This window comes from Mesorhizobium sp. GW821-FHT07A06 (assembly GCF_059419085.1).
On record NZ_JBWKRC010000001.1, the window covers coordinates 165,197 to 222,867 of the forward strand.

The following is a 57,671-nucleotide window of genomic DNA, read 5'->3' on the forward strand; positions in this document are numbered from 1 at the left end:
GTCGAAGCTTTATGCGTCGTCGGCAAGCCGATAGACTTCGGTTGCTCTGGAGATAAAGCTAAGCTAAAGCGCCTCGGCGCAACTGGAAGACTATGCCACATGGCCCACCAGAATGGCTGCGGGTGAGCTTTTTGCCCTCACAACAAAAGCCTGGCATCGCTGTCGTCATCCCGAGCTATCGGGTGCGCAATCATATTCTCGCCGTTCTCGGCCAGATCGGCTCTGAAGTCACCGCCATTTATGTCGTCGACGACGCCTGTCCGGAGGACACTGGCCGTTTCGTCAAGGAACATGTCACGGATCCCCGTGTGAACGTGCTGTGGAACGACGAAAATCTCGGCGTCGGTGGGGCGACTCTCGCGGGGATGAAGCAGGCTGCCGCCGACGGCGCCGATGTGATCGTGAAGATCGACGGCGACGGCCAGATGGACCCGGCTCTCATTCCGAGCTTCGTCGGCGTCATTCTCATCGGTGAGGCGGATTATGCGAAGGGCAACCGCTTTTTCGATCCGGAAGGGGTGGCTTCCATGCCTTTAGGCAGGCTGATCGGTAATGCGGGCCTTTCCTTCCTCGCCAAGATGTCGACCGGATATTGGCACAGTTTCGATCCGACAAACGGGTTCTTCGCAATCCACGCCAGCCTGGTCGGTCTTCTGCCGCTGGAAAAGATATCGAGGCGGTTTTTCTTCGAATCGGATCTGCTTTTCCGCCTGAACGTCCTTACCGCGCGCGTCGTCGACGTGCCCATGCACTCACACTACGCCGACGAGGTAAGCAACATGAAGCCGCATCGCGAAATTCCGCGATTTGCGCTCGCGCATCTGAGGAATTTCGGCAAGCGCATCTTTTATAACTACTTCATCCGCAATTTCAGCATCGCGTCGTTGGAGCTTGTGTTGGGATTGGCGCTTTTGCTGTTTGGCGTTGTGTACGGCCTTTCGAAATGGGGCACATCCGTGCCGGCCACCGCCGGCACCGTGATGATTGCAGCGCTGCCGATCATCGTTGCGACCCAGCTCCTGCTTGCTTTCATCAACTACGATATCCAGTCGGTTCCGCGGTCGACACTGCACTTGCGGCTGAAGACCTCGTTGTTGCCGCGAAAGGCCCTGGTGCATCAGGGAGCAGTGAATAGTAAAGCAAAGAAACGTAACTGATGTAAAATTAATTGGGCGACGAGTCGAAATGAAAAAGTATACTCCTCTTCCAGATTACGAAGAGATGGTCAAAAGATGGCTGTCGAATTACGATACATCCAACTATCAAGGCGGATTGTCGGCTTATGTTTTACGAGAGACGCACTCGTTGATCGAGAAGCCATTTAACAGCGACGTCCACCTCTCTCAAATATTGGAGGTGGGAGCGGGTACTCTCGCCCATCTGCCGTTTGTGCGTCACAGCTTTGATCGGTACATCGCATCAGATTTCGACGATACTGTCCTGAAATCCGTTTCTGGGCGAAAACTGCCGCATGGCGTTGAGCTTATGAAACTAGATGGTGCCGCTCTGCCGTTCGAGAGCGACAGTTTCGACCGGCTCATAGCGACCCATGTGTTGGAACATGTGCCTTTCCCGCATATTGCGATCGAGGAGTGGGTGAGGGTGTTGAAACCAGGGGGGGTACTCTCGGTTTTGCTGCCATGCGATCCGGGGTGGGCATGGAGAATAGGGCGCGCATTTGGGCCTAGGAAGCAGGCGGAACGAGCGGGTCTGCCCTATGATTATTACATGGCCCGCGAACACATAAACAGTATATTTAATCTGAGTGAGATATTGAATTTTCATTTTCCCGAGCGTCAAATAACCTGGTGGCCATCGAGGATCCCTGTTCCTGATGTAAACCTGATTTACGCTGGAAATTTCTATGTTTAATATAAATTATATTCTGATTTCATCATCTGTTTTGGTTATAGCTTTCGGGCAGGTAATATTCAAGTTTGCCGCTAGGAATTTCAAAATAGGCGCAGGGGGTGGTTGGTGGAGTGTGGCCCAGCAGAATGTGACGCCCATAGCACTCATACTTCTAGCCCTATTTCTATACTTTTTATCCACTATCGCGTGGGTGCAGGCGCTCAGAACCGTTCCGCTTTCGGTAGCCTTTATGTTCAACGCGCTGGCCTTCGTGATCGTCCCATGCGCAGGTTTCTTCTTGTTTGGTGAAAGCGTTCCCAAATACTTTTATCTGGGTATGCCGCTCATTCTCTTGGGGATTTTTCTGATTTCGCGGCCCTGATGTCTCCAATTGGCTAACCCTCATGCCGCGTGGGATGCACCTTGTCTTCCTCGGAATATCCATCCGGGTCGTGGAATCGATAGTCGGCTGTTCGCCCATTCCGCGGGTTACCGCCGTGGAAGGCCCTGCGCTGGTCGGGCTAGCCGATCCTCTATTTCGCGATGCTCGGTCAGTGACAGCCTGCTCAACACCGTCGTAGCGCCACCACGGCCTTACATGCTACAGCACCGGCCAATCCAATTTGGCGCCTTCTTTGTATGTATGCCGTTCGTAGAGGAGCCTGCTATGATAGGCAGCCATCTTGTGGCGAGTGATCCCTTTTTCCCACTGATGGAACAATGATACTAAGCTTGCAGAACATTACGAGTTACCGCCGCTCTATACCGTCTTCAGCGCTGAGGTTTTTTTTAGTAGCATTCGTCGGTATCGCCGCCGTTGCTGTTTTGCAGCGTCCCATGATTCTCAATGGGTTTTCCGTACTGCCTGGAGATCGGTACGACGGCGTTATCAGTGCTGCCATTCTTGAGCATTGGTATCGAGTATTCACGCGAACAGCGCAGAACTGGGCTGATGCGTCCTACTTTTACCCTTACTCAAAAACCATCGCGCAGACCGATGCGTTTTTCATCAATTCCATTCTTTATGCGCCATTCCGGCTCGTTGGCTTCGACCCGTTTCAGTCGATGTATCTCAGCGGAGTTCTTCTTAAAGTCGTTGGGTTCTACTCTTTCTATTTATTATGTCGCCGATTCAAGCAGATATCATTCGGCTGGGCGCTGCTGGCCAGCGCGCTTTTTACCTTGTCGAATGGTATGACAGTGCACAGTTCCCGAATACAATTTGCGACCGTTGCGCTCGCTCCGGCTCAAGCATTGCTCATCTGGAACACCTTCGAAGCTCTGTATGCCTCTAACCGCAAGAATGCACTGATTTGGGGTGTCAGTGCCTGTGCGTTGTTTGGGGCTTGGTGTCTGTCGTGTTTCTATATGGCTTGGTTCTTTGCGTTCTTCTTCTTGGCAACTCTGATCGTGATGGGTGCCTTGGCGCCCCGTAAGAGTCTTGGTTTTTTGTCGGCGGCATCCAGACAATGGCCTGTAGTAGTCCTATTGGTCGTGGCAGGGGCGGCATGCATGTTTCCCTTCATTTATGTGTTCTTGCCAAAGTCGGTTGAGACTGGTGTCCGTACCTATGGACAAATAAAGACGATCCCGATTTACGAAGTAATGCAGGTCGGAAATGAAAACCTTTTGTACGGCGGTTTTTATAACAAAGCTCTGAAATTCTTTTATCCAACGTATGCGCCTGGGGGTGAATATTACAACTGCGGCTTCAATGTTGTTGTGATCGCGCTCTTTCTGGCCGGGTGCTTCTCGGTTGTTCGATGTGCTACAAGTGAGACCAGCCAATTCGTGTTGAAGTCGATTGCACTGTCCGCGGTCATCACCTGGATATGCACGATAAGCATCGGCGGTCATTCGCTTTGGTTCTATGTCTTCCATTCCGTGCCAGGTGCCAAGGCATTCCGAGTCGTTGCCGGGTATGAGATATTCCTGGCGATGCCGGTGTTTCTCGTTGTGGCAAGCTATCTCTCGTCAATCAGAATGCCAGCCGTGATCGGCACGATTTTTGTCGGCCTTCTTTTGGCTGGCGAATTGAACGAGCAATATACCAACCTCCACGTGGATGCGGAAAACGCCCGCATTGCGAACGTTCCCATTCCACCGGAAGCGTGCAAGGCTTTCTATGTGTCGGGGTGGAAAGGACAGGGCGAGCGGGGGTCGGCGGTCGCCGTTCACATCGAGAATCTGTATCAGCATAATGTCACCGCTATAATGCTGGCGCAAATGCTGAGCATACCGACCGTCAATGGATTCGCTTCCTTCAACCCGCCGGATTGGGATTTTGCCTCTCCGAACAGTCCGGACTATGAAGCCAGAATTGCAGCTTATGCCAGGCGCCATCAAATATCCGGCCTCTGCAGGCTTGATCTCAACAATAAGAGCTGGTCGCAGCCGCAAAGTTGAACGTGTTCAACGGCAAAATTCCGATCTCGTTAGGATCAGGTCGCTGACAGTCATATTCGTGTCAGGATTTACGCGCGACGCGGAGCCGAGCGCCATGTTCGAGGGCCTATCACACGATAAAAAGTATTATGAAGAAACGCTAATGTAAATTTCGTGGGCTTGGGAGCTTGGAATAGGAAGACTGACTGCGCGGGCAAAATCGCTTGCACCCCTGCCTGATGATGGTAGATGCACGGAGAACGCAAATTCGAGAGCAAGCCGCTGCCAAAACTGATTATCCAGATTCCTTGCTATAACGAAGCCGAGACCCTCGCGATAGCGCTGAATGATCTGCCGCGGACCGTTGCCGGTTTCGACAGCGTCGAATGGTTGATCATCGACGACGGAAGCAGCGACGCCACAGCCAGGGTCGCGGAGGAAAACGGCGTCGACCACGTCATACGCCATACCAGCAATCGTGGCCTTGCCTACGCCTTCATGACCGGCATCGAAGCCTGCCTCGCGCGAGGCGCCGATGTCATCGTCAACACCGATGCGGACAACCAGTACAACGCGGCCGACTTGCCGGCCCTGACAAGGCCGGTACTTGAGGGACGCGCGGACATGGTCATCGGCGCTCGGCCGATATCGGAGATCGAGCACTTCTCCCCGTTGAAGAAGCTGCTGCAGAAGCTCGGCAGCTGGGTGGTTCGCGTCAGCAGCGGCACGGATGTGCAGGACGCACCGAGCGGATTTCGCGCGATCTCGCGCAACGCTGCCCAGCGCCTGGTCGTCTTCAACAATTACACCTACACGCTGGAAACCATCATCCAGGCCGGCCGCAAGAACATGCGCGTGGTTTCGGTGCCGATCCGTGTCAACGGTGATCTGCGACCGTCGCGGCTGGTCAAGAGCATCCCTTCTTATCTCAAGCGCTCGATCTTCACCATCGTGCGCATCTTCGTCATCTACCAGCCGGCCCGGTTCTTCGGCGCGGTCGCGGCCGTTCTTTTCGGCCTCGGTTTCCTGCTCGGCCTGCGCTTCCTCTACTTCTATCTGGTCGATGCAAGCAGCGGTCACGTCCAGTCGGTGGTCCTTGCGGGCGTGCTGATGTCGATGGGCTTCCAGGCACTTCTGGTTGCTTTCCTGGCCGACGTGATCGCGGCCAACCGCAAGCTTCTGGAGGACATCAGATATACGCAGCGCGCGGCGCAGGGGGAGATCAAGCGACCACAGCTGAAGCGGCAGGAAAGCAGGCTGGGCGAATGAAGGTAGCTGGCGGAAAGGCAGAGGACGGCGTCGTCATAGGCAACACCTATGACAAATACGGCACGCGAAATCCTATCGCCCGCCGGATGGTCGCCGGCTTCGACGATGCTTTGTCCGGCTTGGTGGCAAAGGCGAACCCCGCTACCATTCACGAGGTCGGATGTGGAGAGGGCTATTGGGTCATGCGGTGGCTTGGCCAGGCCATCGATGCGCGGGGCACCGATTTCTCCACCCAGGTTATCGGCATGGCAAGGGAGAACGCCCGTGGACGCGGCATGGACCCCGGGCGTTTCGCGGTCCGCAGCATTTATGAAGTGAAGCCGGAACGCGATAGCGCGGATCTCATCGTCTGTTGCGAGGTGATGGAGCATCTCGAAGACCCGCAAAAGGCCCTGCAGGCGCTGCAGCGGGTTGCAGGATCGGACCTGATCCTCAGTGTCCCTCGCGAACCACTCTGGCGGGCACTTAATCTTGCGCGCGGCAAATACATTTCGGCCTTGGGAAATACGCCCGGTCATCTGCAGCACTGGTCACAGCGCGGCTTCGTCTCGCTCGTCTCGCAGTTTTTCGAGGTGGTTGAAGTCCTGTCGCCATTGCCTTGGACCATGTTGCATTGCAAGCCTAGGAAAAGGCGCTGACGATGGCGCTCGGCCCGGGCGCGAGGACTTGGCTCAACCGCATCGGAGCTTTCCTGGGTTTGGCCGGCCTCGTTTTCGTGGGGATGCGACTTCACAGTTACGCTGGCGAGATCGATTTCCGACGAATTGGTCTCGGCGGATACGTCGCAATTGCCGCGCTGGCCTGTCTGTACGGAGTCTCGAATCTGCTGCTTGCCGTTGGCTGGCGGCGTCTCCTGGTCCATCTCGGAGTTTCGGCCTCTCGTTCCTGGGCAATCCGCGCCTATGCAACCTCGCAACTCGCGAAATATGTCCCCGGCAATATTTTCCAGTTCGCCGGGCGGCAAGCCATTGGTGTGGCGGCGGGTATCGGCAATCGGCCGCTGGCCAAATCGACTGCGTATGAACTCGCCATCCTCATCGTTGGCGGAGCTCTCTTTTCGCCGCTTCTGTTATCGCTGATTGTCGCCGACACTCCGGACTGGCTCGGCTGGGTTTGTTTCGCTGCGGTCGTGGCGGGCGCGCTTTGGCTGGCCTCAAACAGAGGCGTGGATTTTGGTGTGGCTGCTATTTGCTATCTCGCCTTTCTGGCATTTTCCGGTCTCGTTTTTGCGGGAGCCTATAACCTTGCCGGCGGTTCAGTCGGACCGGCGCTTTATCCGGCGATTGCAGGCGCCTACGTGCTGGCGTGGCTTGCCGGGCTGGTGACCCCAGGCGCGCCGGCCGGTATTGGTGTCAGGGAGGCGGTGTTGCTCTTCCTGCTCGGTGGACTGAGTTCTGGCTCCGTCATTCTCCTGGCGGTGGTGATCGGAAGGATGGTCACTGTCCTGGGCGATCTTCTCTTTTTTGCCGGCGGACTGATTGTCGGTCGTCTGCACGGAATAACCAGTCAACGAAATTGAACAAGGCAATGCTCCCCAGGATGCGATCAAAAACGCTCAAGGCCGCTGCACTCAAGATACCGCAGATCAGGAGGCTATGGGAGGATCGCAAAAATCTCTTGGCGGAGCGGGATGTCCTTGTACAGCAGAACGAGCAGCTGCGAACATCAGGGAAACTGGAACCGGATAGCGTATTTTTTCACTACAACTGCAGTTTCGATGCGATTGAGACGATCAATCGCCACGCGCGCCAAAATCTAACTGCAGATCCGTCTCACGTCACCAACTTTCTCGGCGTGAAAATTTCGCCGCGTTTCTTCCCTGGCATCCTTGACGGCAAGGCCGGCACCATCGAGCCAATTCCGATCCCCGCCAATTGGCACGCCGACATTGCCGAGTGGGCTGCCGCATTGAGAGCTGTCGACTTGGCCTCAGGGCGTTTCCGGGTGGTGGAACTCGGATGTGGCTGGGGGTGTTGGTTGAACAATACCGGTGTCGCAGCGCGCAATAAAGGACTGGCGGTGGAACTCATCGGCATCGAAGGAGACAGTGAGCATGTCGCCTATGCCCACGAGGCGATGGAGGCAAATGGCTTTGCGAGCAACGAGTTCCGCATTATTCATGGTGTCGCTGCACCCAAGAAGGGGGCAGCACTCTTTCCGATAGTCGAGAATGCAGGGGCGTCCTGGGGCTCGGAGCCGATTTTGGACGCGTCGGCGGCACAGATCAAGGAAGCTTCAGCGTCAGGGCAGTATCAGCAGGTCGACGCCTACCCATTGGCCGAGATCGTCGACGGCGAGCCGGTTGATCTCGTGCATATCGATATCCAAGGTGGCGAAGCAGATTTTATTGAGGCTGCTATCGACGATCTCAACAGATTCGTCCGCTACATCGTCATAGGCACGCACTCACGCCAGATCGAAGGACGGATCATGGGCACTCTCCTGAGCCAAGGCTGGAAACTCGAGATGGAAAGGCCAGCGATCATCGGATTGACCGCGGGAAGACCGCAGATATTAGTCGATGGGGTCCAAGGCTGGCGCAATGCCCACCCCGTATAAGGCTCTGATCAACGGCACCGAATGGCGGGCCACAATCTGGCAATTTACGAATGGCGTGCCTAACAATTGGCGCTTCGCATGCGCATCGCTCATCTGACTACAGCCACTGATTGAAGGAGCACGCCGAGCATTCTCTGGTCGGCACTTCCGTATGATGAAGGTGAGCGCAACTGATCAACACGAAAGTCCAGTTGACCATTCTTTGCCAAACTAGCTTGCGGAAATTCTGTGGTGATCCAGCCCGAAACGCTACAATAATTTTGGTCCAAAATTGTGATCGCCCCGCTTAGAATTTCGACTTTCGTGCAAGTATTTCCTGGCGCGAAGACCGAAAATGTGACGCGCAATTTCCCGCCGTCTGGAATGTCGGTCGCGTCCAGCAGGATTGACGCCTGCTTCTCGCGAGACCATGTGCCGATTGGTTCGGATAGATACCATCCGCGTCCAACGAGATAGTTTCCGTCAATTGCTCCACTTACGAAATTTACTGGTTTGCTTAGATCGATTGGAGGCATCGAATTCCACACCGATAGACTGCCAGCTGGATTGAGCCCGTGGGCAAGGCGGATGACGGCATAGTGCTTCATAAAATCCGCTTCGTATCGGTCCTCGCCGTCGAGAATTTTGGCGATGGGAGAAAGCTCCTTTTCCCGCTCGTCAGAAGCCGGCCAATCATGAGCCGCCCAAAGTAGGTTTATGTACGAGAGCACGACCGCATCGGCTTTGCCGCTCTCAAGAAACGCCCGTACATTTGTTGAAAAATCAGGCGCTATTTGGCCTTGTTCAAAGTTAGTCATTTCTTTTGGCCAACTGCTCATGGCAGAAAGAAGATTTTTGTCTCCCCCGATATTGTAGGTCCGGATGTTCAGTTCGCTCGCAATGAAGTTGGCAAGAAAGTCGTTGCCGTAGGGGAGAAATGCGACTGTTTCACCAGCATGAAAGTGCGGTTGCCACGACGCAACCTCTGTAGTCCATTCATTGACAACGTTTAGAAAGTGTCTGTATAAATTCAGCTGTATCGGGCTGGGAATGTTGAGGATCAGTAAGATTGCAATCAACATCGCCCTAGCGTTCATGGACAGCTTGCCGCTTGCCAGCATCAATACAAAGATTGCCCAGCATCCGAAGATTCCAAGGGCCGTCCAGCGGTAGCTGGCTCGCATGATTCTAAAGCCGGGCAAATACTCTGAGATCCATGCATTTCCGGTTTCGAACCATCCATAGGAAGCAGGCATAAGTTGACTGGAGCCTTCAGGCCGGTAGACTAGAAATTTTACCGTTGGGCCAAGCGCCATATAGAATCCAGCTATCGCTATCAACGTCAAAACTGATAGAAAGTAGCTTCTCTTCTTGATCGCAAATGCACTGTAAAGGGCAACGAGGATGATGCCGGCGCAGAACGTCGAAATGAACGTGGATTCATCTCCGAAATAGTCCCTCGGATTTCGACCCGTGCTGAGTCCAAGTATATCTGGTATTGCCAGCACGCCTGATGTCGGCACGAAAAAGAACTCAAGACTGGCAGCCCACCCACGAAAACCGTCGATAGGCTCGGCAGCGAACGTGGGAATTCCTTGATATAGGGCGTAAGCCCCGTAAGAGGCACCGAACGCAAAAATGATGGCGAGGGCGCGGTATAGCAGATCTATCTTTAGATCGTGGCGACGGCTTATAAGCGCGCACCCGAACATCAAGGCACTGCCGGATGCGAACATCATGAAGGTATAGCCGTCCATGAACACAGCGACGAGTGTGGCGACGGCCAAAGCAAGGCACCGCCAGGCTGAGAGGCGACCAATCGAGACCTGCATCGCCGTAAGTTGATAGAGAGGTAGCAGCGCGATCCCGAGCGCCACCGTCGAGAAACTGTTATTCTGCCAAACAATCGGGAAGGTACACCAGATCAAGGCACTGAGCAGCGCTGCCAACCGCCCAGCGCCGATATATCTGGCGAACAAGAATGCTCCTGTAAAGGCCACGGCGAGCCACATGGCGAACGCCGATGCATAGGCATTGGCTGGCGATGCGCCTATTTTTAGAAAGATGGCGGCGGGAAGCGCTGCCGACAGCCCAAGTGACATTGCCGCCGGCTCTGGAGATCCAAAATTGTGCGCATATAGAGACCCGAAATTCGCGAATGACCTAGAGAAGCCCATAAGCCAGAATACCTGAGCAGTCGTCGGGCTCATATACCCGGGAATTGCTCCATTAGTGATGAGTACGAGCGGGAATAGGACAACTCCCGCCAAAAAAGTCTTCAGGCTGTTCGACATGCGGCGGCAATCACTTTACTATCTGGATCACCAATCCAGATGGCACGAAAGGCTCCTCGGCACAATGATGTGTTCAGTCCGGTTTGCGTGCGATCATGACCCAGCCGATCGCGCCAGTTTCCTCGGCGAAATGGTCGATTTCGAAACCGCACCGCTTCACGCATTTTGAAATGAAGTCGGCGCTCCATCCGCTTTCGAACCAGCCAAACTTGCGGATGCAATAGACTGAAATCGGATCGGTGCGAATGCCCCAGTGTTTCCAGATGTCGTTCACCGGTTCGCCCGCGAGCATGAGTTTTCCGCCTGGTTTCAACCTGCTGTTGACGAGCGACAGCGTCTCCCACGGCTTTATGGCGTGGTGGAGGCTCTCATAGTAGAGCGCGGCGTCGTAGAGTTCGTCGCCGGGAATATTCTCGAAGCTGCCCAGAATGGCATTGACCTTGTGGCCGATCCGCTTTGCCCTGGCGTTCACCAGTTCGACAAAGCGCGGATTGATGTCAAGGCCGGTCACCTCAAGTCCGCAAAACGCCATCAATTCGCAACTCGTACCCCAGCCGCAGCCCATGTCGAGAATGCGATCGCCAATTTGCAGTCCCGAATACTGGATGGCACGCGCGACACGCCCGGCATGCATCCCCACGGCGGTCGGCGGCTGATGGGCGTAGGGATTGGCGCCGGCGATATGGTCCGCCATCGCGAAGTCGGTTTGCTCGTTCGCGTGCTGATTGACGTCTCGCCTGGCAATCTCCCGATATACGGCAATTTGCTGTGCGACATATTCTTCCCCGAATGGGTCCAGCTTCTGGTTCACCCTGGTCTCGGGAACATATTGCATGCCGCGCCAGAACTGCTCGACTTGCGGTGAACCTGGCGGGCCAAGCTTGTCGGAGCAGGTTACAAAGACATCGAGATTGCTGGGCGTAATAGCCTTCCCGTATTGCCAGGTCGACGGTTGCGCAGTTGAGATCGGATTGACGGCCGACAGGCTTTTCTTGGTTTGATATTCTTGCGACTGTCGGATGCTGTCGCGGAACGCTTCGACGTTCTTGTGGGCCGTGAGATGCCCGGAAATGACGTCATCCGACTCAGGCATGCGATCAAGGAGTTCCTTGTAGCCTGCGATGATATCGCTGCGTCCGATCATGCGTTTCTGCTTCCTGCTCAGCCAGCTCACGAAATCACCCGACTACAACGTCACGCGCAGCGGACTGCCAAACCACCGGACGCCCTCCTGCAAGAGCTCGATATCGACGAAGGCGGCGCCGCGCTCACGCCAGGTAACGGGAACATTGACAGCCAGATGGATCGTGTCGCCTGGTATCAGCACAAACGGAATGTGAGTGCGGGCATTGTCATACTGAAGAAGCTGGCCTGCTGCGTCGAGCACATGATAGCTCAGCACCACGCCCATATTGGCGTCAACCGGGCCGCGGCTCGACCAGGCCATATCGGAGAGGTTGGTCACATTGACGACGATCTTCGACGCGGCGCCGTCATCGGTCACATATGGACCCTCCACGAGCTCCAGGCGATGCGCGCGCTGCTCCTCCTCGAGAGACGCGGTGACCCGCGTGTCGCCAAGGTCGTTCAGTGGCGCGAAAGGCTTAGGCGAACTCGGCTCGTAGAGCTTGTACCATTTCTGCCCCACGACGACGCTTTCCAGCTGCGCGGCGCTCTCGGACCATGTCGGCCATGAAACTTTGCTCGGCTTGGATATGAACGGCCGCTTCAGGAAGCTCTTGACCGCGTCGGCCAGGGCCGCTGACGATCCCATCTCGAAGAAATGCGCTGCGGCCGCACCCTTTCCCACCTCTCGGAATACTGGAATATCGCTGGCGAGAACCGGCTTGCCGAAATGGCCCGCCTCGACGATGGGCAGGCCAAATCCTTCCGCGAACGAAGCCGCGATCAGGGCGTCGCAATCGCTATAAAGGGTACCAAGATGTCCGTCATCGACGCTTGCGTGCAAATGCAGGCGATTGCCAAATTCCACATGGCGCTGAATGCGGTCGATGAGATGCGAAATGCCCCAACCGGTCCTGCCCACGATGACCAGTTCGATATCAAATCCGTCGGCCCACAATGCCTCGAATGCATCCAGTGCAACACGATGGCCCTTGCGCGGCTCCAGCGTTCCAACCATCAGGAAGCGAGGTCGCATCACGCTCCTGCTTCGCGGCTTCGATGGCAACGCGTCCATTGCGAAATCCGCGCCGAGTTGCCAGTAGCCAACCTTCATTCGGCGCGGAAACCGGATGCCCGCCAGCAAATCCAGCAATTCGTCGGCGACTGCCCGGGAAATGCAGACAAAGCCGGTGGAGTAGGCGAGCGCGGTTTGGAACCATGCACTGAACAGGGGCGGCATGCCTTCATGACAGAAGGCGGCGGAGCGCAAGGGAACCGTATCGTAGAGGCAGGATACGACCTCCGCCCCCTTGATGAGAGCCGGGCGCAGAAATGCCGGATGCAGGGTATGAAAAGGCCACGAACTGTCCAGCATCAGGATTGTATCGCCGGCGTTCGGCCGCAGCCGGTTCGATGAATGCTTTGTCGGCGGCCGTCCCGTCCACTCTCTTGCCGCGTACCAGCCGGATTGGTCGTCGCAAAAGGAGATGTATTTGCTCTCGCCCTTTGATCCGCGTGGGAACATGCTTTCACAGATGCGCCGAACGACGCGTTGAATGCCTGTCCGATGGTCCTCCAGAAGTGTCGCCGTGGCGTCTACCAGAAGTCGTCGCTGCGTAGCCTCCGGTTCGGCGAGAGCCATCAAGGTCGAAGCGTCCTGTTCGTCGCCTCTCTTGACATCCAGTGCTTCGACAAGCCCGAGCCGCTGCGGAGCCGCGCGACTGTCCAGCCCTTGCAAACCCTGAACGACACGATCCGACACCCTTCGCCAGCTGAATGTGTCGATTCTTTCTCGCGCCAGTTCTTTCAGCTTGCGCGCGTTGAGTTTGCCCGCGGCGGCGATATCGATCTTCTCCGCAAGATCCAGCGGGGACGTTGGATCAAAGAGCAGCCCGTCGTCTCCGACAACTTCGGGAAGCGCCCCGGCTCTGGCGGCGAGGGCTGGTGTTCCGCAGGCCATTGCTTCCAACGCCGTCAACCCGAAACCCTCCATGAAAGAGGGTTGGATCAGCGCCAGCGCTCCCTTGTACAGACGCACCAGCGTTCTATCGTCGACGGCGCCCGCGAATACAACCTGGTCAGGTCGCAAGCCATGAGACTGCCAGAGGTTGAAGTACTCGACCCTCTCCCGGGGTGTGATTTCCCCGGCAATCACAAGCTTTAAGTTATGGCGGAGTGATTCTGAAAGATTGACGATTGCTTGCGGTATTAAATCGAGATTCTTTCTCCAATCGAAGCCACCAACATAGAGGAGATAATCGTATTCTTTATGATGGATCTCGTTGCTTTCGCCGATCAGGTCGACGAAATTTTCCGATATGCCGGTTCCGATATATTTATAATTAGAATTTTTGACAAGTTCTGTAAATTCTTCAGAAGAAAACTCAGAGATTGTGAAGGTGATGTCAAAATTACCATACCCTGAGAGGCGCCTGTGAAAATATTCTCGCTGACGAGTGTCGCGCATGTACTTTTCGGGAAACCTGAATGGGATCGCGTCGTAGAAGATGGCGGCTGTTTTGACCGTCGCCAAAGAGCCACCTCGATAGGGAACCGCGGGGTCGACGGCCCCCTCGAACGGACTTGCGGACAACGCGACATCCGGGTTGAGTTGGTTGACGTGATGAATGAGGGCAATCTCGCTGCGGCGGCGCCAGGGCGTGTAACCGAAATCGGCCTCGCCCCCTTCAACCTTGCCGTGCCAGACATGAATTCGATCCGGAGGGACGATGCCCGAGAGCAATGATCGCGCGGCAATGGCTGCCTCGGGCATCGCCGCATTCAGCGATACCTGCAGTTCGATGTCGCCATCTTGGCCGGAGAGGGCTTGGAGCAGATCCAGCACGTAGCGGCCGATGCCTCGCTTCCGGCTGTGGGTTTGCAGGCACTGACCGTCGACCCAGAGTTTCAATGGCTGGGCATTTGTCATTTCGACTTTCCGGTCATGAGAAGCTTGCTCCAGGCCCGGAACGCGACAGGGTCCGGATCAAGCATCCAATCCTTGTCGATGATGATCAATCCGCTTCGGGCGCGTGCGAAAGCCAAAAGGCGGCGCTCGATCGGCGGAGCCAGCCGCACTGCGCGCCGTACGGAAGCGGCCAAGCGCGGCCTCAGCCGCAACCACAGCAGGCCATGGTGCATCAGAAGCCTGGTATTGGCACCAGGCGCCAGCGTCCACGCGGGGGAGGGGGCGGCGAGGTCACGGCTATTGTATTTTGGCCGCTCTAATGCAGTGCGGTACAAGTATTTCATTGCTCGGATGGGAGCTGCGAGTTTCCACGAGGTCGAGTTCTTGAAGGCGTCCGTAAGCGCCGAGAGTTGCTCAACCTGTTCGGCCAGCGCCGCCATGCTTTGGCTCAGGCGGGCAATCTCGGCGTCACGCTCCTCTATGACGGCATCCTTGAGGAAAGACTGTTCTCTCGCCGTGATTTCTTCCTCGGCAAGATGGTGACGAAGGCGCTCGATCTCGGTATCGCGCGCTGCCACGGCTCTGTCCTTGATGATGTCCTTAAGCTGTTTGCCGAGAGAAGCCACGGTGTTTGTCAGCGCGATATTGCCCGTTCGCATCATGTCGGACTGGGCAGCCAGATTATCGGTCAGTTGCTGAAGCTGGAGCGCGGTCGAAGTCATCATTGCCTTGACGCCTCCCGATATGTCGACGACTTCGTCATCGGCGGAACGCAGCCATTGCTTTATCTGCCTTGTGTCCGTGGGCACCATTTGCGATGCGCTCTCGACAAACGCCGCAAGTGCATTGGGTCCTTCCACGAGGTGTTTTCTCGCCAGACAGGCATAGTCGCGCGCCACCTCGAACATCAGGTGAATGCTGCGTTCCATCGGTCCGGCGTCGATCATCGGGGCGCCATTCAGCCTCAAGATCGCGGTCTCCGCGAATTCAGCTTGTCCCACCAGAAATTCCAGCAAATCCGGCGGCAGGGGACGCTTATGCGTTGGGTCGAGATGGAAAGTATGCGTACCGACCGAGATATTTTCCGGATTGGGTGTTTCCAGGATCAGCAGGCCGTCATCGGTCAGCACTCTGTTGCATTCATCCAATAGTCTGATCAGGTAATCCGTCGGTACGTGCTCGACCATATGGAAAGCCGAAATGACGGCCACGCTGTTGTTCGGCCTGCCGCCGAGATAGTCGATCGCGTCCTGCAATTCGATCTTGAGGCCATGGTCCGTGGCCTCCTGTGCCATACGCGCATTGGTATCCACACCCGTGGCATCGAACCCAGCCTCGGCGAGTATCTCGAGCCATTCGCCGCGTCCGCAGCCAAGATCGATCGCCAGGGTCGGTCCCTCGGCCTGTCGCGGTACCTGCGCCAACAAGGGCAGGTAGATCTTCAGCCGATCCTTGACGAGTTCCCTCGAGCCGCGAAAGCGATCCTCGAAGGCCTTGTAGAGATCATCGAAAGTTTTTTTCATCTGACGATTTCGAACACGTGTTCAAGGCGGCTCGTCCCGACAAAAAACGGGCGGTCTGAATTGATGACGTCGAAAACCTCGACGTTTTCGATCCAGTCGAAATTGTTGTCGATGTGAACGTCTCCGGTGTGGAGCGAAATGGAAAGTCCGTATGAACCCTGGCCAAGCGCGCAGGCAAGACGCAGGTTGCATTCCACCTTGTCTCCGGCCTTGATGCCTGAAAGCACCTGGCCCGTATGCCAGGTGTTGGTTCCCCAAACTGTGTGGCCGGCGCGGTCTTTCAGCATGAACCCGATGACCAGTTCCGGAATGTCCTCCTTCGCCTCTATCCGGGCTCGAATTGTCACGCTCTGTCCTGAGATGGCGGTCTTGATCGGCTTCCCGTTTTCGCCGTCGATCAGCGCGACGGATTCAACCGCGGCCGCCTTGGTTCCGCTCCTGCTGTAAAGCCAATCGTCCCTTTCGCGCCGTTGCTCGATGGTCAGCTTGGCGTTCTCCTTGGTCGCGATCAGGGCGTTGTAGTAGTCGACCACTTCGTCGGGCGGCCCGTCCTTCAGCACGCGCCCCTTGTCCAGCAGAATCACCCGGTCACACAAGGATCTGACGTCCCCCATACCGTGAGTGACCAGAATGATCGACGTGCCGGCGGCCCTGAAACTGCGTATCCGGTCGAAGCTCTTGTGCTGGAAATAGCTGTCGCCCACCGAAAGCACTTCGTCGACGATCAGCACCTCGGGCCGTTCGGCGGTGGCGAGCGCGAAGGCCAGCCGCGCCTGCATGCCGCTCGAATAGGTTCGCAGCGGCTGATCGAAGAAGTCGCCGATCTCGGCAAAGTCCTCGATATGCGGCATCAGTGCGGCAAGCCGCGTTTGCGACAGTCCCATCAGTCCGCCGGCATGGTAGGCGTTCTGGCGTCCGGTGAATTCGGGGTTGAAGCCGAGCCCGAGTTCGAGGATGGCGCTGATGCGGCCGCCAACGCTTGCCGTGCCCTCGGTAGGCCGAACGGTGCCGGTGATCAGCTTCAGAAGCGTGCTCTTGCCCGCACCATTCTGGCCGATGAGGCCCAGTGCCTCGCCGGCCGCCAGGGAGAACGAGATGTCCCTTACCGGCCAGAATTCCTCCGTGGGCTTGACGGGCGCGCCGAACCAGCCGGCAAACCTTTCCAGATTGCTTGCGTAGCTCGCATAGCGTTTCGACAGATGGCTGACGGAAAGCACGGTCATGGCTACAACACGTCGACGAGTTCGGGGCTTGCGCGCCGAAAGAAGATCATTGCGAAAGCCATGCTCACAATTCCAAGTGCCGCCGGCACGATCAGGCTTTCAGGGTTCGGCCAGCGGTTGAACAACAACGCGTCCTGATAAAGCGCCACCAGCGGTGCGATCGGATTGAGGCCGATCAGAAAAGCATATTTTTCGGGCAGAACATTGGCGGGATAGACGATCGGCGTCAGCCAGTACCAGAGCTGCAGCACGATCATCATGACTTGCGCCACATCGCGAATGAACACGTTCATCACGCCGAGGATCACGCCAAGGCCGAAGCCGATCGCTGCAATCAGGATGATCCCGATCGGCAGCAAGACCAGGGCGCGGCCCGGAATATGGCCGAGGAAGATGAAGATGACAAACAGGGCGATGAGCAGCAGCAGATGGTTGATGAGCGCCGTGCCCCCCACGATGACGGGCAGGCACAAGCGCGGAAAGGCGATCTTCTTCATCACGGGTGCCTGCTCGATGAAGACGGTCATGCTGCGTGTCAGAATCTCGCTGAACAGCGTCCAGGCCGCCATGCCGGACAGGAGATAGATCGGATAGGCCGCGGGGCTGTCCGTGTCCGGGAGCCTTGCCTTGAGAACTTCAGAAAGGACGATCGAGAAGATGAGCGCCTGCGCAAGCGGATGAAGGATGAACCACAGGCCGCCCAGACGCGACCGCACGAAACGCCCTTTCAGGTCGCCCCTGATGGAGGAAATGATGAAATGGCGGTACTGCCACAGGCTTCGAAACATGTGCTCAACCTTTGGCGCGCTGCGGTGATGTCGTCATCGAGCGTTGCATAGCCGGTGCCAATACCCGAAAACGTCGGCTATTGTCTGCTCGAATGGCACCAAAGGCCGCCAATTCAACTCGGCGCGTGCCTTTGAAGCATCACCTGATGCGGTGGGAATCTCGTTCGGGCGCAGTTTTTCAGGGTCGGCATGTACTTCGATGTCGATGCCCGACTGCGCAACAAGCGTATCCAGGATATCACGGATTTTCCGGGGTTGTCCCGATGCGATGTTGTAGACTTGGTCGGGTGCGGCATCCAGATTCAGCACTGCGGAACTGGCATACGCGCGCACCACGTCGCGAACATCAAGGAAGTCACGCTCCGCCTGGAGATTCCCGACATGAATGACCGGCTCGCTCTTGCCGGACACGATCTCGGCGACCTGGCGTGCGAAGGCGGAAACCACATAGGCATCGGACTGGCCGGGGCCGGTGTGGTTGAAGGGACGAAAGCGCACGGCGCGCAGACCTTCATATGCCATTTGCCCGACCATCAGGTCCGCGGCCGCCTTTGTGGCGCCGTAGACCGTCATCGGCCGAAGCGGCACGTCTTCCGTCACCGGACCTGCCGCGCTCAGGAAGGAAGCGCCATACGCTTCGGAACTACCCACATAGACGAACCGGGCGTCCGGCGCGTTGTGCAGCATGGATTGGGCGAGGTTCATCGTTCCGTTGAAATTGACGTTCCAGGCATGCCGTGGCGCGTTGCGTGCATCGGAAGGAGCGGCGACCGCGGCCAGATGGATGAGCGCGGTGGGCTGCACCTCGCGGATGGCCTCGTCGAGCCCCTTTCGGTCCTGCAGGTCGATCGCGTTTCGTTGGCCCGCGCCATGGCCAAGCGGGAACACCTTGCAGTCAGCGTGTTCCCGCTCCAGCAGCCGCAACAGTGCCGTGCCGACAAACCCTGTTGCCCCGGTTATCAGGATGCGATGCGTCAACCTATCGACCATAACGCAAAAAGGGTTCTCCGCTCAACTCAGCGCTTGGCGGTACCGGCGTGACGTTCGAGATCGGCGTCCACCATTTCACGGATCATGTCTTCCAGCGAGATCGTCGCCTCCCATCCCAGCTTCTGCTTTGCTTTCGCAGGGTTTCCGAGCAGAATTTCGACCTCGGCCGGTCTGAACAGGTCCAGATCGATCACCAGGTGATCGTCGATCTTGAGCCCGACATGTTCGAACGCGATTCGGCACATGTCGCGCACGGTCGTCGTCCTGCCTGTCGCGACGACGTAGTCGTCCGGCTGGTCCTGTTGCACCATAAGCCACATGGCACGGACATAATCCTTGGAGTGACCCCAATCGCGCTTGGCATCGATGTTGCCGAGCCGCAACTCCTTTGCCAGGCCTTTCTTGATGCGCGCCACCGCGTCCGTGACTTTTCGGGTGACGAACTCAATGCCGCGAAGCGGAGATTCATGATTGAACAGGATGCCGCTCGAGGCATGCAGGCCGAAGCTTTCGCGATAATTGATGGTAATCCAGTGGCCATAGAGCTTAGCGACCGCGTAAGGCGAACGCGGATGGAAAGGAGTTGTCTCCGACTGCATGGGCTCCTGGATAAGACCGTACATTTCCGAGGACGACGCCTGGTAGAAACGGGCTTCGGGCGATTCGAGGCGAAGTGCCTCGAGCACATTGGTCACGCCTATGCCGGTGACATTGCCCGTCAGGATCGGCTGCTGCCAAGATGATTTGACGAAGGATTGGGCGGCAAGATTGTAAACCTCGTCGGGCTTAACATCGCGCATGGTTCGAGCCAGGCCGGACAAATCCGTCAGGTTGCCATCAACGATCCGGACATCGTTTTCGATGCCAAGCCATTTCAGGCGCGTTGTATTGACGTCAGCCGTGCTCGATCGCCGCGCCAGTCCGTGGACCTCGTATCCCTTGGACAGCAGCAACTGCGCCAAATATGCGCCATCCTGCCCGGTGATGCCGGTGATCAAAGCTTTCTTTGTCATCAATGCTCTCGATTGTATCTGGTGGTTGCTCGCCAAGCATCGCGAGCCGGGGGATTGTCAGGCGCGACCATATACGTCATCGAAGCGCACGATATCATCTTCGCCGAGATAATCGCCGCTTTGCACTTCAATGATCACCAGGTCAATTCTACCGGGGTTTTCCAGCCGATGCTTATGGCCGCAGGGGATGTAGGTTGATTCGTTTGTTGCCAGGAACAATTCCTGGTCGCCATTGACGATTTTCGCGGAGCCGCTGACCACGACCCAGTGCTCCGAACGATGGTAATGCATTTGCAGGCTCAAACGCCTGCCAGGCTTCACCTCGATGCGTTTGATCTTGAATCGCTCGCCTTCCTCCAGAACCGTATAGGTACCCCAGGGTCGGTGTACCGTGCTGTGAAGGAGATGCGCCCCATGTCCGGAAGCCTTGAGACCCTCGAACAGCTTTTTGACGTCCTGAACGCGGTCGCGGGATGCGACAAGCAACGCATCCGGGGAATCGACGATTATCAGGTCGTTGACGCCGACGGTGCCGATGACCCGCCTGTCGGAGCTGATATAGCTGCCTGCGGTGCCGATCATGTGAATATCGCCGCGTATCCTGTTTCCGTTTTCGTCGGGGGCGATCAATTCGGCCATCGCGTTCCAGGATCCGATGTCGTTCCAATCCATGTCGCAGGGTATCACGGCAAGATTGCCGGCCTTCTCCATGACCGCGTGGTCGAGAGAGATCCGCGGAGCCGAGCCGAAATGCTCGGGCGCGAGTTCGATTTTGGCAAAGCCTTCGCCGTCGCTGAAACGGGCGTTCTCATAGCTTCTGGAAACCGCCTCGATGACCGCGGGACAATGCAAGGCCATTTCATTGAGCATGGTTTGGGCGCTGAAGCAGAAGATGCCGGCGTTCCAGAAGAAACGCTTGGATGCGAGATAGGCTTGAGCGGTCTCGAGGTCTGGCTTTTCAACGAAGCGGACAACTTTTTCGCCGTCGGCCTCGATATAACCGAATGCGGTGTCCGGCCTGGTTGGGTTTATGCCCAGGGTCGCGATTCGGCCCAGCTTCGCGTAGTCGATGGCCCGGCCCATGACATTCAGAAACGCAGGCAGATTGCCAATCATGTGATCCGCGGGAAAGACGCAAAGGATTGCGTCAGGTCCCTGCGTCGCCTTGGCGTGGACCGTGGCGGCGGCAACGGCAGCGGCCGTATCCCGGCCTTCCGGCTCAAGCAGAAATGTGCGTGGCAGCACGACCGAGTCCAGTTCGTCGAAGTCGTCCTTGGTCAGGAAGAGGTGGTCCCCTGATGTCACCGCAACGAGTTCCACGACGCCCTCGATCGAGGCCGCGCGCAACACGGTGTGCTGAATAAGAGAATGTCCGTCCGCCACTTTGAGGAAAGGCTTGGGGTGCGATTGCCTCGAGGCAGGCCATAGCCGCGATCCGGCTCCCCCGCTGATGATGACGGGAACCACTTTCATTAAACGACCTCTGTTTCGTCTGTGGATGTGATTGCCCGCGCCCTTTCAAGCGTAAGCGCCACGATCGCTTCCGCTCTGTCCTGGTTTGCAGCCTCCGAATAGCACCGCAGTTCCGGCGCGTTGCCGGACGGCCGCAAATGGATGATCTCGCCATTCGCCATTCGTGTCCTGAGGCCATCGGTCTCATCGACTTCGGCGACAGTCCCGAAAGGGGCCAGAAATCGCTGCAATTGTTCCCGGTCGGCGAGCCGAAGCATCAGGCCGCTCGAACTTTCCACCGGGAAGTTCTCAAGGCGCTCGCTCGCGCACACCGGGAGCTTCCAGAGTTCGCGCAGATGCGACACCTTTTTTCCTGTCGACGCAACCGTGCCAAGGACGGCAAGGATCGGGAGCATCGCATCTCGCGTCGGCAGTGCCGTCAATGTTCTCCCGTGCAGCGAGCAGTCCGACCCAAGGAGCACGCCGCCATTGGCCTCAAAGCCAAGGACGATGCCGCCGGTGCGGTATGAAGCTTCCATGGCTTCGATGACGAACGGAGACCCGACCTTCGTCCTCAGCACCTCAAAACCGAAGGTTTTCGAAATGCCTGAATTGGACGTTACCGGCGTCACGACAACATCTGCCCGCAAATACAAGGCTACGGCGAGGCCAATCAGGTCGCCGCGAAACAGATCGCCGTTCTCGTCGGTGACGAGTGGACGATCGGCATCGGCATCCGTCGACACGATGGCATCGAGTTTGAATTCTCGCGTCCAAGCCCTGAACTTTGCAATTGTGGCGGGGCTCACAGCTTCTGTGTCAACGGGCACGAAAGTGTCGGATTTCCCGACAGGCGTCACGCAGGCGCCGAAGGATCGGAGAATCTCGACCAGGAGATCCGCCGCGACCGAGCTGTGCTGATAGACGCCGATCCTCAACCCCGAAAGGGAGCCGGGCTTCAATATATCCTCGGCGCGTGCGCGATAGGCGGCCATCGCCTCATCATGGTGTGTCGGAAATGCGGTTTCTGCAGACGGCGGCGAGCGATAGGAATCCGACTTTTCAGCGGCATACTGTGCGATGGCGGCTTCATCGGCTTTGCTGATCTCGCCATGCGGGCTGTAGAATTTGATGCCGTTGCGGTCGGCGGGAATATGCGAACCCGTCACCATGAGCGCCGCCATGCCATGCTGCAGGCCATAGAGCGCCAAGGCCGGTGTCGGAATGGCGCCGCAATCGATCGGTTGAAGTCCGCTTGCCGCCAGTGCCGCCATGCAGTTGGCGGCAATGGTGGGACTGCTGTCGCGTAGGTCGCGGCCTACCAGGACCCTGGCTTTCGGCTGGCACCCGCCGGCGGCCAGGCGCCAGGCGAAAGCCTCGGTATAAAGTCCACTCGGCTTCCCGACCAGTTCCGAAGCCAGGCCTCGAAGGCCACTCGATCCAAATTTCATCACTTCGCTTTGGCTGGTGAAGGAAAGGCCGTCATATTGCAGTAGGCTCCTCTGTCAACCGAAAATCGCTTGGCCAGCAGTCCAGCGTTTCCCTTGTGATCTTCAAAATAGTGCGTTGGCAATGATTTAGACGACACTTGGTGCGTATCGGTCCGGGAGCCACGTGATTTGTATAAGCGGGAGCTACTTTTGCACTTGCTGTTGCAAACGGTCCTGATCGATATGCGCGGTCCTAATCAAACCGCCTGTGAAAAAATCTCTGGCGATGGCCTCAAGTCCACGCTATGCGATAGAGAAGGCGGGGGCCGAGGATTTGGCGCTAATAACAGGTGGCCGGTGACGAATGGTATTCGATCTGGCTCCGTACTAGTGTTGAAGTTCTCACGCCCGGAGTTCAGTACTGCCTGATGACATCCCATATAGAAGCCGTATCCGGACTTCGACCGAAGGTGCGTCGCGCTATCATCATGGTTCTGGATATCGTGATGGTCCTGATCGCGGTGGCGCTCAGCCTGACGTTATCGCAATCGAGACTGTCGTTCGAAGCCTTTTCCTCAGCGGGTTTTGCTTGCTGGGCGAGCATCATTGTTCTCAGCCACCTGCTGTTTAGATATTGCGGCCTTTACAACACCGTGTGGCGTTTCGCCTCGACGCCGGATTTCTTCAATATCTTGAAGAGTTGCGCAATTTTGACTGTCACGCTTTATTGCGTTTCGCTCGTTGTCCGTTCCTTTCAGCCTGTGGCGGGCCTTAACGAGCGCCAGTTTATTGTCTTTTTCCTGGTTTCTTTCACCATCATCTCCGCGCCCCGGATTTTCTATCGGTTCCTTCGCGACGGTGCGAGTTGGCGCATCTTGAGCCGCGGCACCGGCAAGACCTCGATCAAGCGGGCGATGTTCGTCGGCAAGTTGAGCGAGGCCGACGTAATCATCCGTTTCACCCGCACAGCCCAGCCGGCGGAGTATTCCATCGTCGGAATCTTGGCGATCGAAAACGGGGCTCCCGAGGGTACCCGTATCCAGGGCGTGCCCGTCGTGGCCATTCGCCCCCGCTTGGTCGAGGCGCTGGAGGAATACGCAAAGGGGACGGCAAGTCTCGACCTGCTTATTTTCGGCAGCGGTGCCGAGCATGAGATCGAAGAGTATTCCGAACTCGTTCGGGTCGCCCGGCATGGCGACATAGCGGTCGTGCAGTTCTCGGGGCTTTCGCAACTGGGGCAGGAGGGAAAGCTCGTTCTCGACGCTGTCGAGATGGAAACGATCCTGCGTCGCTCGACGGTGCCGTCCGATGTCAAACGCATCAGCGCCTTCGTCGGTGGTAAGCGTGTTCTGGTGACGGGTGGTGCCGGTTCCATCGGTCGAACCCTCGTCAAACGGTCGCTGGAGCTTGGGGCCGACGCGGTCCTGGTTGCCGACAATTCCGAGTTCGGCATCTTCCAGTTGAGCCAATATATTGACGAGCAGCACCATGACCGCCTCAAGGTCCGCATCGCCGATGTCGCCGATCGGCGCCAGATAACGCGCGTCGTCTCGGAATTCAAACCGGATATCATCTTCCATGCGGCGGCGCTGAAGCACGTTCCGCTGCTCGAGGAGAATTGGGACTCGGCCATCCAGACCAATGTTTTCGGTACACTCGTCTGCGCAGAGGTTGCCGCCAGATGCGGAGTGGCGCAGTTTGTCCTGGTGTCGAGCGACAAGGCCGTGGATCCGTCGTCCGTGCTTGGCATAACGAAGCGGGCTGCCGAACAGATCGTCAGCGCCTTGCATGGGACACCCCCGAGCGATCCTGGTGGGCGCCGCCCCGCCACCAAGTTCATCGCCGTCCGTTTCGGCAACGTCTTTGGCAGCAACGGTTCCGTGGCGACCATATTCCAGTCGCAGATCGAGGCCGGCGGACCCGTCACGATCACCGACCGGCGTATGACGCGCTACTTCATGACAGTGGCCGAAGCCGTCGATCTCGTCATCATGTCGGCGGCCGATGCCGCATCGCGGCCAAGCGGCGAAGATTATGCCGTCTACATGCTCGACATGGGCAAGCCGGTGCCGATCCTCGAAGTTGCCGAAACGATGATCCGCATGTCGGGAAAGAGCCCGTACACGGACATCCCAATCCGCTTTACCGGCATCAGGCCTGGCGAGAAGCTCCATGAAACGCTGCATGGTGAAGACGAGGAACTCGTCGAACTCGGCATTTCGAAGATTTTTGGCTTGAGCACGGACGTTGTGGAGTGGTCGGACGTCCAGGTCGCACTTGCCGCGCTTCAGCAATCGGTGAAGAACCAGGGCAAGGCCGCTTCGCTCGCCGTGCTGGCGGGTCTCGACCGCGCCAAGAAGGCGCGGGGGAGCACGGACCAGCGGGCAATCCCGAAAACGGCTGGGCAGGCGACTTAATCTGTTGCCGGGCGATCTTTGAATCTTGAGATCTGGTCGGCGCTAACGCAAAAGCTATGTCCACCAGCTTTTTGCCGGGACCAAACGGCACCCCCAAATGTCCTGAACCTGAATGGCCGCGCGGTGCGCTTGGTCGAGAGGCGACCACGTGCTAGGTCGACCGGATGACGGCTTCATCAGCGGTGTTGTCCCGCGGGGCTTTTGGCAGGGAGCACGATCGACCATTCATGAAGGCAGCCAAGAAAATCTTCGATCTTGCCGGCGCGACCCTGCTGCTGGTGGCCACATCTCCTGTTCTATTGCTCGCCGTGCTTGCCGTGCGGGCATCGTCACCCGGTCCAGCAATTTTTTCCCAGACACGGGTCGGTCGTGACGGCGCGTTGTTTCGCTGCCACAAGTTGAGGACTATGGTGCAGGGGACGCCGTCCTTGCCCTCGCATGAAGCGCCGGCGAATGCCGTGACTGCTGTCGGAAGGACCTTGCGGAAGTTCAAGCTCGATGAACTGCCGCAATTCTGGAATGTCCTGAAAGGCGAGATGAGCCTGGTCGGGCCGCGTCCCTGCCTGCCGACACAGACGGAATTGATCGAGTACCGCAGGCGGCTGGGGGTTTTGACAGCACTTCCAGGCATAACGGGCATGGCCCAGATCAGGGGCATCGACATGTCGAACCCGCGCCTCCTGGCCGAAACGGATGCCGCCTATCTCAGGGCGGCGTCATTCTGGCTTGACCTTCGTATCCTGTTTGGAACGCTCTATCGCAACGGAGGCGATTGAGCGTTTGCGAACCGCGTCATCTCGACCAGTCGTTCCAGCGTGCCGGTTTCCGGCAGCCAGCCCTCGGATACGAGCAGGGCAGGGTCGCATATCTGCGTCGCGGTCATGCTGTCCCAGAATATCCGCTTGCCCAAGAGGATCGCGGATGCCCGCAACGGCGCGGCCGGCACGGTCATCAGGCGCCTCGGCCGTCCAAAACCGCTGCGAAAGGCGCCCACAATGTCAGCGATCGAAACCGGCGGCACATCGCTGGCAATGTAGATCGGGCGTAGCGATCCCGAACGGCCGAGCAGATGACATATCGCTCCCGGCGCTGATTGCGATGACAGCAGGGAGCGGGTTGCCGTCAGGGCACCGGTCGGCAGCGGCAGGGCCGTGTCGGCCAGGCGCATCAGCGTTGCCAGGTTTCCCTTCATGCCGCTTCCATAGACTGGAGGCAGCCGCAATACGGTGCCGTCGGAACGGCCATGCGACGCATAGGCGTCCAGCACCCTGATTTCGGCTTCGCGCTTCGAGCGCCCATAGGCGCATTGCGGATCGGGGATCGTGTCTTCGTTGATCGTTGCGCTGACGCGCGCGCCGATCACGGCCCGGATCGAGGAGAACTGGATGAAGCGTCCGCTTGCTTGCTCGGCGGCGGCCTGTGCCAGCCGCGCGCTCAATTCCGCATTGGCCGCCCGGAAATCGGCTTCGGTGGCGTTGCCTTCATCGTTGTTCAGGCCCGCGCAGTGGACGACATGCGTGACATCCCTGGTAAGCGCCAGGAAGGCGGCGGTCGGCGCATCGAAACCGGGCATGCGCATGGCGTCATGTCCCGAACCAAGCCTCTCGGGATGGCGGGACGCGAGGCGAAGCTCGACACCTGCCTCGCGGAGCCGGTGAACCACCTGACGGCCGATGTAGCCCGTCGCGCCCGTCACCAGAACTTTCATGACCTTTGCCCGGAACAGCTATTGGATGGCGGATGGAAGCGCCTGCTCTTCCATCGTCGGCGGAAGAATTTGTTTTTCCGTCGCAGGCGAAAGTGCCCGGTCCTTTGCCAACGGTGCCTGACGCCCAGAGGCAAGATAGGTTCCCGACACCAGGAACACCATCAGCACCGAATCCAGAATGTCATGGCCGATCAGGATGCCCGTCATCCCTGCGGTTAGATAGGTGATCAGAAGGATGACGATCATGGTAGCGCCGAACCGCTCGATGGGATCCGTGCTGTTGCGCAGCACCAGGGCGGCATTCCTGGCGGCAACCACGAAGATCGCCGCCAGCGCCACGGCGCCCAGTATTCCCGCCTGCACCAGGGCGGTCAGAAAGCCGTTGTGGAAATGACTGAAGCCGGCGTCCATGCCGAACTGATCCTGGAAGCCCTGCTTTATCAAGGTCTGGGTGGCACCGACTCCATGGCCGAACAATGGCATCTCATGAAACGCCTTGAGGCCGATATCCCATAGAGCGGCCCGCAATCCCAGGGGTGTCGTGTGGTCGCCATGGGTGGCGAGCGCATCCCAGTCGGAGCGCAGAAACTCGACCCGCCCGGATATGGTCTGGAAGCCGACAGCAGCGACCACGGCGCCGACTGCCAGCAACAGCAACAGCAGGCGCACGGCATTTCTCCCCCTCAGTTTCTGCTGGTTGATCAGCAGAACGGCGATGCCGGCGATCAGCAGTGCCAGCCAGATGATGCGCGTTTGGGAGTAGATGATGGCGATCGTCCCGCCGAGTGCCGCGAAGACGAGGGCCATCCGGCCTCGCTCGATGCCCGACAGGGCACCGGCCACACAGACCATCACTCCAAGGCACAGGACCTCCGCGAACACGATTGCGTTCCCGGCTCCGCCCTCGGCGCGCTTGCCAAGCCAATACTGCTGGAAGACCGCCAGAAACAGCGCCACAAAGCAGGCCGCCATGCTGCTCAGCACGATGATGCGCACAAGCGTTGTTTTCCGTGTAATGCTCCAGGTCGAATAGGAGATGGGGAAAAACAGGAAGGTGACGAGCGGAATCAGGTGCGACGCGTCCCTGGCGATCGCGTTGTTGACGATGGAGGCCACGAGATTGGCCGCGCAATAGGTATAGATCGCGATCGTCAGCATCATCATCGCCGGGTCGGTATTGAAGCGTCTTTTCCTGAATGCGATCAACAGGATGGACCACAGGCCACCACCATTGAACACAAAGCTGACCGCCGACCCCAGAACCGGGGGAAAAAAGAAGCAAACGATGGAAAAGTAGATATTGATCCGCGAAGGCGTGAATTGCTGTCTTACAGACGAAAGCCGGTCCAAGTTTCGGGCTCGCTATTCTCGAGTAGCTTTATGCGGCACATCCCGTTTAGCGGAACCGAATGTGCTCGCCTCGAAATCGCCCATGCCTCATGATGCATCTTGCCCGCTTCCAGAGGCTTGTATAGCGGCTGAGCTGTCTTTTCGATAGTGCGGCGGGGCTGCTTGTCACCGAAAATCGGCGACCGGCGGCCGTCGATTGGGAAAGGGTTCCGGAAGCGTTTGCCGTCACATTCTCACGAGCAATATTTTCCCTGCCTTTTCTCGATTGGAGGCCCTGCGAACAGAAATTTCCGGGTTCTGGCGCAAGCATGGAAAATTCATTCTCGAACTGACCGCTGCCTGGCTCGTCTTGCATTGTTCTGCCGTGCGCCGATCTGCTAGAACGCCCGCACGAAAACACTTTGTCCAGAAGCGAAGCTTGAACCGGGCGCAAAACGCTCGATGATTTGACGCAAGGTCTTCTGTCAAGGCACGAGAGAACGCTCACAGTCCATGACCATAGCGCTTACGCATCTGCAGCGGCTTGAAGCCGAGTCCATCCACATATTCCGCGAGGTTGCGGCCGCCTTCACCAAGCCGGTCATGCTCTATTCGGTCGGCAAGGATTCATCCGTGCTGATGCATCTGGCGATGAAGGCGTTCTATCCCGCCAAGCCGCCATTTCCATTTCTTCACGTCGACACCACCTGGAAATTCCGCGAAATGATCGCTTTTCGCGATCAGATGGCACAAAAACTCGGATTCGACCTGCTGGTCCATGTCAACGAAGACGGCGTGCGCGACAACATCAATCCGTTCGACCACGGCTCGAACACCCATACCCATGTGATGAAAACCGTGGCGCTGCGCCAGGCGCTCGACAAATACGGTTTCGATGCCGCCTTTGGCGGCGCCCGCCGCGACGAGGAGAAGTCGCGCGCCAAGGAGCGCATATTTTCGTTCCGCAATGCCCAGCATGTGTGGGATCCGAAGAACCAGCGCCCCGAAATGTGGAAGATATTCAACACTCGCATCGCATCGGGCGAATCGATCCGCGTCTTCCCGCTGTCGAACTGGACCGAACTCGATATCTGGCAGTACATCCTGCAGGAGAACATCCCGATCGTGCCGCTCTATTTCGCCAAGGAACGGCCGGTGGTGGAACGCGACGGCATGCTGATCCTCAAGGACGACGACCGCATGAAACTGCGTCCCGGCGAGACGGTCGAGAACCGGCTGGTCCGGTTCCGCACCTTGGGCTGCTATCCGCTCACTGGCGCGATCGAATCCGATGCCGACACCCTTGAAGCCATCGTTGGCGAGATGCTGACCGCGCGCACCTCTGAACGACAAGGTCGCTTGATCGACCGTGATGAGGCAGGCTCGATGGAAAAGAAGAAGCGCGAGGGGTATTTCTGACCATGCGTCATATCATGGCAAAAAGCCTTGCTCCCACAGATAGCGTCCGCGATTACCTCGCCGCGCAGGAGAAGAAGTCGCTGCTGCGCTTCCTGACCTGCGGTTCGGTCGATGACGGTAAGTCGACGCTGATCGGACGCTTGTTGTCCGACACCAAGCAGATCTTCGAGGACCAGCTCGCCGCGCTCGAGCGCGATTCGCGCAAGCACGGCACCACTGGCGACGACATCGATTTCGCGCTGCTGGTGGACGGCCTCGAGGCCGAGCGCGAGCAAGGCATCACCATCGACGTCGCCTACCGCTTCTTTGCCACGCCGAAGCGCAAGTTCATCGTCGCCGACACGCCCGGCCACGAACAGTATACCCGAAACATGGCGACGGGCGCCTCGACCGCCGACCTGGCGATCGTGCTGATCGATGCAAGGCAAGGGGTGCTGCGCCAGACAAGGCGCCATTCGATAATCGCTTCGCTGCTCGGCATCCGCCACATCGTGCTGGCTGTCAACAAGATCGATCTCGTCGATTTCGACCAGGCGGTTTTCGACCGGATCGTCGAAGACTACGGACAATTCTCGCGTGCTCTCGGTTTCCAGACCATCGTGCCGATCCCGATGTCGGCCCGCTACGGCGATAATGTCAGCGTCCGCTCTGACAACATGCAATGGTATGCCGGCCCGACGCTGATCGAGCACCTCGAGACCGTTTCGGTCGAAGAGGCGGCTGTCGAGCAGCCGTTCCGTTTTCCGGTGCAGTACGTCAACCGCCCCAATCTCGACTTCCGCGGCTTTGCCGGCACGATCGCGTCCGGCGCCATTGCGCCAGGCGACGAGGTGGTGGTCGCCAAATCCGGCAAGTCCTCGCATGTCAAACGCATCGTCGCCCATGGCGGCGATCTCAAACAGGCGGTGGCAGGCCAGGCCATCACGCTCGTTCTTGACGATGAGGTCGAGGTCTCCAGAGGCAACATGCTGGTTTCGCCGGCCGCCAGGCCGCAGGTTGCCGATCAGTTCGCCGCCAACATCGTCTGGTTTGACGAGCATGCGCTGCTGCCGGGCCGGTCCTACATCCTGCGTACCGAAACCGACCAGACCAGCGCTACCGTCACCGACCTGAAATACCGTATCAATGTCAACGACTTCGCGCATGAAGCGGCCAAGTCGCTTGAAATGAACGAAGTCGGCATCTGCAACATCTCGACGCGGGCGCCGATCGCCTTCGATCCCTTCGCCGAGAACCGCACCACCGGCGCCTTCATCCTGATCGATCGCATCTCGAACGCCACCGTCGGCGCCGGCATGATCGTGCACTCGCTGCGTCGTGCCGAAAACATCCACTGGCAGTCGCTCGATGTCGGCAAGCGCGTGCGCGCCGACATGAAGAACCAGCGGCCCGCCGTGTTCTGGTTCACCGGGCTTTCGGGCTCCGGCAAGTCGACCATCGCCAATCTGTTCGAGAAGAAGCTGTTCGCCACCGGCCGGCACACCTATATCCTGGACGGCGACAATGTCCGTCACGGTCTCAACCGCGATCTCGGCTTCACCGATGCCGACCGGGTCGAGAACATCCGCCGCGTGGCCGAGGTGGCCAAGCTGATGGCCGATGCCGGGCTGATCGTCATTGTCTCGTTCATTTCGCCGTTCAGCGCCGAACGGCGCATGGCGCGCGAACTGATGGCCGATGGCGAGTTCATCGAGGTGTTTGTCGACACGCCTTTCGAGGAGTGCGCCAGGCGCGATCCGAAGGGCCTCTATGCCCGGGCGCTGAACGGCGAGATCAAGAACTTCACCGGTGTCGATTCCCCTTACGAGGCGCCGGAAAAACCGGAAATCCATCTAAAGACGCTCGGCAGATCGGCTGAAGAGATGGTAGATGCCCTGGAACACTGGCTGAACGAGCGTGACATTGCCGAAGACCAATATGACAACGGCGGCGGTATCTGACGACAAGTCGATGCTCGATATCTTCGAGCAATTGGCCCTGGCGGCCGGACGCGAGGTCATGCGTGTGTTCCACGCCGGCTGCGCGGTTGACCGCAAATCAGACTCCTCGCCGGTGACCGAGGCGGATCGCGAAAGCGAGAAGATCATTCTCGCCGGCCTGCGCGGCGCATTTCCCGAGATTCCCTGCGTGGCCGAGGAGGAGGCGGCGGCCGGTGTCATGCCGCCCGATCTTGGCGACGCCTTCTTCCTCGTCGATCCGCTCGACGGTACCAAGGAATTCGTCAATCGCCGCACCGACTTCACCGTCAACATCGCGCTTGTGCGCCATGGCGTGCCGGAAGTCGGCGTCGTTTTCGCCCCTTGCACCGGCCGTTTCTTTTCCGGCCTGCCGGGCAGGGCGGAGAGCCTCGAAGTCGATGGTGATTACCAGATCGTCGCGCGCCGGCCAATTTCAGTGAGAACGGCAGCAGTGCCGTTGGCCGTGGTTGCCAGCCGCTCCCACAACACGCCGGAAACCGAAGCCTACATCCGCGACCTCGGCGCCGCCGAGATCGTCTCGGTCGGGTCCTCGTTGAAATTCTGCCTTCTGGCGAGTGCCGAGGCGGATGTCTATCCGCGCTTCGGCCGCACCATGGAATGGGACACGGCGGCGGGCGACGCGGTGCTGCGCGCGGCGGGCGGCATGACACGCACGCTGGACGGCAAGCCCTTGGCCTACGGCAAACGCGACCAGGCCGACGACGAGGATTTCGCCAACCCGCATTTCATCGCCAGCGGCAGGCTGGAGCCGGCAACAGCGCTTGCGGGCGCCGTGGTGAAAAATTCCGGTCGGTAGTTTATCCTGTGCCGACAGTTGCTGAGTCGGTAATTCGATGTCCTTTTTCAAAAAATGCCGTGCCGTTATCTTCGGCGGATTTCCAGTATATACCAAAAATAAAGATGAAATAGTTTTCCGGATATTGGTCGGCGTTTATACCGTCTCTCCTGTCTTATTCGTCATCATAGAAATGTCTCCGACTGCCTTGGCATTCATCGCCGCTCTCGCCGGAGTTCTTTCCCTGTGGACCACGCGCTCAAGCTTTGACGAGGGAATAAAAACCCTTGCGCTAGCTCTCGGTGCCTTGTCTTTCTTTGTCTGCTTGAGCGTTCTGTGGTCAGTCGACAGGGCTCGCTCTCTCGCGGCGGCGAGAGACGTTTTCAGCTATTCGATCGCCGCTATCCTGCTGCTTCAGTGCATCCTCACGCTTCCAAACGCGCAACGTGGCCGGCTGGTGAAAGCGTCATTGGCAGGCTTGCTGGTCGGCGTATTGGCCGTGACGGGTCGAGAATTGTATTTTGCGTTTTGCACCGAGAATCCACGATTTGTGGGAAATGTTTTCACGCTCCATAAGATTACGGTCTACGGAGCGTTTTTTGCAGCCATACTCCTTTCCCAACCGGTGCTGCTTTGGAAGGGGCTTGCTGCTGTCTTTGCCGTGCTGACCTTGCTGTACGGTCAATCGACAGGTGTCGATGTGGCAATAATCCTCGTGGCGGTGATTTTCGCCATTCCGGCGAGATTCCGCCAACGCGCTTTCGTCGTCTTCTTTGCTGCGTATATAGTTTTCGCCTTAATTGCGCCGTTCGTTGTCTCCTCGCTGTTCACCTTGCTCGAAACGAAGGGATTGTTGGCTTTCCACCCTGGAACCTTTGCCGCGCGGCTTGATCTCTGGCAGATGATTTCACCCCATATTGCGGAAAAGCCGATTCTTGGCCATGGCGCGAACACTATGAGAAACGCGGTCGGCGTTGTCGTGAACCCCACATACTACGCGCTAACGGATCTCCCAAGCGCGCATAATGTCGTATTCGATTTGTGGTACGAACTGGGAGTAGTCGGTATCACCGCTTATGCTTTGGTGCTGGCCGCGATCATGAGGGTGATTGGTCGTCTGAGAGGCCCATCCCATTTCATGTCCGGCAGCTGCCTGATCATAGCCGTTGTCGAGTTGTCGGTCGACCATCGGATCTGGCTGTCATGGGTTTTGGGAGCTTTGGTCTTCACGGCGAGCCTTTGCATACTGCACAGCCATTCGATCATCCGGCCGAGAGCGGATGATCGGATCAAGGTCGGCATCGCGCCATTGCGCGAATAGTTATGCCGAGCGGGGGCCTGCGAGTAATCGACCGTCGGTACCGCGAGCGATGCGCGTCGGAACCTGATGCTTGCGACGATTACTCGGCCGCGGCCTGCGCCGAGTTCGAGCCGATATAGTTACGGATCGTCTCGATGATCCGGTCCTGGTCGGCTTCACTGAGATAGGGGTGCATCGGCAGGCACAGGATGCGCTTCGGCAGGTCCTCCGAAACGGCAAGGCCGGTCGGCGTGCGCGGGTAGTCGCGATAGGCGACCTGGGCATGCAGCGGCTTGACGTAGTAGATGACGGACGGAATGCCCTTCTCGCCGAGATGCGCCTTCAGACCGTCGCGCTTGGGCGTCTCGATCGCGTATTGGGCCCAGGCGGAACGGCTGCCATCGAGATTGCGGGCGGCCGTGACGATGTCGCCGAGCCCTTCGGCATAGCGATTTGCCACCACCTGGCGCGCGACCATCTCCTCTTCGAGGATGGCGAGCTTTTCGATGAGGATCGCCGCCTGCAGCGTGTCGAGCCGCGAATTGATGCCGACACGAACATTGTCGTACTGGGTCTCGCCCTTGCCGTGGAAGGCGAAGGAACGCAACTTGTCCGCCAGCGCGTCATCGTTGGTGAACATCGCGCCGCCGTCGCCATAGCAGCCAAGCGGCTTGGCCGGGTAGAAGCTGGTCGAGCCGACATGGCCGAAGGCACCGCACATCTTGCCGTCATGCGATCCGCCCATCGACTGGGCGGCGTCCTCGATCACCAACAGTCCTTCGCGGTCGGCAATGGCCATGATGGCCTCGTAGTCGGCGGCAAGCCCGAACAGGTCGACCGGGATGATCGCCTTCGGCTTCAGCCGGCCTTCCTTCTTGATCATGGCAATCGCCGCCTCGAGACTGGCGATGTCGATGTTGTAGGTTGCTGGATCGACATCGACGAAGACGGGTTCCGCCTTGGCCAGCGCCACCACTTCGGCGGTGGCGGCGAAGGTGAAGCTCGGCACGAAGACCGCATCGCCCGGGCCAATGCCGGCCGCGAACAGCGGCAGCAGCAGCGCATCGGTGCCGTTGGCGCAGGCCACGACATGCTTGGTGCCGACATAGGCGGCGAGCTTCCTCTCGAATTCCGCGACCTGGGGGCCGAGGATGTAGCGGCCGTCCTCGACAACATGGTCGATCGCGGCTTTCAGCCGGTCGCGGATGCGTTCGCGCTGCGCGCCAAGATCAATGAACTGCATGTCGGCCTCAAAAACGTTTTTTAACAAGGCGGTTTAGCCAGATAACGGCCCGCTGGTACCAGAGTTGCGCCTGCCGAGAAAGCGCACAGTCGGGGCCGCCGATTGCCCGGCTGTCGCGGTCTGTTACCACTGCTTGCCGGCGGATACTGGCCAGATGCCGGAAATCCGGGCCTCGTCGGGCGCGATCCGGCTCTTATAGCCCTCAGGATCGGTCCTGCGAAACATAAAGTGATCGACTGGCTCAACTTATGTTGAACGTTGCTCAGGCGATCTCGTGCCGCCACGGTGGATTGGCACCGGCGCGTGATACGGTCACCGCTGCTGCCTTGGCACCAAGCGCCAGAGCCTTGCGGATCGCGTCTTTCGTGAGGCCGCCGATGGACGCCTTCGTCAGCAGGCCCTGTTCATGCAGCGAGGCGAGGATGCCGGCGTTGAACGTGTCGCCCGCACCGACCGTGTCGACCACCTCGACCTTTTCCGGCATCACGGTGACGGCGTGGTCCTTGGTGTAACCGACGGCGCCTTCGCTGCCATGGGTCACGACGATCAGCTTGGGACCGCGCTCAAGCCAGTTTCGCACGACATCTTCGTGCGAACCCGCTTCGCCGAACCAGTTGAGGTCTTCGTCCGACAGTTTCACGATATCGGCCATCGCCATCATCTCCCGGATGCGCCTGAGGTGCTTGGCCTTGTCCGGGATGAAGTTCGGCCGGATGTTGGGATCGAGCATCATGACACGGCTCGCATGCTCGCGCCGCATGAACTCTTCATAGGCACTGCCGGCGGGCTCCGAGATCAGGCTGATGGCGCCGAACAGCATGGCCTCGATCTCGTTGCCAAGCGCCGGCAGGTCATCGATGGTAAGCAGGCGTCCGGCGGTGTTCTCGTCGTAGAAGGTATAGGTCGCCTGGCCGTTGGTGAGCTTCACGAAGGCCAGCGTCGTCGGCCTGGGCGAGGTATGGGCGTAGGTGGAGCTTACCTTGCTCGCCCCCAGCGCGTCCCTGAACTGGCCGCCGAAAAGATCCGACGACAGGCCCGAAAAGAAGCCGGCCGGCGCGCCGAGCCGCCCAAGCGCGATCGCCGTGTTGAACACCGCGCCGCCGACATAGGGAGCAAAGGCAGGTTCGCCCTGCGTCGTGGTGCGCGGCAGCATGTCGATCAGGGCTTCGCCGCAGCAAAGGATCATGGTTTCCTCGTCTCCGGCGGATAGATCACGCCCTTGCGGATGATGATGTTGGCGTAAAGCCGTGGCTCGCTTGTCGCGACGATGGCATGCGCCGATTTGACCCGTGCATAGAAGTCGGCGCCGGCCAGCGCAACCACCTTGCGGCCGGGAGCGCGTTTGGCGCAGATCGCCTCTATCTCGTGATGGACTGGATCGGCGCGCGACGGGTCGCCTTTCACGGATGCGCGGAACAACGCTTCCGGCACCGCGTCGTCCACCGGCAGGACGCTCAGGATCGCGTCAAGCACCGGAATGAGCGGATGACCGTCGGCCCGGACGAGGCGCTTTGCCTGCTCCTGTGCCGGATAGTTCCCGTCGACCAGGGCGATCTCGTCGCCATGGCCCATGGCGCGCAATGTCGCCAGAAGTTCCGGACCGAGCAGCGCCGGGATCCCGATCAGCATTCAGGCGCTCCTGGAAATCGTCGTCGAACCGATCAGGAAGCGTTCGGACAGCGGCAGGCTGGCGCCGCCGAGCGCCCGGGCATGGATGCCGACGGTTCCCTCGCGAACCGCGGGCAGTTTCAGGCCTTCGCCGTCGATTGTCGCGATGGCCGCGATAATGGCGTTGACCAGCCGACGGCGCACCGCCCGCGGCATCCAGCCGTCGATCACCGCCGCCTCGAAATCGATGACCGAGGATGCCGCGACGATGGCATAGGCAAGCGCCCGTGAGGCACTGGCGATCCAGTCGTCGAGTTCGGAGCCGATCTCGCCCCAGTCCTCTGGTGACGTCCACAGATGCGAAGCCTCGACGCCGCGGGCATTGAGCGCCTTTTCCAGCATGGCGATCGACGCCACGTCGATCAGCTGGGTCGGCTTGCCGTCCGGCCCCGGCACCGGCATGGAGCCTAGCGCGCCGGCATTGCCGGTCGGGCCGCCGAACAGCCGGCCGTTGAGCACGATGCCGCCGCCGGCGAAGGCGCCGATGTAGAAATAAACGAAGTCACGCGCGCCGCCCGCCTGGCCGAAGACGAGTTCCGCGCCGCAGGCCGACGTGGCGTCGTTTTGCAGATACACCGGAAAATCGCATTGCGCCTGGATATCGCCCCTGATGTCGCGGCGGCGCCATTCGTTCATGACGTCGCGCGGCGCGCCGGCGGTATCGGCCCAGTTCCACAATTCGAACGGCATGGCGATGCCGAGCCCGGCAATGCGCTTGTCCTGCGCCGGCGTCAGTTCGCCGCGCATCTTTTTCATGCCATCGGTGACGAATTCCACCGTCTCGCGCGGTGCCGGATAGCGATAGGAGTGCTGCAGCATCGAGCGCACATTCCCGAGGAAATCGATCAGCACCAGTTCAGCGCTACGGCGGCCGATCTTGAGGCCGATGAAAAAGGCGCCCTCCGGATTGAGCGCCATCGGTATCGAGGGCTGGCCGATCTTGCCGCGCAGCGGCGCCTGGCGCACGAGCAGGCCTTCTTCCTCCAGCTCGCGCATGATGACCGAAACCGTCTGTGCCGACAGTCCGGTCATGCGCGCGATATCAGATTTCGCCAGGCTGCCATGCTGACGCACCAGCGAGAGCACCAGCCGCTCGTTGTGGTCGCGCATGCCGCTCTGGTTGGTGCCGCGGTGAATCAGGCTCTCATTCGCTTCGGGCGAACCGTGCCTCGCAGTGGCGGTTTCCACCCTGTTCCTCCCGTCGTTTCCCCTCAATGCTTTTGGGCCAGAATGAGTGAAGGACGCAAGGCTGTCAATAATAAATAAGAGTGATTTAATTATTGACAGAGCCCTCGGTCTGGTGTCTGTTGAAGGGGCGTCCACGCTGGGAGAAATTCGTTGGATGCGCCGTAGATGCCGGTTGGCCGGCATCCGGAATGGTTCCACTGGGAGGAAGATCGTGACCAATACAAAACTGTTGAAATCGACCGTGTTTGCCGCGGCTGCCCTGGGTCTGATGGCGCTTGCCTCGTCCGCATCCGCGGCCGGTGTCGGCGCCTGCCTGATCACCAAGACCGACACCAACCCCTTCTTCGTCAAGATGAAGGAAGGTGCCACGGCGAAGGCCAAGGAGCTTGGCGTCGACCTCAAGACCTATGCCGGCAAGATCGACGGCGACAGTGAGAGCCAGGTGGCGGCGATCGAAAGCTGCATCGCCGACGGCGCCAAGGGTATCCTGATCACCGCCTCCGACACCAAGGGCATCGTGCCGACCGTCAAGAAGGCCCGCGACGCCGGCCTGCTGGTGATCGCGCTCGACACGCCGCTCGACCCGATCGACGCGGCCGACGCAACCTTCGCCACCGACAATCTGGAAGCCGGCAAGCTGATCGGTGCCTGGGCCGCCGCGACGCTCGGCGACAAGGCCAAGGACGCCAAGATCGGCTTCCTCGACCTGACGCCGTCGCAGCCGACGGTGGACGTGCTGCGCGACCAGGGCTTCATGATGGGCTACGGCATCGATGTGAAGGATCCCAACAAGATCGGCGATGAGACCGATCCGCGCATCGTCGGCCACGACGTCACCAACGGCAACGAGGAGGGCGGCCGCAAGGCGATGGAGAACCTTCTGCAGAAGGACAACACCATCAACGTCATCCACACCATCAACGAGCCGGCCGCTGTCGGCGCCTACCAGGCGCTCAAGGCCGTCGGGCTTGAAAAGCAGGTGCTGATCGTCTCGGTCGACGGCGGCTGCCCCGGTGTGAAGTCGGTGACGGAGGGTGTCATCGGCGCTACGTCGCAACAGTACCCGCTGCAGATGGCAGCACTCGGCATCGAGGCGATCGCCGCCTTCGCCAAGGATGGAACCAAGCCGAAGCCGACCGAAGGAAAGAATTTCTTCGACACCGGCGTCAACCTTGTGACCGACAAGCCGGCCAAGGGCGTGAAATCCATCGACACCAAGGAAGGCCTCGCCAAGTGCTGGGGCTGATGCCGGTCTGACCGGTAATTACCGAACTCGAGCGGTCGGGGCTTGATCCCCGGCCGCTTCGGGTGGACGATGGCTCGCGTGACCGCGAACAATCCCGGCGATAGACCGGAAAGGCGTGGACGGGCGTTGGCGCGTGGCTGACACCCTACGGGGAGGAAACATGTCTCAGGCTCAGGAATTCGAGAAAGTTCTCTCGAGCAGCGACACCAGCGTTGCTGCGTTCGACGAGCACAAATCGGCCGTCAGGCGTATCCAGCATTTCCTGCATTCGACACCGGCGGCGGTGCCGCTGATCGTGCTGGTCCTGTCGATCATCATCTTCGGCATCACCATTGGCGGGCGCTTCTTCTCGTCCTACACGTTGACGCTGATCCTGCAGCAGATTGCCATCGTCGGTATTCTGGGTGCCGCGCAGACACTGGTCATCCTGACCGCCGGCATCGACCTGTCGATCGGCGTCATCATGGTGATTTCAGCCGTGATCATGGGCAATTGCGCCGTCAGCTACGGCCTGCCGAGCGTGCTCGCGGTGGCGATCGGCCTTGCCGCCGGTGCTGCCTGCGGGCTGCTCAACGGGCTGCTGGTCGCCTACATGAAGCTGCCGCCTTTCATCGTGACGCTGGGCACCTGGAACATCGTCATGGCCACGAACTTCATCTATTCGGCCAACGAGACGATCCGAGACACCGACGTCGACACCCAGGCGCCGCTGCTGCATCTGTTCGCTCTGAGCTTCAAGGTCGGAACCGCGGTGCTGACGCTCGGCGTCATCGCCATGGTCGCACTGGTGCTGCTCCTCTGGTACGTGCTCAACCACACCGCATGGGGCCGCCATGTCTACGCCGTCGGCGACGACCAGGAGGCGGCCAAGCTGTCAGGCATACAGACCAAGAAGGTGCTGGTCACTGTCTACACCCTTGCCGGGCTGATCGCCGCTTTCGCCGCCTGGGTTTCCATCGGCCGCAACGGTTCGATCTCGCCGTCGGCGGCAGTCACCGACTACAATCTGCAGGCGATCACCGCGACGGTGATCGGCGGTATCTCCCTCTTCGGCGGGCGCGGCTCGATCCTGGGCACGCTGTTCGGCGCCATGATCGTCGGCGTCGTCTCGATGGGACTCAACATGCTGGGCGCCGATCCGCAATGGAAAGTGCTGCTCACCGGCGTGTTGATCATCGGCGCCGTGGCGGTCGACCAATGGATCAGAAAGGTTTCGGCATAGTCATGACCCAGGAGCCCATTCTCACCGCGCGTGGCTTGGTCAAGCGCTATGGCCGCGTCACCGCCCTCGACAATGCCGACTTCGACCTCTACCCCGGCGAAATTCTCGCCGTCATCGGCGACAACGGTGCCGGCAAGTCATCGCTCATCAAGGCGATTTCAGGCGCCGTCGTGCCAGACGAAGGAGAAATACGGCTTGAAGGCAAAACCGTTGCCTTCAAGTCGCCAATGGAAGCCCGCGAAGCCGGCATCGAAACCGTCTACCAGAACCTGGCCCTCTCGCCGGCACTGTCGATCGCCGACAACATGTTCCTCGGCCGCGAGATCCGCAAACCCGGCTTTCTCGGCCAATGGCTGCGCATGCTCGACCGTCCGGCGATGGAAAAGCGCGCCCGCGACAAGCTCACGGAACTCGGGCTTATGACCATCCAGAACATCGGCCAGGCGGTGGAGACGCTCTCGGGCGGCCAGCGCCAAGGCGTCGCGGTGGCGCGCGCCGCTGCCTTCGGCAGCCGCGTTGTGATCATGGACGAACCGACGGCCGCCCTTGGCGTCAAGGAGAGCCGCCGGGTGCTCGAACTGATCCTCGACGTCAAGAAGCGCGGCCTGCCCATCGTTCTGATCTCGCACAACATGCCGCATGTCTTCGAGGTGGCCGACCGTGTCCACATCCACCGCCTCGGTCGTCGTCTCGCCGTCATCGATCCCAAGCAGTATACGATGTCCGATGCGGTCGCCTTCATGACCGGCGCGAAGGCGCCTCCGGAGGCCGCGCTGGCCGCCTGACCGTCAAATTGCCGCAGGGTAAGCTGGCGGAGCTTCATCTAAATCGATTGAATGTATGCTGCGATGCGGTAACATGGGCTGGGATGAATGGTGAAAGCCGGTATGATCGTTGCAACCGCACGAGAGGCAGCATGACGCGCGCGATGACATCCGAAACCCTTCCGCCACTGCTCGAAAATCCAGATCCGAAGACGCTCGCAAGGGAAGTCTTGATGGCCCTCAAATACAGGGTCGGCAAGGACACCACCGTCGCGACGCAATATGATTGGCTGACCGCCTCGATCAAGGTCGTGCGCGACCGGATCGTCGATCACTGGATGCAGGCAACCAAAGAGGCCTATGACCAGCAGGAAAAGCGAGTCTATTACCTGTCGCTGGAATTCCTCATCGGCCGCCTGATGCGCGACGCCTTCTCCAATCTCGGCCTGATGGACAATATGCGCGAGGCGCTGTCGTCTCTCGGCGTCGACCTCGACCTCATCGCGGCGCTCGAGCCCGATGCCGCGCTCGGCAATGGCGGCCTTGGCCGGCTCGCCGCCTGCTTCATGGAAAGCATGGCGACCGTCGACATTCCCGCGCATGGCTACGGCATCCGCTACGCCAACGGCATGTTCCGCCAGGAGATCCATGACGGCTGGCAGGTCGAACTGCCCGAGACCTGGCTCGATCACGGCAACCCCTGGGAATTCGAACGGCGCGAACGCTCCTTCGAGGTCGGCTTCGGTGGCTCGGTGGAGTCCATCACGTCAAAGGATGGCCGGCTCGAGCGCCATGTCTGGAAGCCGACCGAGCATGTCCTGGCTGTTGCCTACGACACGCCTGTCGTCGGCTGGCGGGCAAACCGCGTCAACACGCTGCGGCTGTGGTCGGGCATGCCGGTCGATCCGATCCTGCTCGACAAGTTCAATGCCGGCGACCACATCGGCGCGTTGGCCGAGAGCAACAAGGCCGACGCTTTGTCCCGCGTGCTCTATCCCGCCGATTCCCACGTCGCCGGTCAGGAACTCAGGCTGCGGCAGGAATATTTCTTCTCCACCGCCTCGCTGCAGGACATCGCGCAGCGGCATCTGAGCCAATATGGCGACCTGAAGTCGCTGCCCGACAAGGCGGCGATCCACTTGAACGACACCCATCCGGCGATCGCGGTGCCGGAGCTGATGCGGCTCCTGATGGATGTCCACGGCATGGACTTCGACCTGGCCTGGGACATCACCAAGCGCACCTTCGGCTACACCAACCACACGCTCCTTCCCGAGGCGCTGGAAAGCTGGCCGGTGCCGTTGTTCGAACGGCTTTTGCCGCGCCATATGCAGATCGTCTACGCCATCAACGCGCAGGTGCTTCTGGAGGCCCGCGCCACCAACCAGTTCTCGGGCGAGCAGATCAGCCGCATCTCGCTGATCCAGGAAAACGGCGACCGCCGCGTGCGCATGGGCAATCTGGCTTTTGTCGGCTCGCACTCCATCAATGGCGTCTCGGCGCTGCACACCGAGCTGATGAAGGAAACGGTGTTCGCCGACCTGCACAAGCTCTATCCCGACCGCATCAACAACAAGACCAACGGCATCACGCCGCGGCGCTGGCTGATCCAGTGCAACCCCGGGCTGACCTCGCTCGCCCGCGAGGCGATCGGCGACCGGTTCTTGGACGACATCGAGGCCATCAAGGGGCTCGACAGCTTTGCCGATGACAGCGCGTTCCGGGAGAAGTTCGCGGGCGTCAAGCGGCAGAACAAGGCGCGGCTGGCCAATCTGGTCGCCGACCGGCTCGGCATCAAGGTCGATCCGTCGGCGCTGTTCGACATCCAGGTCAAGCGCATCCATGAATACAAGCGCCAGCTTCTCAACATCCTCGAGGCGGTTGCGCTTTACGACCAGATCCGCTCGCATCCCGAGCGTGACTGGATGCCCCGCGTGAAGTTTTTCGGAGGCAAGGCGGCGCCCAGCTACCACAACGCCAAGCTGATCATCAAGCTCGCCAATGACGTCGCCAAGGTCATCAATCGCGACCCGGCCGTTCGCGGTTTGCTGAAGCTGGTGTTCGTGCCGAATTACAATGTCAGCCTGGCCGAAATCATGATGCCGGCCGCCGACCTGTCCGAGCAGATATCGACCGCCGGCATGGAGGCGTCGGGCACCGGCAACATGAAGTTCGCGCTCAATGGCGCGTTGACCATCGGCACGCTCGACGGCGCCAATGTCGAGATCAAGGAATGCGTCGGCGACGACAACATCTTCATCTTCGGCCTGACAACGGCCGAGGTCGCCGAGCGGCGCAACAATGGCTACAACCCGCGCGCCGTGATCGAGGGTTCCCCCGAGCTGGCGCAGGCGGTCGCTGCCGTATCCTCCGGCGTCTTCTCGCCGGACGACCCGGACCGCTACCGCGATCTCATCAACGGCCTCTACGACAGCGACTGGTTCATGGTCGCCGCCGATTTCGATGCCTACACCGCTGCCCAGCGCGAGGTCGATGCCGTCTGGCGCAACAGCCCGGACTGGTACGCCCGGGCGATCCGCAATGTCGCGCGCGTTGGCTGGTTCTCTTCCGATCGAACGATCCGCCAATACGCGAAAGAAATCTGGAACGTGCCTGTCTGATGTGATTGCATGAGGCCACGAACAAAGTGGTCCAGGTGATGCGGGTTGAATGCCAGCTCACATCACCAGAAACAAACACCTGGTGCCCTGGGAGGGACACTGCCTGATGAGGAAGCCGCGCGCGACCGCTGCGACAAGCGGGCCGGACGGACTGGCGCCAGCCAGCGATGTTGCGGCGATTGTCGCCGGCACGCACGGGAATCCGTTCGCAGTCCTTGGCGTCCACGAGATCGGCAAGAGCCTGTTTGCCCGCTGCTTCGTTCCGCATGCCGAAACCGTCGCCGCCTATACGCTGACGGGCATCGAGGCCGGAGAGTTGTCCAGGCGCGATGACGCCGGCTTCTTCGAAGGCAAGCTGTCGATCAGGAAGCGGCAACCGCTGCGCTACCACGCGCGCAATGCCGGCGGCGACTGGTGGCTGACCGATCCCTATTCGTTCGGCCCGGTGCTCGGGCCGATGGACGACTACTATATCGCCGAGGGTTCGCACCTCAGGCTGTTCGACAAGCTTGGCGCGCATGTCATCGAGCACGAGGGTGCCACCGGCGTGCATTTCGCCGTCTGGGCTCCCAATGCGCGGCGCGTCTCGGTGGTCGGCGATTTCAACGACTGGGATGGCCGCCGTCACACGATGCGCGATCGCCGCGATACCGGCATCTGGGAATTGTTCGTGCCCGACATCGGTGCCGGCCGACCCTACAAATACGAGATCATCGGCCCCGATGGCGTCAGACTGCCGCTGAAGGCAGACCCGTTCGCGTTCAAATCCGAACTGCGTCCGGCCACGGCTTCGGTCGTTGCCGTGCCGCCGGGGCATGAGTGGGGCGACGAGGCCCACCGCAATTTCTGGCGCAATGCCGACCACCGGCGCGAAGCCATTTCGATCTACGAAGTCCACGCCGGGTCCTGGCAGCTTGGTGACGACGGCACGTTCCTGTCGTGGGACGAACTGGCCGACCGGCTGATCCCCTATGTGGTCGAAACCGGTTTCACCCACATCGAGTTCATGCCGATCTCCGAACATCCCTATGACCCGTCCTGGGGCTATCAGACGACCGGCCTCTACGCGCCGTCGGCCCGCTTCGGCGACCCGGACGGCTTTGCCCGTTTCGTCGACGGGGCGCACCGCGCCGGCGTTGGCGTCATCCTCGACTGGGTACCGGCGCATTTCCCGGTCGACGCGCATGGCCTGGCCCATTTCGACGGCACCGCCCTCTACGAACATGCCGACCCGCGCAAGGGTTTTCATCCCGACTGGAACACCGCGATCTATAATTTCGGTCGCCGCGAGGTGGTATCTTTCCTGGTCAACAACGCGCTGTTCTGGGCCGAGAAATACCATGTCGACGGTTTGCGCGTCGATGCGGTCGCCTCGATGCTCTACCTCGACTATTCGCGCAAGGCTGGCGAATGGATCCCTAACGAGAAGGGCGGCCGTGAGAACCTCGAAGCGGTCTCTTTCCTGCAAAGGATGAACAAGGAGGTCTACGGCCACCACCCGGGCGTCATGACCATCGCCGAGGAATCCACCTCATGGCCGAAGGTCTCGGCGCCGGTGCATGAGGGCGGGCTGGGCTTCGGATTCAAGTGGAACATGGGCTTCATGCACGACACGCTGGAGTATTTCTCCAAGGAGCCGATCTTCCGCAAGCACCACCACAACGACCTGACCTTCGGCCTGACCTACGCCTTCTCGGAGAATTTCGTGCTGCCGCTCTCGCATGACGAGGTTGTGCACGGCAAAGGCACGCTGCTGGGCAAGATGGCCGGCGACGACTGGCAGAAATTCGCGACCTTGCGTGCCTATTACGGCTTCATGTGGGGCTATCCCGGCAAGAAGCTGTTGTTCATGGGACAGGAATTCGCGCAGCGCCGCGAATGGAGCGAGGCACGCGCGCTCGACTGGAACCTGCTCGATTTCCGCCCGCATCGCGGCGTCTGGCAGACGGTGCGCGATCTCAACTATCTCTACCGGTCGCGCCCGGCGCTGCACGGCCGCGACTGCGAGCCGGAAGGGTTTTCCTGGCTGATCGTCGACGACAGCCAGAATTCGGTTTTCGCCTGGCTGCGCAACGCGCCGGGCGGCAGTCCGGTGGCTGTCATATCCAACTTCACGCCGGTGCCGCGCGACAATTATCGCGTTCCGTTGCCGAACGCCGGCAAGTGGCGCGAGATCATCAACACCGACGCATCCGAATATGGCGGCTCCGGCATGGGCAATGGCGGCATGGTCGAGGCAAGGGCGGAAGGCCAGAGCATCTTGGCAACGATGCTTCTGCCGCCGCTGTCGACGATCATGCTCGAACTCGTTGCCGACTGAACCGTCAAGGCCGGAACAACATGGCGAGACTGAGTAACTTGGGAGGGTGGAAATGGCAGACTTGAAACGGATCCAGCCGCTGGCGCGTGATGCCATGGCCTACGTACTGGCCGGCGGCCGCGGCAGCCGCCTCAAGGAACTGACCGATCGTCGCGCCAAGCCGGCGGTCTATTTCGGCGGCAAGACTCGCATCATCGATTTCGCGCTCTCCAACGCGCTCAACTCGGGCATTCGCCGCCTCGGGGTCGCCACCCAGTACAAGGCGCATTCGCTCATCCGCCATCTGCAACGCGGCTGGAACTTCCTGAGGCCCGAACGAAACGAAAGCTTCGACATCCTTCCCGCCAGCCAGCGTGTGTCGGAAACGCAGTGGTATGAGGGCACGGCGGACGCCGTCTACCAGAACATCGACATCATCGAGGCCTATGGCCCGGAATACATGGTCATCCTCGCCGGCGACCACATCTACAAGATGGACTACGAGATGATGCTGCGCCAGCATGTCGACGCCAATGCCGACGTCACGGTCGGCTGCCTCGAAGTGCCGCGTATGGAAGCGACAGGCTTCGGCGTCATGCATGTCGATGCCAAGGACAACATCATCGCCTTCGTCGAAAAGCCGGCCGATCCGCCCGGCATTCCGGGTAACCCGGAATTCGCCCTGGCCTCGATGGGCATCTACGTCTTCAAGACCAAGTTCCTGATGGAGCAGCTGCGCCGCGACGCCGCCGAGCCCGGCTCCAGCCGCGATTTCGGCAAGGACATCATTCCCTATATCGTCGAGCATGGTAAGGCGATCGCGCACCGCTTCACCAAGTCCTGCGTACGCTCGACCGCGGAGAACGAAGCCTACTGGCGCGATGTGGGAACGGTCGACGCCTATTGGGAAGCCAATATCGACTTGACCGACGTGACGCCCGAGCTCGACCTCTACGACCGCGACTGGCCGATCTGGACCTATGCCGAGTTGAAGCCGCCGGCAAAATTCGTCCATGACGAGGATGGCCGGCGCGGCTCGGCCGTTTCCTCCCTGGTCTCGGGCGATTGCATCGTCTCCGGCGCGACGCTGAAGAAGAGCCTGATTTTCACCGGCGCGCGCATCAATTCCTATTCGACGCTGGAAGAGGTCGTCATGCTGCCCGACGTTCATGTCGGGCGGAACGCAAGGTTGAAACGCGTCGTCATTGACCACGGTGTAAGGATACCGGAAGGGTTGGTGATCGGCGAGGATCCCGTGCTCGACGCCAAGCGCTTCCGCGTTTCGGAAAAAGGCATCTGCCTGGTCACACAGGACATGATCAACAAACTCGGGCTCTAGAGCAATTCCAGGAAAAGTGTGAGAACGGTTTCCCGTCCGGAATTGCTCACAACAGGATCGGATAGACGCATGCAGGTTCTGTCGGTCACGCCCGAGATCTTCCCGCTGATCAAGACCGGCGGACTGGCCGATGTGACCGGTGCGCTGCCCGTGGCGCTGGCAGCCAAGGGCGTGGCCATGCGCACGCTCATTCCAGGCTTTCCCGCGGTGATGGAAGGCTTCAAGAAAAGGAAGGCCGTCTACCAGTATCCGTTGCTGCAGGGCGGCAAGGCCTCGGTCCACTCTGTCGAGCTTGCCGGGCTCGATCTTTTCGTGCTCGACGCGCCGCATCTGTTCGACCGTCCCGGTGGTCCCTATGGCAATGCTTCGGGCGCGGACTGGCCGGACAATTGGCGGCGCTTCGCGGCGCTGAGCCAAGCCGGCGCCGATATCGCCGGCGGCGCCATCTCGGGCTACCTGCCAGACATCGTCCATGCCCATGACTGGCAGTCGGCGATGACGCTGGCCTATATGCGCTACGGCAAGGCGGTGGGCACGCCGTCGATGATGACCGTCCACAACCTCGCCTTCCAGGGCCAGTTCGGCGCCGGCATCTTCGGCGAGCTCGGTCTGCCCGCGGTCGCGATGGCGCTTGACGGCGTCGAGTATTATGGCGGCGTCGGCTTCCTCAAGGCCGGCCTGCAGGCCGCCTGGGCGATCACCACCGTCAGCCCGACCTACGCGCAGGAGATCCGCTCGCCGGAGTTCGGCATGGGTCTCGACGGACTGATCAACATGCGCTCCAGCGATCTCTACGGCATCGTCAATGGCATCGACACGGCCATCTGGGATCCGGAGACAGACAAGCATCTGGTGTCCAGCTATACGGCCGCCACGCTCAAGGCGCGGGCCCCGAACAAGGCCGCCGTGGAGGATCGCTTCGGCCTCGACCGCGACGACAGCCCCATCGTCTGCGTCATCAGCCGGCTGACCTGGCAGAAGGGCATGGACATATTGGCGACCGTGATCGACGGTGTCGTCGCGACCGGCGTACGCTTGGCCATACTGGGCTCGGGCGATGCCGGCCTGGAAGGCGCATTGCTTGCCGCCGCCGCCCGCCATCGTGGCCGCATTGGCGTGGTCGTCGGCTATGATGAGGGGCTGTCGCACACCATGCAGGGCGGCTGCGACGCCATCGTCATCCCATCACGCTTCGAACCCTGCGGACTGACGCAGCTCTACGGCCTGCGCTACGGCTGCGTACCGGTGGTTGCCCGCACCGGCGGCCTCGCCGACACCATCATCGACGCCAATGAAGCCGCGATCGCGGCCGGCGTGGCGACGGGGTTCCAGTTCGCACCCAACAACGGCGGCGCGATGCTGCACGCCATAAACCGCCTGGCCGAAGCCTACGCCAACCCCACGGTCTTCGAAACCATCCAGCGCCAGGGCATGAAGACCGATGTGTCGTGGGATCGAAGCGCCGAAAAATACGTTGAACTCTATCGCCTGCTGCTTTCGAAAAGGGTTGCCTGAAGCATGATACGCACCGTCCCCACCAAACCCTACTCCGACCAGAAGCCCGGCACGTCGGGCCTGCGCAAGAAGGTGCCCGTGTTCCAGCAGGAGCACTATGCCGAGAATTTCATCCAGTCGATCTTCGACGCGCTCGACGGGTTTAAGGGCAAGACCCTGGTGATCGGCGGCGACGGTCGCTTCTACAACCGCGAGGTCATCCAGAAGGCGATCGCCATGGCCGCCGCCAACGGCTTCGGCAAGGTGATGGTCGGGCAGGGCGGCATCCTGTCGACGCCCGCCGCCTCGCATGTCATCCGCAAATACAAGACCTTCGGCGGCATCATCCTGTCGGCCAGCCATAATCCGGGCGGCCCGCACGAGGATTTCGGCATCAAGTACAATGCCGGCAATGGCGGCCCGGCGCCGGAAAAGTTGACCGACGCGATCTTCGAGAAAACCAAGGCTATTTCGAGCTTCAAGACATCGGACATCGATCCGATCGACATCGACACGATCGGCACGGTCAAGGCCGCCGGCATGACGGTCGAGATCATCGATCCGGTCGCCGACTATGCCGAGTTGATGGAAAGCCTGTTCGATTTCGACGCGCTGCGCAAACTGTTCAAGTCAGGCTTCCGCATGCGCTTCGACGCCATGCACGCGGTGACCGGTCCCTATGCCAAGGAAATCCTTGAAAACCGGCTTGGCGCGCCCAACGGCACCTGCCGCAACTTCAAGCCGCTGCCCGATTTCGGCGGTCATCATCCGGATCCGAACCTGGTCCACGCCAAACACCTCTATGATGAGATGATGGGTGCGGATGCGCCGGATTTTGGTGCCGCTTCCGACGGCGACGGCGACCGCAATCTGATCATCGGCAAGGGCATTTTCGTCACTCCGTCGGATTCGGTGGCGATGCTCGCCGCCAATGCCCGCCTGGCGCCCGGCTACAAGGACGGGCTGAAGGGCATCGCCCGCTCGATGCCGACCAGTGGCGCGGCCGACCGGGTCGCTGAAAAACTCGGCATCGGCATCTATGAGACCCCGACAGGCTGGAAATTCTTCGGCAATCTGCTCGATGCCGGCATGGCGACGATCTGTGGCGAGGAAAGTGCGGGCACCGGCTCCAACCATGTCCGCGAGAAGGACGGCCTTTGGGCGGTGCTGTTGTGGCTCAACATCCTCGCCGCGCGCGGCGAAAGCTGCAAGCAGGTGGTCACCGAGCACTGGGCGGCCTACGGACGCAACTACTATTCGCGGCACGACTATGAGGAGGTCGAGAGCGACCGCGCCAACGCGCTGGTCGACGAACTGCGCGCCAAGCTCGGCTCGCTGCCCGGCACCAGCGTGCGCGGCCTGAAGATCAACAAGGCCGACGACTTCGCCTATCATGACCCGGTCGACGGCTCGACCAGCGAGCACCAGGGCATCAGGGTGCTGTTCGAAGGCGGTTCTCGCGTCGTCTTCCGTCTCTCCGGCACCGGTACTTCGGGTGCTACCTTGCGCGTCTATATCGAGCGCTACGAGCCGGACAAGGCGCGGCACGATCTCGACACCCAAGCCGCACTCGCCGACCTCATCGCCGCCGCCGACGACATTGCCGGGATCAAGAGCCACACCGGCCGCAACAAGCCGAGCGTGATTACTTGAGGGTGGCGGTGAGGGCTTTCCCTTCTCCCCTTGTGGGAGAAGGTGGCCTCGCGAAGCGAGGTCGGATGAGGGGTGCTCCAGCTTGGCGCGTTCTTCGATCTAGATTGCCAACGCCTCGTTCCGTCACACACCCCTCATCCGTCTCGGCGCTGAGGGCCGATCCACCTTCTCCCATAAGGGGAGAAGGGCAGGCGCTGGCATGACCCAACTCGGCGCAACCGTCACCGCCGAAGGCATCCGCTTTGCCGCCTGGTCCGCGTCGGCTCGCCGCCTCTGGGTCTCGATCTTCGACGAGCAGGGAAATCGCGAACTAGACCGGGCGGAACTCCAGCCGGAAGGCGAGGGGATGCATGCGCTCTTCGTTTCAGGCCTTGCCGCGGGCTCGCTATATGGTTTCCGTGCCGACGGCGACTATGCGCCCGAGCTTGGGCTGTGGTTCGATCCCGACAAGCTGCTGACCGATCCCTACGCCGTGGAAATCGACCGGCCCTATGCTTATCACTGGCGGCTCGCCGCGCGGCGCAACGAGGGCGCGGACACCGCGCCGTTGATGCCCAAGACCGTGGCAAGGGCCTTGCCCAGGGCAGTGCCTGTGCCGCCGCCGCTGTTTCGTCCGGGCGGCCTGATCTACGAACTGAACGTCCGCTCCTTCACGAAGCTCCACCCGGATGTGCCGGACGAACAGCGTGGTACCCTCGCGGCGCTCGCCCACCCCGCCATCATCGCGCATCTGAAGCGCCTCGGTGTATCCGCCGTCGAACTGATGCCGGTGACGGCGTCGATCGACGAGCGGCATCTGCCACCGCTGGGCCTGAGCAACGCCTGGGGCTATAACCCCGTCACCTTCATGGCGCTCGACCCACGGCTGGCGCCCGGCGGTCTGGCAGAATTGCGCGAAACCGTCGCGACGCTGCGCCAGGCCGGCATCGGCACCATTCTCGATCTCGTCTTCAACCACACAGGCGAAAGCGACAGGCTGGGGCCGACGCTGTCGTTGCGCGGCCTCGACAATCAAGCCTACTACCGGCACCAGCCGGATGGCAGGCTGGTCAATGACACCGGCACGGGCAACACAGTCGCGTGCGACCATCCGGTGGTGCGCGACATGGTGCTCGACACGCTTCGCCATTTTGTCCGCCATGCCGGCGTCGACGGTTTTCGCTTCGATCTGGCACCGGTGCTGGGCCGCGTCGATGGCGTGTTCGATCCCGCCGCGCCCTTGCTCGAGGCTATCGCCGGCGATCCAGTTCTTGCCGATCGGGTGCTGGTCGCCGAACCCTGGGATATTGGTCCGGACGGCTATCAGCTCGGCAATTTCCCTGCGCGCTTCCTCGAATGGAACGATCGTTATCGCGACGATGCCAGACGCTTCTGGCGTGGCGATGTCGGCGCGGTCGGAGCGTTGGCGACCCGGCTTGCCGGCTCATCCGATGTTTTTGGCAAGGCCGGCCGGCCGGCTAGCCGCACGGTCAATTTCATCGCCGCGCATGATGGCATGACGCTGGCCGACATCGTCGCCTACGAGCGTAAGCATAACGCGGCCAATGGCGAGCAGAACCGTGATGGCCACAACGACAATTTGTCTTGGAACAATGGGGCCGAAGGCGAGACGGACAACGCGGCGATCGGCAAGGCGCGCTTCGAAGACCAGTGCGCGCTGCTTGCCACGCTATTTGGCTCGCGGGGCACCATAATGCTGACCGCCGGCGACGAATTTGGTCGTACCCAGAAGGGCAATAACAACGCCTACGCGCAGGACAACGCCATCACCTGGCTGGATTGGACGGGCCGCGACCAGGCGCTGGAGCGTTACGTGTCGGCGCTGGCCACACTCCGCCGCGCCGTCCCGGCATTGTCGGACACGCATTTCCTGACCGGACAATCGGCCGAGGCTTCAGGCATCCCCGACGTCGCCTGGTTGACCGAGACCGGCATGCCGCTTGCGGAGGCGGACTGGAACGATCCCGGCCGACATCGCCTCGTCATGCTGTTGGGCGATGCGGGCGGCGGCCGCATTGCCGTCATCATCAATGGTGATCGCCGCCAATGCGTCTTCACCTTGCCCGCGCGGGAAGGGTTTCAATGGCAGCCGGCGGTCGAAACGCAGGCGGTCGACCTTGCGCGGCCAATGCCGGGCCGCGGCGTCAATTTCATGATCGAGCGCCGGACCGGAAAGGGCGGCGCCAGGAAGGGTTCGTGATGGCCGATGAAGATGCCAACTCTTGGGCCGACCCGGGGGCGGGGCGGGAGGCCGAGTGGTGGCGCGGCTGCGTCATCTACCAGGTCTATCCGCGTTCCTTCCAGGACACGACCGGCGATGGCAGCGGCGATCTCAGGGGTATCACGGCAAGGCTGGCCCACATCGCCTCGCTTGGCGTCGATGCCGTTTGGCTGTCGCCCTTCTTCAAGTCGCCGATGGCCGACATGGGTTACGACGTGTCGGACTATCGCGACGTCGATCCGATGTTCGGTTCGCTGGAGGATTTCGACACACTGATCGCCGAAGCGCACCGGCTGGGCCTGAAGGTCGTCATCGACCAGGTGCTGTCACACTCATCCGACAAGCATGAATGGTTCATCGAAAGCCGCGCCAGCCGCGACAACCCCAAGGCCGACTGGTACGTCTGGGCCGATGCGAAGCCCGACGGCAACGCGCCCAACAACTGGCTGTCCGTCTTCGGTGGCCCTGCCTGGGAGTGGGATTCGACCCGCCGGCAGTATTACATGCACAATTTCCTTGCTTCGCAGCCCGACCTGAATTTCCACAATCGCGAGGTCCAGGATGCGCTGCTGGACACGGTTCGCTTCTGGCTGGAGCGTGGCGTCGACGGTTTCCGGCTCGACACCGTCAATTACTATTTCCACGACCGCTGGCTACGCAGCAATCCGCCCTTGGCGTCGAGTGTCGCTGGCACCAATGGCGAGACAAACACCTACCTCTACCAGGAGCATCTGTTCGACAAGACGCAGCCGGAAAACCTGGCTTTCCTCAGACGTTTCCGGGCATTGCTGGACCAGTATGAGGGCCGTGCCGCGGTTGGTGAGATCGGCGACGAGGGCAGCTCGCTGCAGACGCTGGCCGCCTATACTTCCGGCGGTGACAAGCTGCAGATGTGCTACACTTTCGACCTGCTCGGTTCGCAGTTTTCGGCGGCACATGTGCGCGGCTGCGTCGAGGCTTTCGAACATGCGGTCGTCGACGGTTGGGTCTGCTGGGCGTTCTCCAACCATGACGTGGTGCGCCATGTCAGCCGCTGGACAGCACCTGACGGCGATCCCGACACGGTGGCCAGATTCTCGATCATGCTGCTCGCCTGCCTGCGCGGCTCGATCTGCCTTTATCAGGGCGAGGAGCTTGGCCTGGAAGAGGCGGAGCTAGCCTATGAGGATCTGCGCGATCCGGTCGGCATCCGCTTCTGGCCCGGCGTGAAGGGCAGGGATGGTTGCCGCACGCCGATGGTCTGGGAGGCCGGCGCCGACAATGCGGGCTTCTCGACGGGCAGGCCCTGGCTGCCGGTACCGGCCAGCCATCGCGCTCGTGCCGCCGATGTGCAGAACGGCAACGACCAGTCTGTGCTGTCCGCCTACCGTTCGACGCTTGCCTTGCGCGGGCGTCATCCAGCGCTGGTCAGCGGTTCGATCCGCTTTCTCGACGCCGAGGGTGATGTGCTCGCCTTCATCCGCGAAGGTGGCGGCGAGAGGCTGCTCTGTGTCTTCAATTTCGCCGGGGAGCCGGCGAATTGGGAATTGCCGGGGGGCATCGGAACAATTGCGGCTGTCTTGGATGGCGAAGCTGCTGTCGGGGACGAAGCGCTCTCGCTGTCGGCTCTCGGTCACTTCCTTGGCCGGCTGGACTGACTGGCGATCAGACCGGGTTTCGGCCAAGCGGGCTGTTTGAGCACAAATGCGCTACTGGACGAGCACTGCCCGTCCGCAGGTTGCTCCGGTGACACGCACGTCGGCCTGGCCGACGCCGACACCCAGGGCCGCCAGCACATTGTAGAGCAAGTCGTCGACGGGCGCCGTTACGGTGTTGAGCAGGGCCACAACTGCTGGTTTGACCGTTCCGAGCAGGGCCGTCAGATCGATGCCGAGACCGAGCGCCTTGACCGAAAGCGACAAATTGTTGACCAGCGACGTGGTGAGCGACTGCGAGATGTTGCGCGTCGAAACGGTCTTGATCGTCTTGTTGGCGATGTCGGTCGCGTTGAAGGTCAGGGTCTGCGGGCTGTTGTTGGTGATCGCGGTCGCGGCCGAACCCATCACCTGGATCAGCTGTATCAACAGCAGCTTCACATCGGCGATGTCCGCATCGGTGAAGGTCTGTGGCTGGCTGAAATCGGCGAAGCCGGAGGGATTGTTGCTGTTGGCCAGGTTCAGCTGGGCAACACCCGGGTGTGCGGCGATGGAAACGCTGATGCTGGACGGTCCTGTTGGACAGGTAATGTCGGTCAGCTTGGCTTCGGCATAGGCGACTTCAACATTGAGCGGCAGATTGACGGCCACCAGATTGACGCCGCCGCCGATGCCCGGCGTGCCGACACCGACTGAGGCCGTCAGTTTGATGCGCGTCTGGGCGGTCCGCACGACGGTGCCGATGCCATCGACCGCCAGCCAGGGCGAGGATTGCGCCGGCTCGCCAATGGCGATGTTGAGCTTGGTGGAGAGCAGCCCGGGGATGGTGGCGCCGAGATCGACCGCCGCCTGGTTGGTGCCGTTTGCGAGCACGGCGGCGGCGGTCAGCATCCCCATGGCGCTTGCGTCGACCCCAAGGCCAGACGGCTGTTGTCCGAGGCCCAGGCTGCCGACGGAACCAAGGTCGATAAGGCTGCTGAGCGGGATCTTGACCGTGCTCGTCGACCTGGTGGCGATGGTCTGCAGGGCGACCTTGGCCGTATTGCCGAGACCAGGAACGTTGGCCATGGCGGTGGCGATCTGGCCGACAGTCGCCTTCGAGGCCAGCACGTTCGAATAGGTGCCGGCGGTGATGTTCAGTTGTGTGGCCAAGGCACTGACAAAGGAGAGCACGCTGACGTCGGCCGAGATCAGCCCATTATAGTCCATGACGCTGAGTGAAATGTTGCCGCCGAGAAGCCCGCTTAGAAGCGCGTTGAGGATGCCGCCGTTGACGCTGAGCAGTCTCGACCCGACCGAGAACGCGGCCTGCGGCGTCATGCTGGCCGTGGCTTGGGTGCCGATGACCGGAGTGGGGATGAGCGAGCTCGCGAAATAGCGGGCGGGGATTTTCGCCAGCGTGACACGCACTGCATTGTAAGGTGTCACGCCCGCCTGGAAGCGCTGGGTGACATTGGCGGTTGATGAGGCATATCGGCCCTTTGTGACCGTCACCACCGTCTTTCCGACGGCCGGGGAAATGGTCTGGTCCGAGGCTTGAACGACGACACCCGGCATGCCGTTGTCGGTGAGCGTGGTCACGACCGCCGTGTTGACATTGTTGATGTTCGAGGCGGCGGTTATCGCCGCCAGATCGACCATCGCCTGGGCCTCGCGGCGTTCGGTATAGATCGAGGCTTCATCGATAGCCACCGCGGCCAGCGCCAGCGCGACTGGTGCGCTCAGTGCCGTCATGACGGCAAAGTTCGCATTCCTGTCTCCCAGCATCGATCGTACAAGCCGGCCGATGCCCTTGCCCCGACGCTGCGGCATTCAGATACCCCCGACCCTGATCGTTGACTGGCGCTTGATGGTGGTCCCCGGCATGGCTATGCCCGGGAAGAGATTCCAGATCGGCAGGTTGCGCGCATCGTAGGAGATGGACACCACGAACTGGCTTCCATCGGCTGTGCTGTCATTGGCCTGGTAGGTTAGTTTGCTGGCGTCCACGAAGGGGTAGCCGCCGGCATTGTTGGCGAGGAAGGAGGCCACCAGCGTTTGCCGCTCGGTCTGGTTCAATCCGGCAATGGCCGTCCTGGCGGCGTCGGCCGCGATCTGCTGGATCGAGTTGGCGGCGCCAAAATAGATGCCGTATGCAACCATTCCGAGTAGCAAGAGGATAAAGAGCGGCGACAGTAAAGCGAATTCGACCGCCGAAGTTCCCGAATTGTCTGTTCGGAATGCGCGCTTTCGGGCCCTGGAAATGAGGTTCTGAACCATGATAGCAGCATGCCAAAATGCGCATGCAGAAAGCGAAAACTCTGGGTGCAACCAGAGGGTGCGTACAATTGAAAAAGCCGCTCTAATTTAGCCGTTGCTTCTTCGGTTGGAAGGATTGACTTAGGGTCAATCAGTACTCGGTTGAAAACAGCTTACCGCCTGTCTAGTCTCCTGCCACCAGCTGCCGGAGGGAACCGGCGGCGCGCTTGAAGGAACCAGATATCGGTCCCGGGGCGTCAACACGAAAAGGCGCGCCGACGGCAGCGCCGACAGGGAGAACTTCATGCTGAAAAAAATGCTGAAGGCGACGGTGTTCGCCACCACCATGGCCGTAGCCGCCGGTGCATTCTACACACCGGCTTTCGCGGAGACCGTTTATAACAGGGGCACCGCCGCCGAGTCGGAATCGGTCGATCCGCACAAGACCTCGACGGTCTATGAGGCCAATGTGTTGCGTGACCTGTTCCAGGGGCTGGTCATGCAGGACGAGAAGGCGAACCTCATTCCGGGCGCCGCCGAAAGCTGGACGGTATCGGATGACGGCACCGTCTACACGTTCAAGCTGCGCAAGGACGGCATGTGGTCGGACGGCAGCCCGGTGACGGCCGACGACTTCGTCTACGCCTTCCATCGGCTGGAAGACCCCGCGACCGGTGCCGAATATGCCTCGATGCTCTATCCGGTGAAGGGTGCGGAGGACGTCAACACCAAGAAGGGCAAGCCCGAGGACATGGGCGTCAAGGCGATCGATGCCAACACCCTGGAAGTGACGCTGAAGGCGCCGACGCCTTACTTCCTGGAGATGCTGACCCATCAGGCGACCTATCCGGTCAGCAAGGCCTCGATCGAAAAGCTCGGTGCTGACTGGATCAAGCCCGGCAACCTTGTTTCGAACGGCGCCTATACGCTGGCCGAATGGGTCCCCAACGACCATATGAAACTGGTCAAGAATCCGAAATTCTGGGACGCGGCGACCGTCAAGTTCGACGTCGTCAACTACATCCCGACCGAAGATCGCTCTTCGGCCATGAAGCGCTTCGAAGCCGGCGAGCTCGACAGCTATGACGATCTGCCGACCGAACAGCTCGCCGACCTCAAGACCAA

At 60.2% G+C, this 57,671-nt stretch carries 43 protein-coding genes (1 of these 43 cut by a window edge); 25 read left to right on the forward strand and 18 right to left on the reverse strand.

The genetic code is table 11. The features are described 5' to 3' along the window. Positions 1 to 122 precede the first annotated feature (122 nt). From AC07SZ_RS00845 to AC07SZ_RS00880, 8 genes are all read left to right on the forward strand, one after another. Complete coding sequence (locus tag AC07SZ_RS00845) at positions 123 to 1,157, forward strand: glycosyltransferase family 2 protein (RefSeq protein ID WP_246738844.1); 1,035 nt, start codon at positions 123 to 125, stop codon at positions 1,155 to 1,157. 28 nt (positions 1,158 to 1,185) lie between these two features. After that, positions 1,186 to 1,872, forward strand: a complete 687-nt coding sequence (locus AC07SZ_RS00850) for a class I SAM-dependent methyltransferase (RefSeq protein ID WP_172374169.1) — start codon at positions 1,186 to 1,188, stop codon at positions 1,870 to 1,872. Further along, on the forward strand, positions 1,865 to 2,233 hold the full coding sequence (locus tag AC07SZ_RS00855; RefSeq protein ID WP_056563818.1) for an EamA family transporter: 369 nt from the start codon (positions 1,865 to 1,867) through the stop codon (positions 2,231 to 2,233). Before AC07SZ_RS00850 ends, AC07SZ_RS00855 begins: the two co-directional genes overlap by 8 nt. 350 nt (positions 2,234 to 2,583) lie before the next feature. Next, entirely contained in the window at positions 2,584 to 4,257 is a 1,674-nt protein-coding gene (locus AC07SZ_RS00860) for a hypothetical protein (protein WP_172374168.1), read from the forward strand. A 228-nt stretch (positions 4,258 to 4,485) separates the two neighbouring features. Beyond that, the gene (locus AC07SZ_RS00865; RefSeq protein WP_172374167.1) at positions 4,486 to 5,505 is read left to right on the forward strand and encodes a glycosyltransferase family 2 protein; all 1,020 of its coding nucleotides are present in this window, start codon (positions 4,486 to 4,488) and stop codon (positions 5,503 to 5,505) included. Between the two features lie 86 nt (positions 5,506 to 5,591). Next, the gene (locus tag AC07SZ_RS00870) at positions 5,592 to 6,143 is read left to right on the forward strand and encodes a class I SAM-dependent methyltransferase (RefSeq protein WP_494913005.1); all 552 of its coding nucleotides are present in this window, start codon (positions 5,592 to 5,594) and stop codon (positions 6,141 to 6,143) included. 2 nt (positions 6,144 to 6,145) lie between these two features. Beyond that, positions 6,146 to 7,024, forward strand: coding sequence for a hypothetical protein (locus AC07SZ_RS00875; RefSeq protein ID WP_172374165.1), 879 nt, complete (start codon positions 6,146 to 6,148; stop codon positions 7,022 to 7,024). After that, positions 7,021 to 8,064, forward strand: coding sequence for an FkbM family methyltransferase (locus tag AC07SZ_RS00880; protein WP_494913006.1), 1,044 nt, complete (start codon positions 7,021 to 7,023; stop codon positions 8,062 to 8,064). Before AC07SZ_RS00875 ends, AC07SZ_RS00880 begins: the two co-directional genes overlap by 4 nt. 89 nt (positions 8,065 to 8,153) lie before the next feature. On the opposite strand, the gene AC07SZ_RS00885 is transcribed toward AC07SZ_RS00880, so the two are convergent. From AC07SZ_RS00885 to AC07SZ_RS00930, 10 genes are all read right to left on the reverse strand, one after another. After that, complete coding sequence (locus AC07SZ_RS00885) at positions 8,154 to 10,145, reverse strand: putative glycosyltransferase family protein (protein ID WP_494913007.1); 1,992 nt, start codon at positions 10,143 to 10,145, stop codon at positions 8,154 to 8,156. Between the two features lie 265 nt (positions 10,146 to 10,410). Continuing rightward, complete coding sequence (locus AC07SZ_RS00890; protein ID WP_494913008.1) at positions 10,411 to 11,481, reverse strand: class I SAM-dependent methyltransferase; 1,071 nt, start codon at positions 11,479 to 11,481, stop codon at positions 10,411 to 10,413. A gap of 42 nt (positions 11,482 to 11,523) precedes the next feature. After that, complete coding sequence (locus AC07SZ_RS00895) at positions 11,524 to 14,391, reverse strand: glycosyltransferase family 4 protein (protein WP_494913009.1); 2,868 nt, start codon at positions 14,389 to 14,391, stop codon at positions 11,524 to 11,526. Continuing rightward, complete coding sequence (locus AC07SZ_RS00900; RefSeq protein WP_494913010.1) at positions 14,388 to 15,797, reverse strand: class I SAM-dependent methyltransferase; 1,410 nt, start codon at positions 15,795 to 15,797, stop codon at positions 14,388 to 14,390. The genes AC07SZ_RS00895 and AC07SZ_RS00900 overlap by 4 nt, the downstream gene beginning before the upstream one ends. 92 nt (positions 15,798 to 15,889) lie before the next feature. Then, on the reverse strand, positions 15,890 to 17,116 hold the full coding sequence (locus tag AC07SZ_RS00905; protein WP_494913011.1) for an ABC transporter ATP-binding protein: 1,227 nt from the start codon (positions 17,114 to 17,116) through the stop codon (positions 15,890 to 15,892). Positions 17,117 to 17,118: 2 nt separating this feature from the next. Next, on the reverse strand, positions 17,119 to 17,904 hold the full coding sequence (locus tag AC07SZ_RS00910) for an ABC transporter permease (protein WP_056563787.1): 786 nt from the start codon (positions 17,902 to 17,904) through the stop codon (positions 17,119 to 17,121). A 33-nt stretch (positions 17,905 to 17,937) separates the two neighbouring features. Beyond that, the gene (locus tag AC07SZ_RS00915; protein WP_494913012.1) at positions 17,938 to 18,882 is read right to left on the reverse strand and encodes a GDP-mannose 4,6-dehydratase; all 945 of its coding nucleotides are present in this window, start codon (positions 18,880 to 18,882) and stop codon (positions 17,938 to 17,940) included. 38 nt (positions 18,883 to 18,920) lie between these two features. Next, the gene (gene gmd, locus AC07SZ_RS00920) at positions 18,921 to 19,907 is read right to left on the reverse strand and encodes a GDP-mannose 4,6-dehydratase (protein WP_494913013.1); all 987 of its coding nucleotides are present in this window, start codon (positions 19,905 to 19,907) and stop codon (positions 18,921 to 18,923) included. A gap of 57 nt (positions 19,908 to 19,964) precedes the next feature. Then, positions 19,965 to 21,380, reverse strand: a complete 1,416-nt coding sequence (locus AC07SZ_RS00925) for a mannose-1-phosphate guanylyltransferase/mannose-6-phosphate isomerase (protein WP_056563778.1) — start codon at positions 21,378 to 21,380, stop codon at positions 19,965 to 19,967. Continuing rightward, positions 21,380 to 22,810: a phosphomannomutase gene (locus AC07SZ_RS00930; protein ID WP_494913014.1), complete on the reverse strand. Its 1,431-nt coding sequence runs from the start codon at positions 22,808 to 22,810 to the stop codon at positions 21,380 to 21,382. Before AC07SZ_RS00930 ends, AC07SZ_RS00925 begins: the two co-directional genes overlap by 1 nt. A gap of 407 nt (positions 22,811 to 23,217) precedes the next feature. Between AC07SZ_RS00930 and AC07SZ_RS00935 the strand changes: the two genes are divergently transcribed. Both AC07SZ_RS00935 and AC07SZ_RS00940 read left to right on the forward strand, forming a co-directional pair. Further along, positions 23,218 to 25,206 (forward strand): nucleoside-diphosphate sugar epimerase/dehydratase, encoded by a 1,989-nt coding sequence (locus AC07SZ_RS00935; RefSeq protein ID WP_056563772.1) that lies wholly within the window; start codon positions 23,218 to 23,220, stop codon positions 25,204 to 25,206. 227 nt (positions 25,207 to 25,433) lie between these two features. Then, positions 25,434 to 25,982 (forward strand): sugar transferase, encoded by a 549-nt coding sequence (locus tag AC07SZ_RS00940; RefSeq protein ID WP_056563769.1) that lies wholly within the window; start codon positions 25,434 to 25,436, stop codon positions 25,980 to 25,982. Here the strand turns inward: AC07SZ_RS00940 and AC07SZ_RS00945 are convergent. Both AC07SZ_RS00945 and AC07SZ_RS00950 read right to left on the reverse strand, forming a co-directional pair. Beyond that, a complete protein-coding gene (locus AC07SZ_RS00945; protein WP_494913015.1) occupies positions 25,961 to 26,914 on the reverse strand; it encodes an NAD-dependent epimerase/dehydratase family protein in 954 nt (317 codons plus the stop codon). The genes AC07SZ_RS00940 and AC07SZ_RS00945 overlap by 22 nt on opposite strands. An 18-nt stretch (positions 26,915 to 26,932) precedes the next feature. After that, complete coding sequence (locus AC07SZ_RS00950) at positions 26,933 to 28,264, reverse strand: O-antigen ligase family protein (protein WP_172374158.1); 1,332 nt, start codon at positions 28,262 to 28,264, stop codon at positions 26,933 to 26,935. A 492-nt stretch (positions 28,265 to 28,756) separates the two neighbouring features. Between AC07SZ_RS00950 and cysD the strand changes: the two genes are divergently transcribed. From cysD to AC07SZ_RS00970, 4 genes are read left to right on the forward strand one after another with little or no spacing between them, the layout of a single operon-like run. Beyond that, on the forward strand, positions 28,757 to 29,662 hold the full coding sequence (gene cysD / locus AC07SZ_RS00955) for a sulfate adenylyltransferase subunit CysD (protein ID WP_056563762.1): 906 nt from the start codon (positions 28,757 to 28,759) through the stop codon (positions 29,660 to 29,662). A 2-nt stretch (positions 29,663 to 29,664) separates the two neighbouring features. Then, a complete protein-coding gene (cysN, locus tag AC07SZ_RS00960) occupies positions 29,665 to 31,602 on the forward strand; it encodes a sulfate adenylyltransferase subunit CysN (protein ID WP_056563759.1) in 1,938 nt (645 codons plus the stop codon). Between the two features lie 10 nt (positions 31,603 to 31,612). Then, positions 31,613 to 32,437 (forward strand): 3'(2'),5'-bisphosphate nucleotidase CysQ, encoded by an 825-nt coding sequence (cysQ, locus tag AC07SZ_RS00965; RefSeq protein ID WP_056565615.1) that lies wholly within the window; start codon positions 31,613 to 31,615, stop codon positions 32,435 to 32,437. 37 nt (positions 32,438 to 32,474) lie between these two features. Continuing rightward, positions 32,475 to 33,737 (forward strand): O-antigen ligase family protein, encoded by a 1,263-nt coding sequence (locus AC07SZ_RS00970; protein ID WP_494913016.1) that lies wholly within the window; start codon positions 32,475 to 32,477, stop codon positions 33,735 to 33,737. A 79-nt stretch (positions 33,738 to 33,816) separates the two neighbouring features. Here the strand turns inward: AC07SZ_RS00970 and AC07SZ_RS00975 are convergent, their stop codons facing one another. The 4 genes from AC07SZ_RS00975 to AC07SZ_RS00990 form a co-directional block, all read right to left on the reverse strand. After that, positions 33,817 to 34,959, reverse strand: coding sequence for a DegT/DnrJ/EryC1/StrS family aminotransferase (locus tag AC07SZ_RS00975; RefSeq protein ID WP_494913017.1), 1,143 nt, complete (start codon positions 34,957 to 34,959; stop codon positions 33,817 to 33,819). Between the two features lie 262 nt (positions 34,960 to 35,221). Then, entirely contained in the window at positions 35,222 to 36,145 is a 924-nt protein-coding gene (locus AC07SZ_RS00980; RefSeq protein ID WP_172374155.1) for a carbohydrate kinase family protein, read from the reverse strand. Further along, positions 36,142 to 36,588 (reverse strand): RbsD/FucU family protein, encoded by a 447-nt coding sequence (locus AC07SZ_RS00985; RefSeq protein WP_494913018.1) that lies wholly within the window; start codon positions 36,586 to 36,588, stop codon positions 36,142 to 36,144. Before AC07SZ_RS00985 ends, AC07SZ_RS00980 begins: the two co-directional genes overlap by 4 nt. Then, positions 36,589 to 37,815 (reverse strand): ROK family transcriptional regulator, encoded by a 1,227-nt coding sequence (locus AC07SZ_RS00990; protein ID WP_056563746.1) that lies wholly within the window; start codon positions 37,813 to 37,815, stop codon positions 36,589 to 36,591. Positions 37,816 to 38,083: 268 nt separating this feature from the next. Between AC07SZ_RS00990 and AC07SZ_RS00995 the strand changes: the two genes are divergently transcribed. The 10 genes from AC07SZ_RS00995 (at position 38,084) to bglA (ending at position 54,311) form a co-directional block, all read left to right on the forward strand. Further along, positions 38,084 to 39,061 (forward strand): sugar ABC transporter substrate-binding protein, encoded by a 978-nt coding sequence (locus tag AC07SZ_RS00995; RefSeq protein ID WP_413814113.1) that lies wholly within the window; start codon positions 38,084 to 38,086, stop codon positions 39,059 to 39,061. Between the two features lie 160 nt (positions 39,062 to 39,221). Beyond that, complete coding sequence (locus AC07SZ_RS01000; protein WP_494913019.1) at positions 39,222 to 40,283, forward strand: ABC transporter permease; 1,062 nt, start codon at positions 39,222 to 39,224, stop codon at positions 40,281 to 40,283. Then, positions 40,259 to 41,068, forward strand: coding sequence for an ATP-binding cassette domain-containing protein (locus AC07SZ_RS01005; RefSeq protein WP_244493895.1), 810 nt, complete (start codon positions 40,259 to 40,261; stop codon positions 41,066 to 41,068). Before AC07SZ_RS01000 ends, AC07SZ_RS01005 begins: the two co-directional genes overlap by 25 nt. Positions 41,069 to 41,199: 131 nt before the next feature. Beyond that, entirely contained in the window at positions 41,200 to 43,668 is a 2,469-nt protein-coding gene (locus AC07SZ_RS01010) for a glycogen/starch/alpha-glucan phosphorylase (protein WP_056563737.1), read from the forward strand. A 106-nt stretch (positions 43,669 to 43,774) separates the two neighbouring features. Beyond that, a complete protein-coding gene (gene glgB, locus AC07SZ_RS01015) occupies positions 43,775 to 45,988 on the forward strand; it encodes a 1,4-alpha-glucan branching protein GlgB (protein ID WP_494913020.1) in 2,214 nt (737 codons plus the stop codon). A gap of 52 nt (positions 45,989 to 46,040) precedes the next feature. Beyond that, positions 46,041 to 47,306, forward strand: a complete 1,266-nt coding sequence (glgC, locus tag AC07SZ_RS01020; RefSeq protein WP_056563731.1) for a glucose-1-phosphate adenylyltransferase — start codon at positions 46,041 to 46,043, stop codon at positions 47,304 to 47,306. Positions 47,307 to 47,375: 69 nt separating this feature from the next. Continuing rightward, a complete protein-coding gene (glgA, locus tag AC07SZ_RS01025; protein WP_056563728.1) occupies positions 47,376 to 48,821 on the forward strand; it encodes a glycogen synthase GlgA in 1,446 nt (481 codons plus the stop codon). 3 nt (positions 48,822 to 48,824) lie between these two features. Beyond that, positions 48,825 to 50,453, forward strand: a complete 1,629-nt coding sequence (locus AC07SZ_RS01030; RefSeq protein ID WP_056563725.1) for an alpha-D-glucose phosphate-specific phosphoglucomutase — start codon at positions 48,825 to 48,827, stop codon at positions 50,451 to 50,453. Between the two features lie 199 nt (positions 50,454 to 50,652). After that, entirely contained in the window at positions 50,653 to 52,653 is a 2,001-nt protein-coding gene (gene glgX, locus AC07SZ_RS01035) for a glycogen debranching protein GlgX (protein WP_494913021.1), read from the forward strand. Then, positions 52,653 to 54,311 carry a beta-galactosidase BglA gene (gene bglA, locus AC07SZ_RS01040; protein WP_494913022.1) on the forward strand — a complete coding sequence of 553 codons (1,659 nt, stop codon included), beginning with the start codon at positions 52,653 to 52,655 and terminating at the stop codon, positions 54,309 to 54,311. The genes glgX and bglA overlap by 1 nt, the downstream gene beginning before the upstream one ends. A gap of 51 nt (positions 54,312 to 54,362) precedes the next feature. On the opposite strand, the gene AC07SZ_RS01045 is transcribed toward bglA, so the two are convergent. Further along, complete coding sequence (locus tag AC07SZ_RS01045; protein ID WP_056563714.1) at positions 54,363 to 56,120, reverse strand: Tad domain-containing protein; 1,758 nt, start codon at positions 56,118 to 56,120, stop codon at positions 54,363 to 54,365. Then, a complete protein-coding gene (locus tag AC07SZ_RS01050; RefSeq protein ID WP_155772417.1) occupies positions 56,121 to 56,567 on the reverse strand; it encodes a TadE/TadG family type IV pilus assembly protein in 447 nt (148 codons plus the stop codon). It lies immediately after the preceding gene. Between the two features lie 283 nt (positions 56,568 to 56,850). Here AC07SZ_RS01050 and AC07SZ_RS01055 point away from each other — a divergent pair, with 283 nt between their 5' ends. Then, positions 56,851 to 57,671, forward strand: partial view of a peptide ABC transporter substrate-binding protein gene (locus tag AC07SZ_RS01055; RefSeq protein ID WP_056563708.1) — the 5' portion only. It continues 772 nt past the right edge of the window; 821 of the gene's 1,593 nt are visible here — the first part of the coding sequence; the start codon lies at positions 56,851 to 56,853; its stop codon lies off the right edge, out of view.

Bases quoted from the DNA above. Each gene is read 5' to 3' on its own strand.
- AC07SZ_RS00855 (WP_056563818.1), top strand. From the start codon at position 1,865: ATGTTTAATATAAATTATATTCTGATTTCATCATCTGTTTTGGTTATA.
- AC07SZ_RS01030 (WP_056563725.1), top strand. From the start codon at position 48,825: ATGATACGCACCGTCCCCACCAAACCCTACTCCGACCAGAAGCCCGGC.
- AC07SZ_RS00905 (WP_494913011.1), bottom strand. From the start codon at position 17,116: ATGACCGTGCTTTCCGTCAGCCATCTGTCGAAACGCTATGCGAGCTAC.
- AC07SZ_RS00910 (WP_056563787.1), bottom strand. From the start codon at position 17,904: ATGTTTCGAAGCCTGTGGCAGTACCGCCATTTCATCATTTCCTCCATC.
- AC07SZ_RS00945 (WP_494913015.1), bottom strand. From the start codon at position 26,914: ATGAAAGTTCTGGTGACGGGCGCGACGGGCTACATCGGCCGTCAGGTG.
- glgX (WP_494913021.1), top strand. From the start codon at position 50,653: ATGACCCAACTCGGCGCAACCGTCACCGCCGAAGGCATCCGCTTTGCC.
- AC07SZ_RS00925 (WP_056563778.1), bottom strand. From the start codon at position 21,380: ATGAAAGTGGTTCCCGTCATCATCAGCGGGGGAGCCGGATCGCGGCTA.
- AC07SZ_RS01050 (WP_155772417.1), bottom strand. From the start codon at position 56,567: ATGGTTCAGAACCTCATTTCCAGGGCCCGAAAGCGCGCATTCCGAACA.
- AC07SZ_RS00935 (WP_056563772.1), top strand. From the start codon at position 23,218: ATGACATCCCATATAGAAGCCGTATCCGGACTTCGACCGAAGGTGCGT.
- AC07SZ_RS00895 (WP_494913009.1), bottom strand. From the start codon at position 14,391: ATGACAAATGCCCAGCCATTGAAACTCTGGGTCGACGGTCAGTGCCTG.
- gmd (WP_494913013.1), bottom strand. From the start codon at position 19,907: ATGACAAAGAAAGCTTTGATCACCGGCATCACCGGGCAGGATGGCGCA.
- cysD (WP_056563762.1), top strand. From the start codon at position 28,757: ATGACCATAGCGCTTACGCATCTGCAGCGGCTTGAAGCCGAGTCCATC.
- AC07SZ_RS01010 (WP_056563737.1), top strand. From the start codon at position 41,200: ATGACGCGCGCGATGACATCCGAAACCCTTCCGCCACTGCTCGAAAAT.
- AC07SZ_RS00995 (WP_413814113.1), top strand. From the start codon at position 38,084: ATGGCGCTTGCCTCGTCCGCATCCGCGGCCGGTGTCGGCGCCTGCCTG.
- AC07SZ_RS01005 (WP_244493895.1), top strand. From the start codon at position 40,259: ATGGATCAGAAAGGTTTCGGCATAGTCATGACCCAGGAGCCCATTCTC.
- glgA (WP_056563728.1), top strand. From the start codon at position 47,376: ATGCAGGTTCTGTCGGTCACGCCCGAGATCTTCCCGCTGATCAAGACC.
- bglA (WP_494913022.1), top strand. From the start codon at position 52,653: ATGGCCGATGAAGATGCCAACTCTTGGGCCGACCCGGGGGCGGGGCGG.
- AC07SZ_RS00970 (WP_494913016.1), top strand. From the start codon at position 32,475: ATGTCCTTTTTCAAAAAATGCCGTGCCGTTATCTTCGGCGGATTTCCA.
- AC07SZ_RS00865 (WP_172374167.1), top strand. From the start codon at position 4,486: ATGCACGGAGAACGCAAATTCGAGAGCAAGCCGCTGCCAAAACTGATT.
- glgC (WP_056563731.1), top strand. From the start codon at position 46,041: ATGGCAGACTTGAAACGGATCCAGCCGCTGGCGCGTGATGCCATGGCC.
- AC07SZ_RS00890 (WP_494913008.1), bottom strand. From the start codon at position 11,481: ATGATCGGACGCAGCGATATCATCGCAGGCTACAAGGAACTCCTTGAT.
- AC07SZ_RS00980 (WP_172374155.1), bottom strand. From the start codon at position 36,145: ATGATCCTTTGCTGCGGCGAAGCCCTGATCGACATGCTGCCGCGCACC.
- cysQ (WP_056565615.1), top strand. From the start codon at position 31,613: ATGCTCGATATCTTCGAGCAATTGGCCCTGGCGGCCGGACGCGAGGTC.
- AC07SZ_RS00885 (WP_494913007.1), bottom strand. From the start codon at position 10,145: ATGTCACTTGGGCTGTCGGCAGCGCTTCCCGCCGCCATCTTTCTAAAA.
- AC07SZ_RS01045 (WP_056563714.1), bottom strand. From the start codon at position 56,120: ATGCCGCAGCGTCGGGGCAAGGGCATCGGCCGGCTTGTACGATCGATG.
- AC07SZ_RS00940 (WP_056563769.1), top strand. From the start codon at position 25,434: ATGAAGGCAGCCAAGAAAATCTTCGATCTTGCCGGCGCGACCCTGCTG.
- AC07SZ_RS01000 (WP_494913019.1), top strand. From the start codon at position 39,222: ATGTCTCAGGCTCAGGAATTCGAGAAAGTTCTCTCGAGCAGCGACACC.
- AC07SZ_RS00930 (WP_494913014.1), bottom strand. From the start codon at position 22,810: ATGAAATTTGGATCGAGTGGCCTTCGAGGCCTGGCTTCGGAACTGGTC.
- AC07SZ_RS00870 (WP_494913005.1), top strand. From the start codon at position 5,592: ATGGTCGCCGGCTTCGACGATGCTTTGTCCGGCTTGGTGGCAAAGGCG.
- AC07SZ_RS00875 (WP_172374165.1), top strand. From the start codon at position 6,146: ATGGCGCTCGGCCCGGGCGCGAGGACTTGGCTCAACCGCATCGGAGCT.
- AC07SZ_RS00975 (WP_494913017.1), bottom strand. From the start codon at position 34,959: ATGCAGTTCATTGATCTTGGCGCGCAGCGCGAACGCATCCGCGACCGG.
- AC07SZ_RS00850 (WP_172374169.1), top strand. From the start codon at position 1,186: ATGAAAAAGTATACTCCTCTTCCAGATTACGAAGAGATGGTCAAAAGA.
- AC07SZ_RS00985 (WP_494913018.1), bottom strand. From the start codon at position 36,588: ATGCTGATCGGGATCCCGGCGCTGCTCGGTCCGGAACTTCTGGCGACA.
- cysN (WP_056563759.1), top strand. From the start codon at position 29,665: ATGCGTCATATCATGGCAAAAAGCCTTGCTCCCACAGATAGCGTCCGC.
- glgB (WP_494913020.1), top strand. From the start codon at position 43,775: ATGAGGAAGCCGCGCGCGACCGCTGCGACAAGCGGGCCGGACGGACTG.